General features: G+C 39.6%; 48 protein-coding genes and 1 tRNA gene (2 of these 49 only partly in view). 15 read left to right on the top strand and 34 right to left on the bottom strand.

Going from position 1 to position 57,671, the window contains the following annotated elements; translation table 11 throughout:
• On the top strand, nt 1–1,234 hold the 3' portion of the coding sequence (gene tamL, locus DYI03_RS12900; RefSeq protein WP_021669739.1) for a translocation and assembly module lipoprotein TamL. It extends 1,037 nt beyond the left edge of the window; 1,234 of the gene's 2,271 nt are visible here — the last part of the coding sequence; the start codon falls outside the window, past its left edge; it ends in the stop codon at nt 1,232–1,234.
• Between the two features lie 220 nt (nt 1,235–1,454).
• Here tamL and DYI03_RS12895 read toward each other — a convergent pair whose 3' ends face one another.
• The 3 genes from DYI03_RS12895 to DYI03_RS12885 all read right to left on the bottom strand — a co-directional run bounded on the left by DYI03_RS12895 (nt 1,455) and on the right by DYI03_RS12885 (nt 4,170).
• Complete coding sequence (locus tag DYI03_RS12895) at nt 1,455–2,216, bottom strand: MBL fold metallo-hydrolase (RefSeq protein ID WP_025064697.1); 762 nt, start codon at nt 2,214–2,216, stop codon at nt 1,455–1,457.
• Nucleotides 2,217–2,277: 61 nt separating this feature from the next.
• The gene (gene murB / locus DYI03_RS12890) at nt 2,278–3,282 is read right to left on the bottom strand and encodes a UDP-N-acetylmuramate dehydrogenase (protein ID WP_021669737.1); all 1,005 of its coding nucleotides are present in this window, start codon (nt 3,280–3,282) and stop codon (nt 2,278–2,280) included.
• A gap of 39 nt (nt 3,283–3,321) precedes the next feature.
• Nucleotides 3,322–4,170, bottom strand: coding sequence for a DUF4348 domain-containing protein (locus DYI03_RS12885; RefSeq protein WP_021669736.1), 849 nt, complete (start codon nt 4,168–4,170; stop codon nt 3,322–3,324).
• 140 nt (nt 4,171–4,310) lie between these two features.
• Between DYI03_RS12885 and pheS the strand changes: the two genes are divergently transcribed.
• Complete coding sequence (gene pheS, locus DYI03_RS12880; RefSeq protein ID WP_021669735.1) at nt 4,311–5,351, top strand: phenylalanine--tRNA ligase subunit alpha; 1,041 nt, start codon at nt 4,311–4,313, stop codon at nt 5,349–5,351.
• Nucleotides 5,352–5,751: 400 nt separating this feature from the next.
• Here the strand turns inward: pheS and DYI03_RS12875 are convergent, their stop codons facing one another.
• The 12 genes from DYI03_RS12875 to DYI03_RS12820 form a co-directional block, all read right to left on the bottom strand.
• The gene (locus DYI03_RS12875; RefSeq protein ID WP_021669734.1) at nt 5,752–7,065 is read right to left on the bottom strand and encodes an MFS transporter; all 1,314 of its coding nucleotides are present in this window, start codon (nt 7,063–7,065) and stop codon (nt 5,752–5,754) included.
• A 268-nt stretch (nt 7,066–7,333) separates the two neighbouring features.
• A complete protein-coding gene (locus DYI03_RS12870) occupies nt 7,334–7,798 on the bottom strand; it encodes an ExbD/TolR family protein (protein ID WP_021669732.1) in 465 nt (154 codons plus the stop codon).
• On the bottom strand, nt 7,795–8,334 hold the full coding sequence (locus DYI03_RS12865) for an ExbD/TolR family protein (protein ID WP_021669731.1): 540 nt from the start codon (nt 8,332–8,334) through the stop codon (nt 7,795–7,797). Before DYI03_RS12865 ends, DYI03_RS12870 begins: the two co-directional genes overlap by 4 nt.
• A gap of 4 nt (nt 8,335–8,338) precedes the next feature.
• On the bottom strand, nt 8,339–8,851 hold the full coding sequence (locus tag DYI03_RS12860) for a hypothetical protein (RefSeq protein WP_021669730.1): 513 nt from the start codon (nt 8,849–8,851) through the stop codon (nt 8,339–8,341).
• Nucleotides 8,852–8,853: 2 nt separating this feature from the next.
• Nucleotides 8,854–9,696 (bottom strand): MotA/TolQ/ExbB proton channel family protein, encoded by an 843-nt coding sequence (locus tag DYI03_RS12855; RefSeq protein ID WP_025064696.1) that lies wholly within the window; start codon nt 9,694–9,696, stop codon nt 8,854–8,856.
• A gap of 705 nt (nt 9,697–10,401) precedes the next feature.
• Nucleotides 10,402–11,193, bottom strand: a complete 792-nt coding sequence (gene trmB, locus DYI03_RS12850) for a tRNA (guanosine(46)-N7)-methyltransferase TrmB (RefSeq protein WP_021669311.1) — start codon at nt 11,191–11,193, stop codon at nt 10,402–10,404.
• Between the two features lie 151 nt (nt 11,194–11,344).
• Nucleotides 11,345–12,145, bottom strand: coding sequence for a lysophospholipid acyltransferase family protein (locus DYI03_RS12845; RefSeq protein ID WP_021669310.1), 801 nt, complete (start codon nt 12,143–12,145; stop codon nt 11,345–11,347).
• A 4-nt stretch (nt 12,146–12,149) separates the two neighbouring features.
• Nucleotides 12,150–13,319: a metallophosphoesterase gene (locus DYI03_RS12840; RefSeq protein WP_021669309.1), complete on the bottom strand. Its 1,170-nt coding sequence runs from the start codon at nt 13,317–13,319 to the stop codon at nt 12,150–12,152.
• A gap of 4 nt (nt 13,320–13,323) precedes the next feature.
• Complete coding sequence (locus tag DYI03_RS12835; RefSeq protein WP_036870259.1) at nt 13,324–14,673, bottom strand: dihydroorotase; 1,350 nt, start codon at nt 14,671–14,673, stop codon at nt 13,324–13,326.
• A 43-nt stretch (nt 14,674–14,716) separates the two neighbouring features.
• On the bottom strand, nt 14,717–15,571 hold the full coding sequence (locus tag DYI03_RS12830) for a DUF4369 domain-containing protein (protein ID WP_021669307.1): 855 nt from the start codon (nt 15,569–15,571) through the stop codon (nt 14,717–14,719).
• Between the two features lie 109 nt (nt 15,572–15,680).
• On the bottom strand, nt 15,681–16,103 hold the full coding sequence (locus DYI03_RS12825; protein ID WP_021669306.1) for a hypothetical protein: 423 nt from the start codon (nt 16,101–16,103) through the stop codon (nt 15,681–15,683).
• Complete coding sequence (locus DYI03_RS12820) at nt 16,087–16,431, bottom strand: FtsB family cell division protein (protein ID WP_025064518.1); 345 nt, start codon at nt 16,429–16,431, stop codon at nt 16,087–16,089. The genes DYI03_RS12825 and DYI03_RS12820 overlap by 17 nt, the downstream gene beginning before the upstream one ends.
• 257 nt (nt 16,432–16,688) lie before the next feature.
• On the opposite strand from DYI03_RS12820, the gene DYI03_RS12815 reads away from it, so the two are divergent.
• Nucleotides 16,689–18,479: a DNA polymerase III subunit gamma/tau gene (locus DYI03_RS12815; protein WP_021669305.1), complete on the top strand. Its 1,791-nt coding sequence runs from the start codon at nt 16,689–16,691 to the stop codon at nt 18,477–18,479.
• A gap of 115 nt (nt 18,480–18,594) precedes the next feature.
• On the opposite strand, the gene kdsB is transcribed toward DYI03_RS12815, so the two are convergent.
• From kdsB to DYI03_RS12800, 3 genes are all read right to left on the bottom strand, one after another.
• Nucleotides 18,595–19,341, bottom strand: coding sequence for a 3-deoxy-manno-octulosonate cytidylyltransferase (gene kdsB, locus DYI03_RS12810; RefSeq protein WP_004355105.1), 747 nt, complete (start codon nt 19,339–19,341; stop codon nt 18,595–18,597).
• A gap of 149 nt (nt 19,342–19,490) precedes the next feature.
• Nucleotides 19,491–19,946 (bottom strand): YhcH/YjgK/YiaL family protein, encoded by a 456-nt coding sequence (locus DYI03_RS12805; protein WP_021669304.1) that lies wholly within the window; start codon nt 19,944–19,946, stop codon nt 19,491–19,493.
• Nucleotides 19,947–20,078: 132 nt separating this feature from the next.
• Nucleotides 20,079–20,300 (bottom strand): hypothetical protein, encoded by a 222-nt coding sequence (locus DYI03_RS12800; protein ID WP_004355110.1) that lies wholly within the window; start codon nt 20,298–20,300, stop codon nt 20,079–20,081.
• Between the two features lie 109 nt (nt 20,301–20,409).
• Between DYI03_RS12800 and nth the strand changes: the two genes are divergently transcribed.
• The gene (gene nth, locus DYI03_RS12795; protein ID WP_021669302.1) at nt 20,410–21,066 is read left to right on the top strand and encodes an endonuclease III; all 657 of its coding nucleotides are present in this window, start codon (nt 20,410–20,412) and stop codon (nt 21,064–21,066) included.
• Nucleotides 21,067–21,070: 4 nt separating this feature from the next.
• A complete protein-coding gene (locus DYI03_RS12790; protein ID WP_004355132.1) occupies nt 21,071–21,781 on the top strand; it encodes a DUF2461 domain-containing protein in 711 nt (236 codons plus the stop codon).
• Between the two features lie 175 nt (nt 21,782–21,956).
• Here DYI03_RS12790 and DYI03_RS12785 read toward each other — a convergent pair whose 3' ends face one another.
• Complete coding sequence (locus DYI03_RS12785) at nt 21,957–22,769, bottom strand: hypothetical protein (protein WP_021669301.1); 813 nt, start codon at nt 22,767–22,769, stop codon at nt 21,957–21,959.
• Between the two features lie 31 nt (nt 22,770–22,800).
• Nucleotides 22,801–23,865, bottom strand: coding sequence for a LacI family DNA-binding transcriptional regulator (locus DYI03_RS12780; protein WP_021669300.1), 1,065 nt, complete (start codon nt 23,863–23,865; stop codon nt 22,801–22,803).
• Nucleotides 23,866–24,116: 251 nt separating this feature from the next.
• On the opposite strand from DYI03_RS12780, the gene DYI03_RS12775 reads away from it, so the two are divergent.
• The 5 genes from DYI03_RS12775 (at nt 24,117) to DYI03_RS12755 (ending at nt 30,492) form a co-directional block, all read left to right on the top strand.
• Nucleotides 24,117–27,578 (top strand): sensor histidine kinase, encoded by a 3,462-nt coding sequence (locus DYI03_RS12775; protein ID WP_021669299.1) that lies wholly within the window; start codon nt 24,117–24,119, stop codon nt 27,576–27,578.
• Nucleotides 27,579–27,588: 10 nt separating this feature from the next.
• Nucleotides 27,589–28,314 carry a DUF5932 domain-containing protein gene (locus tag DYI03_RS12770; protein WP_004356470.1) on the top strand — a complete coding sequence of 242 codons (726 nt, stop codon included), beginning with the start codon at nt 27,589–27,591 and terminating at the stop codon, nt 28,312–28,314.
• A complete protein-coding gene (locus DYI03_RS12765; RefSeq protein ID WP_021669298.1) occupies nt 28,304–28,942 on the top strand; it encodes a hypothetical protein in 639 nt (212 codons plus the stop codon). Before DYI03_RS12770 ends, DYI03_RS12765 begins: the two co-directional genes overlap by 11 nt.
• Nucleotides 28,943–29,200: 258 nt before the next feature.
• Entirely contained in the window at nt 29,201–29,710 is a 510-nt protein-coding gene (locus tag DYI03_RS12760) for a low molecular weight protein-tyrosine-phosphatase (RefSeq protein ID WP_021669296.1), read from the top strand.
• A 2-nt stretch (nt 29,711–29,712) separates the two neighbouring features.
• Nucleotides 29,713–30,492: a YaaA family protein gene (locus DYI03_RS12755; protein WP_021669295.1), complete on the top strand. Its 780-nt coding sequence runs from the start codon at nt 29,713–29,715 to the stop codon at nt 30,490–30,492.
• 431 nt (nt 30,493–30,923) lie between these two features.
• On the opposite strand, the gene DYI03_RS12750 is transcribed toward DYI03_RS12755, so the two are convergent.
• The 8 genes from DYI03_RS12750 to DYI03_RS12715 all read right to left on the bottom strand — a co-directional run bounded on the left by DYI03_RS12750 (nt 30,924) and on the right by DYI03_RS12715 (nt 40,282).
• A tRNA-Phe gene (locus tag DYI03_RS12750) sits at nt 30,924–30,996 on the bottom strand.
• A gap of 259 nt (nt 30,997–31,255) precedes the next feature.
• Complete coding sequence (gene thiL, locus DYI03_RS12745) at nt 31,256–32,356, bottom strand: thiamine-phosphate kinase (protein WP_021669293.1); 1,101 nt, start codon at nt 32,354–32,356, stop codon at nt 31,256–31,258.
• Nucleotides 32,357–32,383: 27 nt separating this feature from the next.
• On the bottom strand, nt 32,384–33,193 hold the full coding sequence (locus tag DYI03_RS12740; RefSeq protein WP_081686619.1) for a purine-nucleoside phosphorylase: 810 nt from the start codon (nt 33,191–33,193) through the stop codon (nt 32,384–32,386).
• Complete coding sequence (gene lpxK / locus DYI03_RS12735) at nt 33,075–34,262, bottom strand: tetraacyldisaccharide 4'-kinase (RefSeq protein WP_004356437.1); 1,188 nt, start codon at nt 34,260–34,262, stop codon at nt 33,075–33,077. The genes DYI03_RS12740 and lpxK overlap by 119 nt, the downstream gene beginning before the upstream one ends.
• A gap of 44 nt (nt 34,263–34,306) precedes the next feature.
• Nucleotides 34,307–36,079 (bottom strand): signal peptide peptidase SppA, encoded by a 1,773-nt coding sequence (gene sppA, locus DYI03_RS12730; protein ID WP_021669291.1) that lies wholly within the window; start codon nt 36,077–36,079, stop codon nt 34,307–34,309.
• 274 nt (nt 36,080–36,353) lie between these two features.
• The gene (locus tag DYI03_RS12725) at nt 36,354–37,634 is read right to left on the bottom strand and encodes a DUF3078 domain-containing protein (RefSeq protein ID WP_036870256.1); all 1,281 of its coding nucleotides are present in this window, start codon (nt 37,632–37,634) and stop codon (nt 36,354–36,356) included.
• Nucleotides 37,635–37,719: 85 nt separating this feature from the next.
• A complete protein-coding gene (locus tag DYI03_RS12720) occupies nt 37,720–38,013 on the bottom strand; it encodes a hypothetical protein (protein WP_021669289.1) in 294 nt (97 codons plus the stop codon).
• Between the two features lie 73 nt (nt 38,014–38,086).
• Complete coding sequence (locus tag DYI03_RS12715; RefSeq protein ID WP_021669288.1) at nt 38,087–40,282, bottom strand: S9 family peptidase; 2,196 nt, start codon at nt 40,280–40,282, stop codon at nt 38,087–38,089.
• Nucleotides 40,283–40,341: 59 nt separating this feature from the next.
• Between DYI03_RS12715 and DYI03_RS12710 the strand changes: the two genes are divergently transcribed.
• Complete coding sequence (locus DYI03_RS12710) at nt 40,342–41,226, top strand: TIGR01212 family radical SAM protein (protein ID WP_004356449.1); 885 nt, start codon at nt 40,342–40,344, stop codon at nt 41,224–41,226.
• Nucleotides 41,227–41,718: 492 nt separating this feature from the next.
• Here the strand turns inward: DYI03_RS12710 and uvrA are convergent, their stop codons facing one another.
• The 4 genes from uvrA to DYI03_RS12690 form a co-directional block, all read right to left on the bottom strand.
• Nucleotides 41,719–44,550 (bottom strand): excinuclease ABC subunit UvrA, encoded by a 2,832-nt coding sequence (uvrA, locus tag DYI03_RS12705; protein ID WP_021669839.1) that lies wholly within the window; start codon nt 44,548–44,550, stop codon nt 41,719–41,721.
• Nucleotides 44,551–44,782: 232 nt separating this feature from the next.
• Entirely contained in the window at nt 44,783–45,478 is a 696-nt protein-coding gene (locus tag DYI03_RS12700; RefSeq protein ID WP_021669099.1) for a gliding motility-associated C-terminal domain-containing protein, read from the bottom strand.
• A 13-nt stretch (nt 45,479–45,491) separates the two neighbouring features.
• Nucleotides 45,492–46,157, bottom strand: a complete 666-nt coding sequence (locus tag DYI03_RS12695) for a DUF4276 family protein (RefSeq protein ID WP_004356482.1) — start codon at nt 46,155–46,157, stop codon at nt 45,492–45,494.
• Nucleotides 46,154–47,224 (bottom strand): AAA family ATPase, encoded by a 1,071-nt coding sequence (locus DYI03_RS12690; RefSeq protein ID WP_021669101.1) that lies wholly within the window; start codon nt 47,222–47,224, stop codon nt 46,154–46,156. The genes DYI03_RS12695 and DYI03_RS12690 overlap by 4 nt, the downstream gene beginning before the upstream one ends.
• 147 nt (nt 47,225–47,371) lie before the next feature.
• Here DYI03_RS12690 and DYI03_RS12685 point away from each other — a divergent pair, with 147 nt between their 5' ends.
• The 3 genes from DYI03_RS12685 (at nt 47,372) to DYI03_RS12675 (ending at nt 51,126) form a co-directional block, all read left to right on the top strand.
• Nucleotides 47,372–48,754, top strand: a complete 1,383-nt coding sequence (locus tag DYI03_RS12685; protein ID WP_004356496.1) for a PBP1 and LysM peptidoglycan-binding domain-containing protein — start codon at nt 47,372–47,374, stop codon at nt 48,752–48,754.
• 67 nt (nt 48,755–48,821) lie between these two features.
• On the top strand, nt 48,822–49,571 hold the full coding sequence (locus tag DYI03_RS12680; RefSeq protein WP_004356478.1) for a porin family protein: 750 nt from the start codon (nt 48,822–48,824) through the stop codon (nt 49,569–49,571).
• Between the two features lie 31 nt (nt 49,572–49,602).
• A complete protein-coding gene (locus tag DYI03_RS12675) occupies nt 49,603–51,126 on the top strand; it encodes a peptide MFS transporter (RefSeq protein ID WP_021669102.1) in 1,524 nt (507 codons plus the stop codon).
• Nucleotides 51,127–51,769: 643 nt separating this feature from the next.
• Here DYI03_RS12675 and DYI03_RS12670 read toward each other — a convergent pair.
• On the bottom strand, nt 51,770–53,020 hold the full coding sequence (locus DYI03_RS12670; RefSeq protein ID WP_021668178.1) for a phosphoglycerate kinase: 1,251 nt from the start codon (nt 53,018–53,020) through the stop codon (nt 51,770–51,772).
• 212 nt (nt 53,021–53,232) lie between these two features.
• Between DYI03_RS12670 and queC the strand changes: the two genes are divergently transcribed.
• Nucleotides 53,233–53,886 (top strand): 7-cyano-7-deazaguanine synthase QueC, encoded by a 654-nt coding sequence (gene queC / locus DYI03_RS12665; protein WP_021668176.1) that lies wholly within the window; start codon nt 53,233–53,235, stop codon nt 53,884–53,886.
• A 1,874-nt stretch (nt 53,887–55,760) separates the two neighbouring features.
• Here the strand turns inward: queC and DYI03_RS12660 are convergent.
• Nucleotides 55,761–57,671, bottom strand: the 3' portion of a protein-coding gene (locus DYI03_RS12660) for a T9SS type A sorting domain-containing protein (protein ID WP_025064517.1). It continues 204 nt past the right edge of the window; the window shows 1,911 of its 2,115 coding nt (coding positions 205–2,115); its start codon lies beyond the right edge, outside the window; it ends in the stop codon at nt 55,761–55,763.

Here is a 57,671-nt window from a genome sequence, read left to right as displayed (position 1 = left end):
CAATACGATTTCGTTTCAACCCGAAGGCACTAACACGATGGGAAACCTTGGTGCAGCGGCTGTTTTGACTTATCAAAATCGCAACCTTTTCCGTGGTAGCGAACTGCTAAGTATCGAATTTCGTGCCGCTTTCGAAGCCATAACGGGTTTGGAAGGTTACAAAAATCACAATTATGAGGAATATGGTGTGCAAGCAAAACTGCAATTTCCACGATTTATTGCCCCGTTTGTTACCCGAAAATTCCGCCGCCGTAGCAATGCAACTTCCGAGCTTTCAGTGAGTTGGGACTTGCAAAATCGTCCTGAATTTCACCGCCGAGTCTTCTCGTCAGCGTGGCGTTATGCGTGGAATAATCCCAAAAAACATTTAAATTTTGAGCTCGAATTGCCCGATTTGAGTTATGTTTACATGCCGTGGATAAGTCAAAAATTCAAGGAAGACTATTTGGATAATGTGTCCAATCGTAACGCTATTTTGCGCTACAACTACGAAGATTTGTTCATTATGCGCATGGGATTTGGCTTGAATTACAACAAAAACAATGTCGCCATACGCTCTAAAATCGAGTTAGCAGGCAATATTTTGTCGGCGGTGGACGGTTTGGTCAATTTTAAGAAGAACGCACAAGGACAATCCAAATTCTTAAACATTGCCTACGCCCAATATGCAAAGTTTGATTTCTCTTATACGAAAGTTTTTCGCTTCGATTCACGCAACTCATTGGCACTGCATTCCGATTTCGGCATCGCCATTCCATACGGCAATAGCAAGATTTTGCCATTCGAAAAACGTTACATCAGTGGCGGACCAAACTCCGTGCGTGGGTGGAACGTGAGAGAATTGGGACCAGGAAAGTTTCACGGCACAGACGGACGCATCGATTTCATCAACCAAACGGGCGATTTAAAGTTAGATATGAACGCAGAATACCGCACCCATTTGTTTTGGAAATTTGACGGAGCAGCTTTCATTGACGCTGGAAACATTTGGACATTAAGGAAATACAACGAACAACCAGGTGGAGAGTTTCGGTTTGACAAATTTTTAGGTCAGATTGCCGTAGCCTACGGATTGGGCTTGCGCTTAAACTTCGATTATTTCATTCTCCGTTTAGATATGGGCATGAAAGCCATCAACCCAGCCTACACCTGCAAAGAAGAGCATTTCGCCATTGTCAATCCTAATTTTAAGCGCGATTTCAATTTCCATTTCGCAGTGGGCTTGCCGTTCTAAAAACAAAAACAGGCTCTTTTGCTATGCAATATAGGCTGTTTTGAGGCTAAAAATAGCCGCTTTTGAAAATTTATAGGTAATCGTTGAAAAACGTAGGGGCGTGATTTATCACGTTCCTCATGAGCGAAAGGGATTAATTAATAAAGTTTTTTGTTTATGAGGAGCATGATACGAGTTGTTGAACTTGCAAAAAACAGCCCCCACAAGTGGAAAAATGTTGCTAAACCTCAATTTCTAAACCGTCGTAGGCTAAATGTACATTTTCGGGGAGCAAGTTTGAAGCATCATCGTGTAGCCCAATTTGGTGGGTTAGATGGGTCAAATAAGTTTGTTTTGCATGGATTTGTTGGCTAAAAGCAATCGCATCTTTAATTAACTGGTGTGAATGATGTTCTTTTTCCCAACGTAAAGCACTGACAACCAACGTTTCTATGCCTTCAAGGTAAGGCAATTCTGACGGATTAATGGTCTTCATATCAGTGATATAAACCAACTTTCCGATTCGATAGCCCAATATCGGCAGGCGTCCGTGCATCACTTCTATGGGTTGAATGGTGCAATCGCCAATGGTGAAAACCTCGTGTGGCTGAACCGCATGAAGGTTTAAAACAGGCACACCTGGGTAAGGATTTTCCTTAAAACAATAAGGAAGGTTGTGGCGAAGTCCTTGACAAGTGTCCTCATTGGTGAAAATATCAATGTCGCCCAACCAACAATAAGGGCGCAAATCGTCAATTCCGCCAACGTGGTCGTAATGAATATGAGTTACGAGAATGCCGTCAATTTTGCGGTAAGGAAGTGGTAATATCTGCTGACGGAAGTCGGGTCCGCAGTCAATTAGTATGCGTGTCTGGTCGGTTTCAACGAGTGCCGAAGTGCGCAAGCGTTTATCTTTAGGATTATTGCTTTTACAAACGTTGCACGTACAACCCACTACGGGTACGCCGTTAGATGTTCCTGTTCCTAAAAATCTTAATTTCATCTCAACTTTCCCCACCTCTAACGCTTGTTAGGAGTGTCTTTTACGAATTGAGGGCTTTTGTTTATTTAATGTTTACCTCTGGGAATATTTCAATTCCAAATTTATTTTTTACATCGTTTTGTATGGTTTTGCAAAGTGTTACCACTTCTTCGCCCGTTGCACCGCCACGATTTACCAAAACCAAGGCTTGCTTGTCGTGAACGGCAGCACGTCCCAATGCTTTGCCTTTCCACCCACATTGCTCAATGAGCCACCCTGCTGGGATTTTCTCATGCGTAGCATCAATGGTGTAATGGGGCATTTTTTCGTATTGCGCAGCCAATTCTTCATATTTTGTTTTCGCCACAATGGGGTTCATGAAGAAGCTACCCGCATTGCCTAAAACCTCAGGGTCGGGCAATTTTGCATTGCGAACTTCGATGATAACCTCACGCAATTGGCTTGCTGTAGGGTCGGTTATGCCTTTAGAAACCAATGCCGAACGAATGTTTCCGTAGTCTAATTTTGGCTCGTAAGTAGTTGAAAAACGATAAGTTACCGATGTTATTAAGTATTTATCTCGCCATGCTTGCTTGAATTTACTTTGTCGATAACTATATTGACAATCCTCATTTTTGAAATGAACCACCTTGCCTGTTGCCAATTCTACGGCTTCAACATCTTCTATAAAGTCTTTGGCTTCAACGCCGTATGCACCAATATTTTGCACAGCACTGGCACCTACTTCGCCAGGAATGATAGATAAATTTTCTGCTCCATATAACTGATGTTCAACGCAATAGGCGACAAGGTCATCGAAAACATAACCCGAACCGCAACAAACACGGCAATTGTCCACTTTCTTGATGTAAGAAATGGCAGAATGAACCACCGTTCCTTCGTAATCTTTGGTTAATAAAAGGTTGCTACCACCGCCCAAAATCAAGAGCGGTTGGTCGGCTTCGGTAAGCATTTTTGCCACTTCTACCGCCTCATCAACAGTTGAAAATTCTATAAATCGCTTGCATTTTGCTTCTATTCCGAAGGTGTTATGCTTGAGCAAACTATAGTCTTTTTTATCTATCATATCCTCTTTTCCTCCTCAAAATCAATAGTTTTCGTGTTTTTAGTAGGCATCTACCTTTACCAAACGCCACGAACGACCTTTTCTTTTAAATACAAGTTGCGTTTCAACACCATTAGAAAGTCCACGGAACACAAGAATTTTCTTGTTACTTTCCTTGTACTTTTGTCCATAAAGTATGTTATATATCAAGTTTCCAGGCACTTCTGGCAAGAAATTCTTCCATTCGTCGGCAGAAATTGTGGTATTAACCGTTGTGGTTTCCTCGCCGTTAGGGTCAGGCCCTGAATATTTCAACGGAGTTTTCACCATGCCTTGTCCGCCCGATGCAAGGAATCGTTGCAAGAACTTTAAGAACGAAGCGTTGTAACTCTTTTCGTAGCTAATTTTACGAATTTGGTTCATCTCCCAAATGCCATTTTGGTGGTCGAACCAATACTGCTCTACCAAAGCTTGTTTAAGGTGAATTTTCTCGACAATGACCGAATCCAAGTCAGTAGACTTAGCGTAATTAGCTTGCTTTTCATCATCAAAAATCAGCGTATAATAGCCTTGTGGGCGGAAAAACTTATCCATCGTCCATTGATTGCGAGCAATTTGTGTAGTTTTTCCATTTTGTGTAACAGGCAATGGAAACTTAATGCGCTTGCGTTGCAACTTTCTGTTGGCAATAAAGTTAAAGAAGAAATCGTCGAACAATTGGTCGGCAGCCTTTGGCATAGGTGTTTCCTCAATAATTTGAGCCACTGTATCCACCTTTTGCACTGTGTCTACGCTCGTAGTATCAACATTTGTCGAGTCGGCAGGCTCTACTTTTTTATTGGAGCAGCCGATATTCAGCCCTAACATGATAGCACAGAAAAGAACAACGAGTAAAAATGACTTTCTCATATTTTATATATTATATCTCAAATTTCAATGCAAAAGTACTACATTTATTTTTAATAAAAGCCCAAAAGAACATATTTTCTTAGGGCGGATTTCCCGTTTTTAAATTATAAATTGTACCTTTGCACGAAAATAAAGAAAATATGATTCTCGAAAAGATAGAAGAACTCTTAAAAGAAGTGAGTACCATCTCTGCTAAAAACGCAGAAGAGGTGGAACAACTCCGTTTGAAATATCTTAGTAAGAAAGGTGAAATAAACGCTCTGATGAGCGAGTTCCGTAATGTTGCTGCCGACCAAAAAAAGGAAATCGGCATGAAAATTAACGAACTCAAACAGAGTGCGCAAGATAAAATCAACGCTTTGCGCGAACAGTTGGAAACTGCTGAAGCACAAGGGGGCGATATTGACCTTACACGCACAGCTTATCCAGTGGGACTTGGTACACGCCACCCATTGACAATGGTGAAGAACGAAATTATAGACATCTTCGGCAGAATGGGTTTCACACTCTATCAAGGCCCTGAAATCGACGATGATAAGCATGTGTTTACCATGTTGAATTTTGCTGCTGACCACCCTGCACGCGATATGCAGGACACTTTTTTCATTGAACGCACCAATACATTGGACGTAACGAAGAATGTGATTCTCAGAAGCCACACTTCGAACGACGAAGCCCACTATATGTCTACTCACGAGCCACCTATCCGTGTGTTATGCCCTGGACGTGTGTATCGTAACGAGGCAATTAGCGCACGTGCGCATTGTTTCTTCCACCAAGTTGAAGGCTTGTATGTTGATAAAAACGTGAGTTTCACCGACTTAAAGCAAGTTCTTTTAACTTTTGCACGCGAGATGTTTGGTGCAGATACAAAGATTCGTCTTCGGCCAAGCTACTTCCCATTCACGGAACCAAGTGCCGAAATGGACATTAGCTGTAACATTTGTGGCGGCGAAGGTTGTGGATTCTGTAAGCATACAGGTTGGGTTGAAATTTTGGGCTGCGGTATGGTAGACCCACACGACTTGGAAGCATGTGGAATCGATTCGTCTGTTTATACAGGCTATGCCTTTGGTATGGGCGTTGAGCGCATTGCCAATTTGAAATATAGAGTGAGCGACCTCCGTTTGTTCTCTGAAAACGACAAAAAGTTCTTAGAAGAATTTGAAGGAGCACTCTAATCCTTTCATATACAAGCCAAAGGTGAAGACGAAGCAAAAACATTACAATTTGAAGGAGCACTCTAATCCATTCATATACAAGGGGCGAAACTTTTTTGTTTCGCCTTTTTTTTGTATTATTGATAGCTCTTCTTTTTTTAAAGTAACCTATTTCAAAAGAATAACGAAGATGTGTCAAAGCACTAATTCCCCCTTTTGCACATCATTACAGCCTTTTAGTAGCCTTTGAGGAGAATTAGAAACATATAAAAAAGGGTTGTTTGGTAGCATAAAGCAAAAAAAAGAAGGTTTGGCTTATGGTCAAAAGTTTTAATACCAACAGATAGGAAGATAAAAAAAGAGGGAATATCTATTTTGATACACCCTCTTTTATAAACTCAAATCGATAAAAAAACGACTTTTAATCCACTGAAATATCTTTATTTACGTTCCTGCTGCCCACAATAGCATAGAAAGCCATGTAAACAATACCAAGGAAAGGCACAATGTAAGAAAGCATGTAGCTGCTATTATCTGCCACTAAATTCTGAATTAAAGGAAGAATGCCTCCTCCGACAACCATCATCATGAAAATACCCGATGCTGATGCGGTGTATTTGCCCAAGCCTTCGGTGGCAAGATTGAAGATACTTGCCCACATAACGCTGGTGCATAAGCCACAAAGTACTAACAATAAAGCACTAATAGGCACGGTTACAATGTCGAAACTCTTACCTGTAAAGACTGGCATTGATACGGTTATGCTGCTGCCAAGAACCATTGCAACGATGATTAACCCCATTGCTATCGTGGTAGTTATTATCATTAACGTGCGACTTGAAACCTTATCGGCAATGAATCCAGTACTAAAACGACCTACCAACATCAAGAACCAGTAGGTGCCCGACACTGAACCAGCAATCGCAGTAGCCGTGGCTGCGCTCAAACCTCCCCCCTTTGCAGTTGTGTCAGAGAGGTAATAAATCAATGTTCCAGGTATTCCTACTTCAACTCCCACGTAAACAAAAATGGCAATAGCACCGAGAACAAAGTGGCGGAAGTTCCAAGCCGAATGCTCAAACACGACGTTTGACCCCGTTTTACCCATCTGTGGGTCGGAAATTGGAACAAAATATAGAATGACAAATGCGGCTGCAAATACGCCCATAGCGATGTAAAGCACAGGATTTACATTGACAATTGAAGTGCGTTTTGTTACTTCTCCAATGAGCGCACCCACGAAAAGTGGCGTCAGCATACCGGCTAATGAGTTGAGCGTACCACCTATCATATTCAATTGGTTGCCACGATTTCCACCGCCACCAATAAGGTTTAACATAGGATTAACCACCGTATTGAGCATACAAACACAGAAGCCTGAAATGAATGCGCCTAACAAATAAATGACAAAACCTGTGGTTTTAGCATCAACAAAGAAGCCTGAACAAAACTGAACGAACACGCCTAAGAGACCGATACCGATTCCAATTAAAGCTGTTTTCTTGTAACCGACACGTCCAAGCATCTTTCCTGCGGGAATTCCCATAAAGAAATAAGCCAGAAAGTTCATTGCGTTACCCAACATTCCTACCGTATTTGCACTATCTCCACCAAAAATATTCTTCCAAATAATACCAATTGGTGCTGCCAGATTTGTTACAAAAGAAATCATTCCGTAAAGAAACATCATGGCAATAATAGCGATGATGCTCCCACTTTGTTTCGTTTTATTCATTACTTAGCTTTGTTTTTTGTGGGATTGATGTTTCCCCATTTCTAAAATTAATTGCGTTATCACTTCAAACTGAATGGAGTGCGACTCCAAGAACATCTTTTTCACCAAAGAAGAGCATTTTATTCACGCTTTTATGGTTTCAATGTTAATTGCAAAGGAAAGAAAAATAAACGAAAATGGCAAGATTATGAGGACAAAAAGGTGAACTAAACTTGTTAAAAACAATTAAATAGCTGATTAAAAAAGAGGCTTTGATTGCCCAATTGCTTTACTTTTTCTTCTTTGTAGCCGCATAGTTTACGTTCAAAACATTGGCTTCACGCAAACTTTGTTTAATATCTATGATGCGTCCCATGGGCGTTTCTTTGTCGGCACGAATGCTTACGCTCATTTGTTTCTTATCTTCTGCCGACATGGTAGCGCGTTCTTTCACCAAATAACTTTTAATTTCAGCAACATCAACCAACTTGTCGTTCATCTGAATGCAAAGACTATCGCTCGCCAATTGACCAGTTTCGTTCATGGGCTTACCAATATATAAATAGGTAATAGCCGTTTTCTTCACCAATTTTGTTAGTTCTGTGCCTTGCGGAACCTGATATTTCACCTTTACAGCCACTTTTCGCATGTGCGTAACCAACATAAAGAAAAAGAGAATGGTGAAGATTAAATCGGGTAAAGAAGCCGTATTCAATTCAGGAATATCGTGGCTACGACGGCGATAAATGCTCATTGCGTGCCTCCTTCCTGCTGTTGGGTGGTAGAAACATGGTAAACTTCTGAAATACGTTGTGGTATTTCATCGTTGATTTGTTGTTTCTGCGCCATGTTACATGTTTCATACGTCTGTCCAAACTCAGCCAATGCTTTCTTATTTCTTACTACATTATAAGCTGCAACAATCTCGTTTTGTAGCAAAAAATAAGCATTATAAGTCGCCTTTCTGTCGCTTTCAACTTGTATGATATGTTCTTTTCCACGCGATTCGATAAACTTCAGCACAGAAGACTTAATCATTTGTGGGTCAATAGGTTTACCATTCAAATTGATTTTATCGTTGGCGGTAATCTGAAAGCGCATCACCAAGTTTTCATTCACCATAGAAGGCTGCTCCTTCTTGTTTTTTTCGATAGGTGGCAATTGCTTGTCGAGCCCATTATCCATCTCCATGGAGGTGGTAACCAAGAAAAAAATCAGCAGCATAAACGATATATCGGCTGTCGATGATGTGTTCAATCCTGGAACTTTTCTCTTTGCTCGCTTAAACATTTGGCTACTTCCTTTCCTTTCTATTGTAACGTGTAGCACCAAAGATAGTTACGCCCACTGCGACAAGCAGCATAACAAGCGAGGAAGTAACAAACATTTCGGAAACTTTTAACCAAAATTTGTCTGCAAAAGGGTTGCCATTTATCACCATTGTTTGGGCAGAACCCAAAGCAAAAGTGAGGATAAGACAAAGCAAAGTGCCACAAAACACGATTACGGCTATCTTGTATGCGGGAATGCCATTGACGATATGCGCCTTGTCGGACGACTTTTTGGCAGTGCGAATAATGGAAAAAAGCATTGCAAGAAAGGTCAATCCAACCAATACCCACATAAAAATAATGAGAGCATCGACCAAGATTGGTGCTGTAATAATGGGCGAAGCAGCAAAGGGCGATTGCACTCCTAAGACGAGAAACAAAAGAAAAAATACCGCAGAAATTGCTATTATCGCATACAAAACACGTTGCGAAATGCGTTCTTCGGTCTTTATTTTATGTCGATGCTTTATTTCCATACTTATCGATTCATTTTATATTTCAAAATGCTATCTAATAAAGAAATAGCCGATTCTTCCATTTGGGCTGTTAAATGCTCTATTTTTGAAAGAATATAATTGTAAAATATCTGCAAAACAAGGGCGACAATGATACCAAATATGGTGGTTATCAAAGCTACTTTCATACCAGAAGCCACGATAGTTGGACTAATATCGCCTGCCATTTGAATTTGGTCGAAGGACATAACCATACCGATAACCGTTCCTAAGAAGCCCAAAGAAGGTGCCATAGCGATGAAAAGCGTTATCCAAGAGCAACCTTTTTCTAAGTTTGCACTCTGCACACTGCCGTAAGAAGCCACGCTGCGCTCAATATCTTCAATGGAACTATCGATGCGCAACAGACCTTGATAGCAAATGGCAGCAACGGGACCACGAGTGTTTCGACTCAATTCCTTTGCCCCTTCAATATCGTTTGCAGCAATGCAGTCGTCAATATTTGCCATGAACTTCTTGGCATTTATTTCGGAAAGACTAAGATAAATGATGCGTTCGATGCAAAAAGCCAAACCTATCACCAAAGCAAGGGCTACCAAAGACATGAACCCAGCATTGCCTTCGATAAATTTTCTTTTTAAAGACTGGTGAAAACCGCTATCGGTTGTTGGTTGTGTGGTTTGCATAGGGGCAGCATCTGTTACGCCAGCTGCGTCTAAAGCCTCATCAGACAAGGGGTCGGCAGAGGCAGCAGTCTGAGTATTTGTTGTTTGCGCCTTATCATTGGGTTGTTGTGCCGCTATAAAAATAGGGAACGAAAACGCTAAAATGCCTATAATTGCTATCGAAGCAATAATTTTTTTCATATCTGTAACCATTTGGTTTATATAAATTCAAAGTCAAAGACTATGCAAAGATGCGTGATTTTTAGCAAGCTCAACAACTCGTTATCACGTCCCTAACAAGCCTAAAAGTTTTCCTTTTGCATGAGGAACGGAATAAATTCCGCCCCTACGCCGACTTGCTGATGTTTTTGCGTTACCGATTTGTTGAGAGGAACGGAATAAATTCCGCCCCTACACCGATTTGCTGATGTTTTTGCGTTACCGATTTGTTGAGAGGAACGGAATAAATTCCGCCCCTACACCGACTTGCTGACAGCTATATCTTATGCAAAGATATTGCCAACGAGGACAAAGAAAGTTTACTTTCAATTTGTCGAGTGCAGCTATATCTTATGCAAAGATATTGCCAACGAGGACAAAGAAAGTTTACTTTCAGTTTGTCGAGTGCAGCTATATCTTATGCAAAGATATTGCTTTTTGTCCATTCTGCCAATTGTTTGAGGCAATTCTTTGGGAATAACCTTTCAACTCGCCTTAGCATACGGATAGAACATTGAGCATTGGCAGTTTTCGTTCTATCATTCTTACTATTCCTAAAAATGCAATTCGGCATGCAAATTTAAAAAGCTATTGTTTTTCATTCCAAAACAGGCTATTTCGAAGTGCAAAACAGGCTCTTTTGAGGTGCAAAACAGGCTCTTTTGAAATTTAAACAATCGGCAATATTTATTTTGCAGTGGCTTTACCGCTCCGTTTGGTACGTTTAAAGGAACGATAATCGTCGAGTTCTATTTCAATTTCTGGCTCGCAGAGGTCGCCAAGACGTGGGAGTTCAAACTTCATGTACTTGATGTTTAGCCCACGCTCTATCCATTGGTTTTCATAATAGGTATGTATACCAAGAATTTCCTTCGTGCGCTCGTCAAAATCGGCTGATTTTACACCGTTCGTTTCGTTGCCATAAAGGTCTTCCGTGCGGAAAAGCAAAGGCAATTTGTTCTTTTCTACGAGGTAGGTGGTATAAGTAAAAAGGAAATTAGAGTCGGTTTTGAGGTGTATTATTCCCTTGTCTATCAAGAAGTTGCGGTAGCGATTGAGGAAGAAAGTAGACGAAAGACGCTTGTGGAAATTCTTCATCTGTGGGTCAGAGAACGTGAGCCATATTTCTTGCACCTCGTCTTGCGCAAAAAAGCGGTCAATAATTTCGATGCTGGTGCGCAAAAAAGCTACATTTTCAAGGTTTTCTTCCAAGGCTTGCTTTGCTCCTGTGTAGATTCTGGCACCCTTAATATCAACACCAATGAAGTTGATATTCGGGTAAACACGTGCCAACCCGACCGTATATTCACCCTTTCCGCAGCCCAATTCCAAGACAATTGGGTTATCATTCTTGAAATATTGTTCACACCAATGCCCTTTCATGTCGAAAGGAACTTCGCTAATGACACCGTATGGATATTGGAAAACATTTTTAAATGTCTCCATTTCTGCAAATTTCTGTAATTTTCCTTTACTCATAGTGGTTGCAAAGTTACGGAAAAACAATAGAAAAATCGTTATTCCCCACTGCTTTTATTTTCGTTCTTTACCTACTTTTACTTTGATTTATGCTTGCTTTTATTTTCGTTTCAGTGTAATCGTGTCGCTATCTCGTATTTATTGCCACGATTTATTGGTCAGGATTTTCCACAAACCCTTGATACTCAGGTTCAAGTCCTGCATTTACTTTTTCGTAAGCCTCCTTTAAAGTTTCACGTTCATACTCCGCTCCCTTTCCTTTGGGCATAATTGGTTCGTGAATGGTGAGCGTTAATGGGTGCCAAATAGGGAAATGCCAATCGTGCATACGGGGCATTACATCGAACGAACCATTGATAGTAAGCGGACAAACAGGCAGTTGCAACTCGTCAGCCAACATGAATGCACCACGGCGGAAGATGCCTAAATGACCCGTAAAAGTGCGTGCGCCTTCGGGAAATACCACAAGCGACATGCCATTTTGGAGGGTTTGGCGAGCTTGGTCGTAGGTCTTTTTAATTTTACTTGCCCCACTTTTGTCTACAAATATCTGCTTTGAGTATTCGCAAGCCATGCCCACAAATGGAATTTTGCGGATTCCTTTTTTCATCATCCACTTGAAATTGCGACCCAAAAAGCCGTAAATGAGGAATATATCGAATGCTCCTTGATGATTAGCCACAAAGACGTAGCTCTGTTTCGGATTTAAATGTTCTCTGCCCTCAACCTTTACAGGCAACAAAAGGGCATGAACCACAAAGCGACCCCATAACTTTCCTGGATAATAACCCCAAAAATGGATATTTCCAACGAGGCAACCAATGGTGGTAACGAGGGCTATGAAGACAGAGAAAAAGACAAAAAGGGGAAGAAAAATAAAGAGTACATAGAGCCTATAAAGCAATGTTAGGATTGCTTTTAAGAAAGTGCTTGTCTGCTTTTTGTTGCTCATATTCTTATTTTTTTGCTCGTAAAGTGATGACAACTATTTCGTTTGGCATATTGAAACGGAAGGGAACTAAGCCACCCATGCCTGCCGTAACGTTCAGATAGCGAGTGCCTTCCTTGTAAAAACCATAGTCTTCGGTATTGCGAATCATGGTTGGGCGCAGTCCGAAGAGTTGCATTTGTCCGCCGTGGGTGTGTCCGCTCAATGTTAGCGTAGCCGTTGTTTGGGGCAGAATGTCGTGTCGCCATGCCCATGGGTCGTGCTGGAGCATTATCATAAACTGCGCTTTGTTAATGCCACGAATGGTTTTTGCCATGTCTATTTTGCGTGGAAAAGGTGGACGACCATCGTTTTCGCCACCGCAAATAGCAATGGAATCGTTGTTGAAATATAGTTGTGCATTGCTATTTTTCAATAGTTTCCAACCCAAATTTTGTGTAATAACACGCTCCAAACGCTCCTGTTGAGCCTTTTCTTCGGCAGGTGTAAGTCGCACATATTCAGTGTAATCGTGATTGCCGAGTATGGCTATTGTGCCTTTCATGGCATCTTTGATGAGTGGAGCTAATTCTTCCACCTCTTCGGGGCGCATATTTTGCAAGTCGCCAGTAAAGAAAATTTGGTCGGCTTTCAAGGATTTTATGCTGTCCATCTCGGCTTTCAATATTTTTTCTCGCCACCCTTTAAATGTACCGATGTGCATATCGGAAACGTGAATGATGCGATAGCCGTCAAAAGCACGAGGCAAACGGTCGGAAACCACCTCAATATGGCGCACTCTAATTTGCTGAAAACCAAACGTAAAACCATAAATGTAGGCGCAAAAGAAGAGTGTACCGATGACGAAACCAACGATTTCGCCATAATTTTTGCGAGTTTTGACAATAAATTTCTGTATGCCTTTGCCAAAAATGGAGAACAAAGTAAATAGGAATTTAGGTCCGACGATAGTCCCAAGGAGGAACAAATAAGTGTTGAGCCACGTTAAATTATGAGGCGCAAAACTCTTTATTGAAGCCAAAACGCAGGTAAAAAGTACGAGCAGAATGGTAGGAGTCCACCACGAAAGACGTTGCCACCATGTTAGATTCTTACGCTTTCGAAGATATTGAAAGTCGATATAAACATCGGTAAGGACGATGAGCAGAAATAAAGGGATAACGATGCGTGCTACCATAAGTCTACTTTTTTTTACGGAACGTTATTTGTTCGCCACGAATTTCCGTGTTGAACACACCCTTATTAAGCAGGTGTTGCCCATTACAGAACGTATGCAGCACACGCCAATGGAAGGTTTCGCCCGCCATAGGTGTCCATTTGCATTTACTTTCCACGATTTCGTTGCTCACAACCCATGCTTCGGTAGGCTGAACGATAGCTATATCGGCTTTAAAACCTTCACGAATAAAGCCACGATTGTCTATTTCGAAACGTTTTGCAGGGTTGTGTGCCATTAAATCAACCATGTGTTCCATGCTGATAACGCCCTCACGGACAAGTTCTAACATGGTTATCAACGAGAATTGTATCATTGGCATACCCGAAGTAGCCTTTGCGCAGCCTCCTTGCTTCTGAGAAAGCAGATGCGGAGCGTGGTCAGTACCGATGGTTTCGATACGTCCGTCAGCCAAAGCACGGCGCAATTCGGTGCGGTCGGCAGCGGTTTTAATTGATGGATTGCATTTTATCAGCCCTTTTTTAGTAGCGTAATCATCATTCGTAAAGTACAAATGAGCGATGCAAGCCTCCATGGTTACAAAGTCTTTGACAGCGTTTTGCTCCAATAAAGAAAGTTCTCGAGCAGTGGAAAGGTGGGCAATGTGGAGTTGAGTATGGTGCTTTAAAGCCAATTCAACCGCCAATTTAGAAGATTGATAGCATGCTTCTTCGCTTCGAATTTCATGATGATGCACAATATCGGGGTCATCTCCATACAACGATTTTGCCCGTTTCATATTCTCATTGATGATATTCGAATCCTCGCAATGGGTCATTACGGGAAATCCTTCGTGGGCTGCCGAACTAAAAATAGCATCTAATGCGGCTTTACGGTCTACCAACATATTGCCCGTAGAGGCTCCCATGAAAAGTTTTACGCCTGGAACAAGATGTTTATCAAGCTGTTTGATGAGTTCGGCATTGGCATTTGTTGCGCCAAAAAAGAACGAATAATTGATATGCGAACTACGTTTTGCACGTTCATATTTATCGTTTAAAGCCGCTAAAGAGGTGGTTTGCGGATTGGTATTGGGCATTTCGAAAAACGAAGTAACCCCTCCGAAAGCTGCCGCCCGCGTTTCCGACTCGATATTTGCCTTCTCTTCCATTCCAGGTTCGCGGAAATGAACGTGCGTATCAATCACACCTGGCAAAACAAAACACCCCGTGGCATTGATGATTTCATCAAAATTGCCATGGGGCGTGTTGCTTTCTTTTATAATTGCAGCTATCCGACCATCTTCAATGACGATGTCGCCACTGTATTTTTGTCCTTCATTGACAATCGTTCCGCCTTGAATGAGTTTCTTCATTGTCATAGTAGAAGTCTAAATTAATAACTTTTTTACCTTATTTCTACTTCATTTTAGTTGAATCGCCTGCCATTTGAGCAGGAGTAGGCACACTAACATTGCTTTGAGGTGTCCCTGCCATAGGCGTTTGCATCGATTCTTGCGGCATAGCAGTACCATTCATTTCGCTTTGCGCCTGCTGATAATAGTCGTAAAAACTCTTTACGTCGCCATTAATCTTAAAGTGTTCAGGTGCTTTTGCCATGATATATTCCACCCAAGACGATAGTTGGCTCATTGCATTCATATACAAATAATCGTTCATCCAAATTGGATAAGCGTTTGGAGTCATATCGTAAGTAACACGAGTGAGAAATCCCCATGGTGCTAAAGGGTTGTCAAAGTTTTCTGTAACAAAGTTTGTGAAGAGTTTATCCGTATTGGCATAGACCTTCAAAGCCTTCTTAATGAGTCGCGTATTGGTGGCTTCTTCATCATGTCCGTTCATGATTGCCACTCCTTCTTCGTGGTCAATTTCCACATATTGATTGCGCAACTGTGTAAATTTTCTCCAAAATGCGTTTATTTTATCGTTTAACGGAGTCCCTGAAACGCTCTGTTGCGTATTGTCTAACTTTAATATTATGTCGCCTTCTTCCAATACTAATGGGAATTGTAAGTTCACATCGTCCATGTAAACTTGAACGATTTGCACAGAATCCAAGTTACCTTTGAATGTAAATTCACCATGTACCACATCGCAAGAGTCTATCGTAAAGAGCGTATCTGCGGAACCTCCTTTAAGATAAAGTTTGCGTCCGTCCAAGCTGGATACGTTAGATGTACCTTGAATATAGTAAGATTTGGCACACGATGTAAATGCCATGATAGTGATAAAGGCGTATAAAAATTTATTCATAGAGTCTTTTTCTTGTTCTGACAGACAAATTTACAATGTTATATTGATGCTGCGAAAGTTTTTCATTGTATTTAAAACAATAACGTGCTTTTTAGTTTTTTTTCAACTATTATTGCTGTTCTTTCGCCAATTCGTGGCTAATTCGATGCGTTGTGTACACTTCGATGAAAGCCGAAATCAATAGAATAACTACCCAATTATGGTAAAAAATATTCATATATGAGGTGTATCCACCGATTGTTTTGGTAAATAACGGAGCAATAAAGTGGTAAGAATCTTCCACCATAAATATTCCTGCCAACACAAAACCAATATTTGCAATCATCATAAAGCGGCGCAATCGCTTTATGGTAAAGCTTGTTCCAAGATATTTTTGTCTAATTTGCATGCCTGCAAAGAGGATTGCTCCAACGAGCATTGCCCAACAAGCGTATTGTTGAACGATAAAAAAAGCATAGAGACCAGCACCAATTACCATGAGCAAACCGCCTATAATAAACAAGGTGCTTTCTATTTTATTCAGTTGTTTCATTAATATTATTATTTGTCGTAGGTTGTTCGTCATCGCTTAACACGAAAATATCTTCATCATCGGCTTTCATAAAATAGCGTTCACGAGCTATTTTTGCAATGGCATTAGGGTTCTGTTTCAATTCTCTAAGGCGTTGTGTATCGTGCTGATATTCCTTTTCATACTTTTCAATCTCAGCATTCAAGTCTTGAATTTGGTAATAACACTCAATGCGGCGGCGAAAACTATTTTCGTCTAACACGCCCACAACGAGCAATCCAAGTATAATAACAATATGATACTTAAATCGGCTAAAAAAATAATAGATATGTCCAGAAATCTTTTTCACTGCGCTTTCTTCCACAATGGTTTCTTTCAAAATGTAAATGCCACTATTAGCACTTTAACACCCTACCATCAATGTTATGCAAAAGTAAGCAAAAGTTTTCGAAAAAGGGGATTACGCTATAAGTTTTTAAGCTAATTAACAATTAAAACATCATTCCTACAACGCTCATCTACATTCTTTTTACTACCTTTGCAAGGAATAAAATTTCGAGTTTCAATCCAGTTTTGAAACTCCTTATATATAAAAGGTAAAGAAATATGGACGAATACATCGTTTCGGCACGCAAATATCGCCCCATGTCGTTTGCTTCTGTGGTTGGACAGCAGGCACTTACGACAACGCTGATGAATGCTGTCAAGAACGGAAAGTTGGCGCATGCTTATCTTTTCTGCGGTCCTCGTGGAGTGGGAAAAACTACTTGCGCGCGCATTTTCGCTAAGACTATCAATTGCGAACACCCTACTGCCGAAGGCGAAGCGTGCAACGAATGTGAAAGTTGCAAATCGTTTGACGAAGGGCGAAGCTACAATATATTCGAACTTGACGCTGCAAGCAATAATTCAGTAGAGAATATCAAGTCGTTAATGGAGCAAACTCGTATTCCACCCCAGCTCGGAAAATACAAAGTTTTTATCATTGACGAGGTTCACATGCTCTCTACGGCGGCGTTTAATGCTTTCCTTAAAACATTGGAAGAACCGCCTGCACACGTCATTTTCATACTTGCCACCACCGAAAAGCATAAGATTTTGCCTACCATTCTGTCTCGTTGTCAAATTTATGATTTCGAAAGAATGTCGGTACAAGGCATCATTAACCACCTCAAACAAGTGGCTGAAAAGGAAGGAATAAAGTATGAAGAGCAAGCATTGAACGTGATTGCTGAGAAGGCAGACGGAGGAATGCGTGATGCGCTTTCTATTTTCGACCAAGCAGCGAGTTTCTCTCAAGGCAACATTACTTACCAAAAAGTAATTGAAGACCTCAATGTGCTTGATGAAGAGAACTATTTCAACATTGTAGACCTATCGTTGCAGAACAAAGTTCCAGAGATTATGGTGCTGCTCAACCATTGTATTAACAAGGGTTTCGACGGTGGTAACTTGGTTTTAGGATTGGCTTCGCATGTGCGTAACGTACTCATGGCGAAGGACGCCCAAACGCTTCCTCTGTTGGAAACGAGCGAACAAATGCGCCAACGCTACCATGAGCAAGCACAAAAATGCCCTACCCCATTCTTATACAAGGCGTTAGAGATAATGAACCGATGCGATGTAGAGTATCGTCAAAGCTCTAACAAACGATTATTGGTGGAGATTACGCTCATACAAGTGGCACAAATCACACAAAAAGACGATGATGTGCCTGCCTCGGGGCGTAGCCCTAAAAGATTGAAAACCCTGTTCAAGAACATTATTAGACTGACTCAGCAGAAAGCGACCCCGCAGGTAGTTGCGCCGAGTCATAAAAAAGGTACTCAAGAAGTTGGGCGCCAAGTTGTTGCTGCTCAAGTTATGGTGGAAACAACGAGTACAAATACGACCCAACAGCCCCAAAACGCAGTGCCAAAGATGCCGAAAATGACTTTAGGAGGCATTGGTATGTCGTTTCAAAATCTACGAAATGCCAACAAACCTAAGGAGAAAATTGAGGAAAAGTTTGAAATAACCAACAAAGAAGAAAACCAAAGTTTCACTCCACAAGAGTTAATCATAGAGTGGAAAGGAATGTGTACGCGCATAGCCAAGCTCAATCCTGGTTTGGCGCAGCGCATGAAAAACATCAAACCAATCATTGCGGAAGATGACACCATTGATGTGATTGTTGGAAATCGCATCTTCCTCAAGGAACTCACTGATATTCAGCGGCGTATCCGTGCCACTATGGCACAACGTTTGCACAATGGTCAAATCGAAGTAAATATCCGTTTGGCGAAAGCAAGCGAAATAAAACCTATCTTAACGCCTCGCCAAGAGTTGGAAAAGATGAAGGAACAAAACCAAGCCATTGGCAAATTGATGGCTAAATTAAACTTAGATTTAGCCTAAAAGTTTCATTTTTTTATTGAAAACTGCCCATAAATCGGGACTGGTCTGACTTGTCCGACAAGTCAGACTAGTCCCTTTATTCTGTCAAAGAAAACCATTTACTCAGAGAAAGCCCCTATCCTTTGATTTCTTTGAGAAATTCCTCAGCTCGTTGCAAGTCTTCTGGCGTGTCAATACCAACGGTTTCCACATCGGTCAATCCCACTTTTATTTTGTAACCATTCTGCAACCAGCGCAATTGTTCCAATCCTTCCACCTTTTCCAATGAAGATTGAGGCAACTTTGTTATTTCTTGCAAAACATTTGGCTTATAAGCATATAACCCAATATGTTTAAGGAAAGGATAAACTCGCAACCATTCGTCTTCTACCACATTGCGCACATACGGAACAAGGGCGCGAGTGAAGTACAAAGCATAATTATTATTGTCGAGAATGATTTTAGGAGAGTTCGGATTTCGAGCTGCTTCGATGCTTGCAAACCGCTTTCCTAAGGTCGCAATCTGTGTGTTTTCATCGTTGAAACATTCGACTACCGTTTCTATCTGACTTTTTTGAATGAATGGTTCGTCGCCTTGAATGTTCACAACAACATCGAACGCTCCCCCAACCTTCTCCAATGCCTCTGCAATTCGGTCGGTTCCACTTTGGTGGTCGCTGCGTGTCATCACCGCTTTTGCACCCAAACGAGTTACAGTATCGTAAATTCGTTGGTCGTCGGTAGCCACATAAACATCGTCGAGGACTGCCGAAACCTGCTCAACAACATGCTCTATCACATATTTTCCGCCCAATTTAGCGAGCGGTTTGCCAGGGAAACGCGATGAGGCGTATCGTGCTGGGATAATTCCTATTACTTTCATAATTCGTTGCTTCGTTCTTATGATTTACAAAATTACGCTTTATTTTCAACAATGCCAAAACATTTTTCGTTCATCGATTAAGTCTGAAAATTAAAACCTATTGTTTTGCATCAAAAAGACACTTGTTTTTAACTTTTAAAACACTGCTTTTATTTTTCTTCGATGAGGATTTTTGCAATAAGTTTTCGCTGTTTTCCTTTGCCAATGAGCGGTGCATGAGCATCTTCGGGGAAGAAAATGACGAATTGTTGCGGTTGAAGTGTAACATAAACTTGCGCCAATCGGGTGTAAAATCCTGCATCTTGGGCTGTATTATAGGCAATTTCAGGTTCTGCCATCGTTGCCCTTGCCCCCCAACCGAAGGTTTCCTCTATGGCAAGCGGCACTTGAACATCAATGTATCGTTGGTGAAATTCTAATTTTCTATCCGCTTTGGCTTCTAATTCGTTTTCGTCTAAATTGATGAAAAGCTGGTCGCCGTCCAATTCAATGCGCCCACTTGGATAGTCGTTGAAGTTGGTTTTCTTAATGAACTCAAAGACTTCTTGCATGCGAGGGTGCAAATCGTAGTAGCGTTCGGCTTCGTTTATATTTCCAATAACCATAGTTCGTTGATTTTTAAAGGTTTATGAAACAAAAAAGGTATGCATTCTTGGAAAGCATACCTTTTTTATTGTCTGAAAATTGAGGGCAGAAAATCGCTTTTTCAGCCACTTCTCTCACCTCATTCAGCCAATTTAAATAGATTTGTAACCCCTTGTATAGTTCTTTTGGAGCAAATCTTTCAAAGTCAATTCCTTGCTTCCGTTATGTTCGTATGCCTCTTTCATTTCTTCCCAACCTTCGTTTTCGTCTTCAGAATGAGAGAATTCAATGGCTTTACTCTTGCCTTCGGCAATTGCCCAACCTACGATTGCAAGGACGAACAAAGCTACCAATCCGATTAATGGTGTTGTCATAATACTTCTTTTTATGTTTTTATTCTTCTGCAAAAGTACGTTAAGTTTGCCAAAACACCAAATTTTCGCAAAGATTTTGTACCTTTGTGCATGAACAAGTAAGTTTATCATGACAAGAAAGGAACGATATACATTTATATTAGATTATTTCAGGACAAACGTTGGCGAGGTTTCAACAGAATTAATGTTCGGCTCTGCTTTCCAATTACTCTGTGCAACGCTGCTCTCAGCGCAATGTACCGACAAGCGAATCAACGCTATTACACCTGCATTATTTGCTAAATTTCCTGATGCAAAGACGATGGCTAAAGCCGACGTGGACGATGTTTTCGAGTTGGTAAAGAGCGTTTCTTATCCCAATTCTAAAGCCAATCATTTGGTAGAAATGGCACGAATGTTGGTGAATAATTATGGTGGCGAGATACCTTCCGACCCCAATGAATTGGTGAAACTGCCAGGTGTTGGACGCAAAACAGCCAATGTGTTGCAAGCAGTGTGGTTCGGTAAACCTACATTAGCCGTTGATACTCACGTTTATAGAGTGAGCCACAGATTGGGATTAGTGCCGAACGAAGCCAACACACCGAGGAAAGTGGAAGACTATTTGATGAAAAATATTCCTTTAAACGAAGTGTCTTCGGCTCACCACTGGATACTTTTGCATGGGCGATATATCTGTAAAAGCATGCGTCCGCTGTGCGAAAAATGTCCATTTGACACGTTCTGCCCAAAGAATTTAGAAAATAGTAAACTATCAAACAAGTAAAAAGATGAATACAAAAATAATACTTGACTTTTTGAACAAGATTGCTGCTAACAACAATCGTGAGTGGTTTCAAGACCATAAAAAGGAGTATGATGCAGCGAAAAAGGAATTTGAAGGGGGTGTTGAAGCAGCGATTGCGACACTTGCAGCAGTGGATAGTGAGGTAGCCCACTTGAAAGTGAAAGATTGTACCTACCGCTTTTATCGTGATATTAGGTTTTCACCCGACAAAAGTCCTTACAAACGCCACTTCGGAGCCTTCATTTGTGCAAAGGGAAGAAAGGCATTACGAGGCGGATATTACATACATTTGCAACCTCATAACTGCTTGATTGCCATAGGTTCTTACTATCTTCCAACGAATATTCTTACCTCTTGCCGCAACGAAATCATGGCAAACATTGACCAATGGCGCAAGATTGTTGAGGACGGAAAGTTTATAAAGACCTTTGGATATGCGGGCGATGGGCATTGGGAGGACGACAACGTTACCGACAAAGGCTTTGGTTTGACCGCTTTGAAGACTACACCAAAGGGATTTCCTAAGGACTATGAGTTTCCACAATACTTGAGAATGAAAGATTATTGCTGCTGGGTGAAAGTTGAAGACGACTTCTTTGCCCAAAAAGATTGGCAGGAAAAACTTATTGAAATAGTGAAATTAGGGAAACCAATGATGGATATGATGAACAGCGTAATAGACGATTACGAATAGCGAATGGCTTTAATTTTCAAAACAATAGGTTTTGACACGCAAAAGAGCCTGTTTTGAGGCGCAAAATAGGCTCTTTTGAAAATTTACTTGTTTTATCTTGCTCTACATTCCTTAAAAAGTTGGGAATGACATGAGGTGTTTTATCAATAAAGTTCTCGTTGTGTGGCGACAAAACCTATTCTTCTATTTCGGAAAGACTTCTTGCAAAATTGTTAAAGAAGTTGCTCGCCGTTTCTATTGGAGCATAATTCATATATTTATAACTTCTTCTGAGGTTGCGACGAAATACTTTGCCGTTGTTTTGAACAAATCCCATTGAGTTTTGTTTAAAGTGCCATTCTGAAGCATTGTCCTTTACCAAGTTCGAAATCGTCTTCATGGTCAAGGCAAAAGCAGCAGGTTCAACTTTAGAAACAAACTGAATTTCGTCTTGTTCGAAGCCAAAAACATTGATAAGTATGCTCCCTTGCAATTGAGCAATACGGCGTAAATGCAAGGCTATCAACCATTTTTCCAACTTAATAAAATCTACTTTGTCGCCTTTACTGCGCAAATATTGCCCCAATTTAATGATGCCTTCAAGACTAATGCCATGATTAAGCATCGCATTGGTATTGAAAACGATAAGTTTAAGCATCTCAAGCGTTTCAATAGATGTGTCCATTGCGTGTCGCTCATTGATGATAATCTTCTCAAATTTCTTCTTCAAAATCCTGTTGCTCAACTCAATTTTGATGGGCGAAGCCTTTCTTTTTTGCTCTTCATCTAACTTTGTTTGAATTTCATCAATCAGTATTTTAGGTAAATTGAGCTGCTTGTCATTGGCATAATTATTCACACCACGCACAAAATAATCGAGAACGTTCTGCACTAAGACTATCTGATAGAGTCGGCGCCACTTAAACGCTGACATAACTTCAAGGACTGACTTGTCATTGAAGGCTCCTGACCGCAATAGTTTAAAGAAATTTTCTTGTATAACGTCCATTTTTTTGCTTTGATGTTGTGCGTTTGAAAAATTAAATGCGAGTTCTGTGGTAGAAATCCATATTCTCCTTCGTCAGAAGTTCTATCGTCATATAGTTGGTAGCGGGTACTTCTTTCTTCAAAACAATGTTTTGGAAAAGCGTATCCACACTTAAAAAACCTTGTTGGTAAGCATGTTGCGCTATGAGAAACGAGATACTGCCTTTGCGAAGACACGCTGCATTTTCGGCAATCATATCATAACCCATAATTTGAAGGTTCGTTTTATTGTTCTCTAAGATAAAGTCGCCAACAATATGCGCCTTGGAATTTATTGTGAAACAATGATGAACATCAGGATTTGCACTAAAAAACGCTTCAAGTTTCTTATCGTAATCGGCTTTGCTTTCGCCCATTGGAAGGTCCAATTCCTTGATTTCTACTTCAGGAAAATACTTGGTCATGTAGTTTCTGAAGCCTACTTCACGGTTTTCTTGTTGCCTGCTTGAAATCTTTCCGTTAAAGGTTTGTTTCATCAACATGATTGATTTTTCTTCACGAGCAATCAACATAAGCATTTTGGCAGCAAAGAAACCACTTTGAAAAGGATCTTGTCCATAAAACGAAAGTGGTTTTAAATCAGGCATATAGGAGTCTAAAAGAACAAAAGGAATGTTTCTTTCATGCAACTTTTCTGTGAAAATTTTGGTTGCTTCTAAGGTTGTTGGAACGAGAATAACGCCGTCTGGATTGTCGTCAAGACACGCATTGCACGTTTCAAGATACGACTCTGGGTGCAATCTACTAAAATGTCTTAACTTAATATCAAGATGAAAATCACGTCGAAAGTCAATAGCTTTGATGGCGCCAGTTTCTATTTCTTCCCAATAAGCCTCGCTCGAGTGTTTCGGAAGAATGCAATGAAACGTGTAACTTTTATTGTATGCTAAGGCACTCGCGTAAACATTGGGTTGGTAATTGATTTCATTTAATACCTTTTCTACTTTTTCTAATGATGCTTTTGACACATTGGGACGCTTGTGAAGAACCCTATCTACAGTGCCAACACTTACTCCTGCTTTTTTTGCGATATCCTTTATCCTAACTTTTTCAACCATAAAGCTTTTGCTATATTATTCTGCAAAAATAATAATAATAGTTGAATTTTAATAATGCTATTTATTCTTTTTTGTAAAACAATGCAAAAAAAAGAATAATAGCAGCTTTATTCGATTTTCTTTTGTAATTTTGTCTCAAATAACATTTAATTTTGTGTAAGACAAAATATATATTTGGAACTTTCTATTCTATACTTTTTGTATTTTTAGTAAGTTTGTTTCTTTCAGCTTGCTCACATGTAGATAAGAAAATGGTGGATAAGTTGAATGAAATTTCCTATTCTTACCAATATAAAAACCTTGATTCTTCATTGGTTTATGCCAAGAAAGCCTATTCTGTTTCACAGGGTTACGATGCAGGAAAAGCGGAAGCACTGAACAATTTAGCCAGCATTGACTTGATGAAGATGAACTATAACAGCGCTTATACCAAGCTGGATAGCGTGTTGAAAATTACGAATAATCAGATTGAATTGTTAGTTGCCGACGTGCATTTGATGCGCCTTTGTCAGCGAGAATCAAAGAATAAAGAGTTTTATGACTATCGTGAAGAAGCGATAAGACGGCAAAAACGCATTGAGGAAGAAGAATATTTGCTTACCGAACACCAGCGGAAACGTTTGGTTTATGCCAAGTCTGAATTCTGTATTGTGTCCTCAACTTACTATTTTTATGTAGGTTTGCGCAATCAATCGGCTAAGGCTATGGCTGATGTTGATGAAGATTTAATATCAAGAGACGATACTGCGCAATATTTAAAATACCTCTATAATGTTGGTGCAGGTGGAGTTTTGAACAAAGGAACACAGGCGGAAGTAAATCAGCAGGAGTTCGATTATTTGATGAGATGCCTTTTATTGGCTCGCCAACATGGCTATGTTTATTGGCAAGCCAATTCTTTACAAGGTTTAAGCGAACACTTAATCATTCCAAAAGTAAGAGAAAAACTCATTGCCGACAACTATCCTTCTATTCGTTTTATCAATTTTGAGAACATGCCAGATAGTCTTTTGGCAGGAAATTTGGCGCAAAGAGCAATGGATATGTTTTCCGATTTTGGCGCAGTCTACCAGATTGCGAGTTCTTCTCGTACGCTTGCATCTTGTTATTGGCAGATAAACGATTATCATTCGGCTATCTTTTGTTTAAAGAAGGCCTTAAAAAATAAAGCAGTAGGGCAAGCTCCTGACCTTGTTGCATCGCTTCGTGAGCAACTTAGTGTAGTTTATGCAGCGATAAATGATAAGCAAGGAAGCGATTTTAACCGCAATATTTATTTGGATTTACAGGAGCAAACGCGTCAAGACAGATACTTAGAGTCGCGTGCAGGCATACTTGAAACAACGTCGCACCAGCTTAATTTTATGATTACAGCCGTGTTGATAATGATATTTCTCTTGGTTGGATTGCTTTTTTTGCTCCATTATTTGCGTAAAAAAGGCAATAGCAAAGAGTCGTTAAACCAATTATTACAGCCTTTACACGAATGGCAACAACGCAATGAAACGGAGTTGGAACGCTTAGAAGAAGACTTTCAAGAGGTTCAAGAGAAATCATTTATCACTCGTTCCAACGTTGTTAAGAACAAAAGACGCAACTTGGAGAAGCGTGCAAAGATGTTTTTAGTGAACGCTTTGAACCCATTAATTGACAGAATGATTCGTGAAATTGCTCGCTTAAAGCAAACGAATGAAACTGAAGAATTGCGCAATGAACGCTACACTTACATTGCTGAACTTACCGATAATATCAATAATTACAACAATGTCCTTACGCAATGGATTCAATTAAAGCAGGGAGAATTGTCCTTACACATAGAAAGTTTCCCTTTGCAGCAAGTGTTTGATGTTGTGGCAAGGTCGAGAATGGGTTTTCAATTAAAAGGTATTGAACTAAATATCGAGAAAACTCATGATGTTGTAAAGGCTGATAGAGTGCTTACTTTGTTCATGATTAACACTTTGGCAGAGAATGCTCGGAAGTTTACAGACCATGGTGGCAAGGTTGAAATTGCTTCTCATGCAACAGAAAGTTACGTCGAAATTAGCGTGAAAGATACAGGAAAAGGCATTGAACCTGACGCTTTAAGCCATATTTTTGACCACAAAATCATTGTTGATTCTAAGGAATCGCATTCTCACGGCTATGGTTTGATGAATTGTAATGGTATCATTAACAAATATAAGAAGGTTAGTAAACTTTTCTCCGTATGTAGTATTGGTGCCAAAAGTAAGGTAGGCGAAGGAAGTACGTTCTACTTCAGATTGCCAAAAGGCATTGTTCGAACCATTGTTTTCCTCTGTTTAATGTTCTCATCGGCAAGTAGTTTTGCTATCGATTCGGGCGTTCCTCGCCACAAAAATAATACCTCTCATTCTGCATTCTTGCGTGAATTAGATTTAGCAAACATCTATGCTGACTCGGCTTATTATAGCAATATTAATGGAAATTACAAGCAAACGTTGGCTTTTGCAGACACTTGTCGCTATTATTTGAATAAGTATTATTTGCGTTTACGTCCTAATGGGCATTATCTTATGCGCCGCATCGCAGACGGAAACATGATTCCTGCCGAAGTGCAATGGTTGCATGAAAACCTCCCAACCAATTATAGCATTATCTTAGACATACGCAATGAAAGTGCCGTAGCGGCTTTAGCACTCCACGATTGGGCACTTTATCGTTACAATAATAACGTATATACGCTCTTGTTTAAGGAGAATTCTGCCGACAAAAATTTAGGTGCTTATTGCAGTATGATGCAGCAATCTGAATCGAATAAGAACGTTGCCATTGTCCTTTTAATCGTTTTGCTGCTCTCTATCGTGCCGATTTATTATTTCATGTATTATCGTCATCGGTTCCGTTACCAATCCTATCTTGATAATATTCAGACCATTAACAACATCTTGTTGAGTGAAAAAACACCTGAAGAGAAGCAAAAAGACATCAATGCAATATCGACTACCAACTTCCCTAATAACTTAAAGTCGATTACACAAAAGATTATTAAAGCGTTAAACAAATCGGTTGAAAATCACAAAGCAAGTGCAACGAACATTGAACTTGCCAAAGACGAACTCCGAAAAATGGAGTTTGAAGCTAACAAACTGCACGTCAGTAACAATATTTTGGACAATTGTTTCTCAACATTGAAGCACGAAACCATGTATTTCCCTTCACGAATCAGCCAACTTGTGGGGGCGAAAGATGAGGAATTGAATGCTATTGACGAATTATCAGTGTATTATAAAGAACTTTATTCACTGCTAAGTATGCAAGCCATGCGCCAAGTTTCAATGTTGAAACCCGTGTGCAAGCGAGTGGAAATAAAAGATATTTTAGATAAAAAAACGCAATTATCCAACCCCGAAGCTGCTCATTTGAGCGTTTTGGGCGACCCTGATTTGCTCAAATTTATGTTTGAATTGTTGCAAAAACAAAATAAAAACGAGGTAATAAACATTGAAATAGAAAATATATCCAACAAATACTTAAAGTTGGAAGCACACATGCCTACTCTAAATCTATCGGACGAAGACTGTATAAACCTATTTATGCCGAGCGCAGAACATATACCTTATATGGTTTGCCGACAGATTGTGCGCGAAGCAGGCGAGGCATCTAACCGACATCGGTGTGGAATTGTGGCGCATAACACGCCCAACGGAACCGCATTAAGTATTATATTGGCACAAGCAAAAAACGAATAAAAGGTGAATTATGGAAGATTTTAAAGTTATAATTGTAGAAGATGTACCCTTAGAACTTAAAGGAACAGAAGGTATTTTCCGTAACGAAATACCAGAAGCGCATATCATTGGAACAGCTGAAAATGAGATAGCTTATTGGAAATTGCTCAAAGCTGAATTGCCTGATTTGGTGTTGTTAGACTTAGGATTGGGCGGTTCAACAACTGTTGGCGTGGAAATTTGTCGTCAAACCAAGGAGTTACACCCTAATTTGAAGGTGCTTATATTCACAGGCGAAATACTTAACGAGAAACTTTGGGTAGACGCTTTAGACGCAGGAGCCGATGGAATTTGTCTTAAAAGCGACGAATTGCTCACTCGTAGCGATGTTGCAAGCGTGATGAGTGGGAAACGATTGGTGTTCAATCAACCCATTTTGCAGAAAATTATCGAGAAGTTTAAGCACAATATCAATAGCCAATTGATGCACCAAGAAGCCATTATTGACTATGAAATTGATGAATATGACGAACGTTTCTTGCGCCATTTGGCATTAGGTTACACAAAGGAACAAATCACAAACCTACGCGGCATGCCTTTTGGAGTGAAGAGTTTGGAGAAGCGACAGAACGAATTGGTGCAAAAACTCTTTGGCAACAATCGTGGTGGCATTAGTGTAAACGCCACACGTTTGGTAGTTCGTGCTTTAGAATTGAGAATCATTGACTTAGACAATCTATACGCAGATGAAGAATAAGTATGGAATAATCGCATTGATTTTAATAGGTTTGCAGTTGCTAATCGTGTTTGGTTCATGGTTAGTAGCTGCCATTTTCCCTGAAATCAATGTACATTCTTTACTTAGTAGTAGCGGCATTCGTTGGTTCATAGGGCAGTTTACCAACAACCTTAAAACCGATTTATTGGTGTGGTTGCTGCTGGGCATCGTCGCATTTGGCACCTTTAAAGCCTCAGGGTTGTATGAAATCTTAAACGCATTGCTGAAAGGAAAAGCTACATTCGCAAAGTTTTCTTATCGAAAAAAAGTTGCTTTGCGCTTAATTTTATTAGAAGTTTTTGTATTCTTCATGCTGCTTTTCCTCCTTGTAGCCCTACCCGAAGCCCCATTGTTAAGCGTTACAGGCAGCTTGTTTCCAAGTAGTTTTTCCATCGGTTTCATACCTTCCATAACCTTCATCGTTACCTTTGTTTCGTTGTCCTATGGTGTTTCGAGTGGCAGATTAAACACGCTTGCGAAAACCTATAATGCCCTTTCCTTTGGAATTATTCTTGGCGCAAAGCTATTTCCGCTCTACATCTTAGCAATAGAACTCTTCTATTCTGTCATCTATGTGTTCAATCTAAATTTTATTTTGCCGTTGTAGCAAGACAAAAACGTTGCCCACAAAAACCATCAAACCTGTTTTAATTTCAAAAGAGCCTATTTTGAAGCATAAAATAGGCACTTTTGCATTTCAAAACAGGCTATTTCGTTTTTTCACCATTATTCTCTCTGGTGATTTTATAAAAACTTACAAATAGCGATAAGCAGTGCATGAAAATTAGTTTTAGCAAAGTATAACTACTAAAAATCATGGGATTACGCTTTTTAATGTAAATTTGTAGCAAGAAATAATAAAGTTATGGACAAATATAAAGAAGAAAAAGAAGAAATAAAAATATTGTTTATTTGCTTAGGTAACATTTGTCGCTCGCCAGCAGCAAATGCTATTATGCAGCATTTAGTTGAAAATGAACACGTTGCGCATCGTTTTTACATCGATTCGGCAGGCATGGGCAACTGGCATGTAGGCGATTTGCCTGACCGAAGAATGCGAGAACATGGGGCAAAACGAAACTATAAAATCGACCATATAGCACGACAATTCAATAGAAATATTGATTTTGAAAACTTCGACTACATTGTTGTCATGGACGAAGAAAACTATGCTGACGTTTGTAGCCAAGCCAAAAGCGTTGAAGAGCGTGGTAAAGTGCTGAAAATGTGCAACTTCTTTCAACAATATAAAGGGCAAACTGCGGTTCCTGACCCCTACTATGGCGATGCAAAAGCCTTCGATTTCGCATTGGATTTGATAGAAGACGGGTGCAAAGGATTATACAATTCACTTAAAAAGAAACACAATCTATAATTATGCAAATCATATTGGCCTCGGCAAAGATAATGAACACTGCTACCGATGTGCAGCTGCCCAACACAACACAACCAAGATTTGGAACGGAAGCGAATAAATTTGCATTGGAACTAAACGAACGCTCGGTGGAAGAGTTGCAAGAACAATTGAAATGCAGCAAGAGTTTGGCACAAGAAACCAAACAACGATACGCCGATTTCTTTAATGAACAAGCCAAAATACCAGCTATTTTGGCTTATTACGGACAAGCCTATAAATGTCTGAAAGCAGAAAATTTCAAACCAGAAGACTATCTTTTTGCAGCAGAAAAGCTATGGATTCTTAGTTTCCTTTATGGTGTCTTGCGACCAACCGATAGGATTCACCCTTACCGATTGGAAGGAAAAATGAAGCTAAACTGCAACGATGAACAAAATATGTTTGAATATTGGAAACCAATACTCACAGATGTGCTTATCAATTCGGTAAAAGCCGACGACGGAATATTGGTTCATCTTGCCACCGAAGAGTATCAACACCTTTTCGATTGGAAGCGAATACTAAAAGAAGTACATGTTGTTCAGCCGCTTTTCAAAGTGAAAGCAGGCGACAAACTCAAGAATGTAACCGTCTATGCCAAAAGTTGCCGAGGCGCAATGACACGTTTCATCATAGAAAATAAGTTGAAAAAAACAAAGGAATTACTGAATTTTGAATACGAAGGATTTCAATTCGCCAACCACGACCTATCTTCTCTCAATCAATCGACAGGTCTTACCGAATTGTTATGGACATTATAAGAAGTAAAAACGGCTAAAAAAGAAAAATATGATGCATTTGTTTCATTCTTATCCCTATCAGTATGCTTGCAATAGCCTTATAGAAGCCAGTTAGCAATAAGGTGTAAGGGCAGAATTTATTCCGTTCCTCATAACAAAAAAGGATATTTTCAAAGATAGGGCAATTGCTTGTTAAAACAGAAATCGAGTTGTTGAGCTTACAAAAAAATTCCGCCCTTACACCTTATTGCTGACCGCTTCCTTAGAAAACAAACATTTTATCGTCTTTCTCCTTAAATACATAAGGATAATTAAAACCATTGTAACTTTATAAACGTGCAAGAAAATTTCCACACCGATTATTCTGAGCCGCATTTTATAATTTTCGACAGAAAAAAATGGGCATAAAAAAAGAGCGGACTCTATGAGAACCGCCCTAATGAAAGGAGGAGTGGTACCACCAGGAATCGAACCGGGGACACAAGGATTTTCAGTCCTTTGCTCTACCAACTGAGCTATGGCACCATTCTGCTTTTCGTTAATTAAATATCATTTCCGAATTGCGAGTGCAAAGGTAGGTGTTTTTTTTGAAACTGACAAATAAAATGTGAAGTTTTTTTCATATTAACTTTTATTTACAAGGTGTATTTTTGGCTATTTTTAGCAAACTAACTGACAGTCAAGAAGTAAGTATTATCAACCCATCGAAGCGGGAAAACAAAGGAAAGGCAACAAAAAAGCCAGACGCAATGACGAGTCTGGCTTTTTAATGATAAAGTATTAGTTATTCTCCCCACCCTTGCGCTTTCAATTGGAATTCGTTTCCGTCGCGAGCAATGAGGTATTCGCCTAATTTTTCTTCCGTAATATAACCAATTTGGCGAATATTTTTCATTCCTTCCACCTTTGCATGGTCGCCAATAGGTATGGTAAAAAGCAATTCATAATCTTCTCCCCCACTCAAAGCTGCCGTGGTAAGGTTCATATTGAACTCTTCGCAAGTAGCAGCCGTCTGGTAATCGATAGGGATTTTATCCTCATAAATGCGACAACCCACACGACTTTCCTTGCAAATGTGCTTCAAATCGCTTGCAAGACCATCGGAAATATCAATCATTGCCGTAGGTTTGATGCCAGCTTCCAAGAGTTGTTGCAACACTTCTCCAGGGGCTTCAGGCTTCAGTTGGCGGTCAATGAGGTATTCTTTTCCTGAAAATTCAGGCTGAAAATTCTCGATACTCTCACGCTCAGTCTTCAAAATATCCAACTGAACTTTATTATTTTCAGCTTGTGCAGCCTTTAATTTCTTGTTAAATTCTTCCACTTGCTGATAATAAACCACCTTCTCTCGCTCTAAAACTTGCAGACCCATGTAAGCAGCACCGAGGTTTCCTGACACACAAATAATGTCGGTTGGCTTTGCTCCACTACGGTAAACAACTTCATTGCTCATCGCTTCACCGATGCAAGTGATGTTGATTGCAAGTCCAGTGTACGAAGAAGTTGTATCGCCACCTACTATATCAACCTTCCATTTGGCACAAGCCGTGCGCAAACCTTCATAGAATTGGTCGAGGTCGTCCACCTTTATGCGCTTTCCCAATGCAATTGATACAACCATTTGGCGCGGTTTACCATTCATTGCAAAGATATTGCTCATAGCAACCATGGCACATTTATAAGCCAAATGGCGCATATCAATGTAAGTAAGGTCGAACTGTATGCCCTCCATAAATAGATGTGAGCTCACAAGCGTTTCCTTATCGCCGTAATATAATACCGCAGCATCATCGCCTACCCCCATTTTAGTAGATGAGTTCTCGGGTTTAATATCTTTTGTTAAGCGCTCTATCAGTTTAAACTCGCCCAATTCTTTTATTTCCATATATTTGTATGAATTCTTATAATAAGGTTATGCACGCTTAATCATTTCACGCATGATTTCTGTCATGAGTGGTTGCGCCATATTAGCAGCCTCTTGCACCTCTTCATGGCTTACTTCAACAGGTACATCGAAGCCTCCTAAGTCGGTAATAACACTGACACCAAACACTTTAATACCAGAGTGGCGAGCAACAATAACCTCAGGAACAGTACTCATACCAACCGCATCGCCACCAAGAATACGATACATTTTGTATTCAGCAGGTGTTTCAAAAGTAGGTCCTTGAACCCCTGTATAAACGCCATGCATAACTCTAATGTTCTTTTCCTTTGCTATTTCGTCAGCTTTTTCAATGAGTTTATGGTCGTAAGCCTCGTGCATATCAGGGAAACGAGGACCTGTTGGGAAGTTTGGACCATGCAATGGGTGCTCAGGGAAGAAGTTAATATGGTCGGTGATAATCATCAAATCACCAATTTTAAATTCAGAATTCATACCGCCAGAAGCATTAGAAACAAAGAGCGTTTCTATGCCCAACTCGTGCATAACACGTATTGGGAAAGTTACTTCCTGCATGTTATAGCCTTCATAATAATGGAAACGACCCTTCATTGCCATAATGTCTTTGCCACCTAACTTACCAAAAATAAGGCAGCCGGCATGTCCTTCTACTGTTGAAACAGGGAAGTTGGGTATGTCTTTATATGAAAATTCGTAACTATCTGTTATCTCTGAAGCTAATTGTCCGAGCCCTGTTCCCAGAATGATTGCTGTCTTTGGATTTGTTGTCATCCTTTCCTTTAACCAAGATGCTGTTTCTTGAATTTTTTCGTACATAAGATATTATTTTTTCGTTAAACTTTTCTTCCTTATTAAGCATGAACTTTACCTTTATCGGAAGTGCGTAAATATTTTGTTTTACTTCATCATTTAAATTTTCTAAGTTTAGAAGTCGTGCTTTATCTTTTTCTGTTGTAATGATTATTTTAGGTGTTTCCATTGCTTCAAACATGGAGTTGATGAGTTCCACATCTTTCTTTTTAAACGAATGATGGTCGGGAAATTCCAATGTTTCTACCTTTGTTCCTTCGGTATAAGGCTTTAAATCTACCTCCAATTGCTTGGGCAAAGCGATGCCACTGAGCAACAAAACATTTGTTTTATGTATGTCGCTCAAAGCAATTTCTTTTTCTTTTGCCTCTTCAAATACTGGGATTAAGTTGCAATATTCGAAGGTTGTAAAATACAAATCTTGGAACGGATAAAGGTTCATTGCTTTGCTTAGCACTCGATAATCAATCGGGTTGAGTTCCTTTGGGCATTTTGTTACAATCACAATATCTGCCCTATTCTTCCCTGATAGCGGTTCGCGCAATCGTCCAACAGGCAATAATTTATCGTAAATGATAAGTCTATGATAATCAACCAATAGGATATTAATTCCAGGCTTTACATAACGGTGTTGGAAGGCATCGTCAAGCAGAACGACATCGGTATTTTTTGTTTCCTCATCGTCTACTAAATGGTCTATTCCTTCGCATCTTTTTTTATCTACTGCCACATGAATATTCGGGAATTTATGTTTCATTTGGAAAGGTTCATCACCTATCATTTCCATCGGTGTGTCTTCTTCTGCTAAAACATAGCCTTTGCTTTTCCGTTTATATCCACGCGAAAGTACTGCCACTTGGGCTATATCTTTCAATAATCGGATAAGATATTCTACATGTGGGGTCTTTCCTGAACCTCCTACGGTAATGTTTCCAACTGAAATAACAGGAACATCGAAGCTACGACTCTTCAGTACACCGAGTTCAAATAGTTCATTACGCAGTCCAACCCCTAAGCCGTAAAGCCAGCTAAGGGGTAAAAGACATTTGTGTAATTTAATAAAGTCGCCTTCCATTTATCCTTGTTGTCAGCAGGTTATAAGTTCAACCTGCTACATTTTCAGTTTATATTAATGTAATAAGGTAATCGTGCTTGAATGGCAGATTGCTGGTTTAATGTTCTCAAGAAAGAGAATGGTTCGTAAAGATTGCCCAATCCAGCACGCAATTGTTCGTCAAGATAATTGCCAGTTGGTTCCATTTCCATGATTTGTTCAAACCATGAGGTTGGTTTGGGGTAACTTTGTGTGCAATAATCGTCGATTTGTGCCAATTGAGCAGCCTTTGCAACAGCTACATCTAAGCCTCCAAGTTGGTCGACTAATTTAATTTTCAGAGCGTCTTCGCCTGTATAAACATGCCCTTGTGCAAGGTTTTCAACTTGCTGAATGGTCATTTTTCTGCCTTGCGCTACACGATTTTTAAATGTGGCATAGCCTCTGTCGATGTAGGCTTGTATCATTCTCATTTCTTCAGGATTAAATGGTCGAACATTAGAACCGAATGCTGCGTTCTTGTTGGTTACCACTTGGTCAAATTTTAATCCTAATTTTTCTGTTGCCAAACCGCTATAATCAGGGAACATACCGAAGATTCCGATAGAACCCGTTATGGTTGTTGGCTCAGCAACAATCCAATTGGCTGGTGCAGACATGTAATATCCGCCCGATGCGGCATATCCGCCCATGCTCACAACAACAGGTTTTACTTTTTTAAGTTCCATAATTTGATGCCACATTTGCTCTGATGCGTAGGCTGAACCGCCACCAGAATTAATGCGAATAACGACTGCTTTGATGTCGTCATCGTTCATCATTTCCTCCAAATCGCTACATACTTGCTTTCCAGCTATCACATGATTGTTACCGAAAAGTCCTGCTATTTGGTTATCAACAATATCTCCGTAGGCATAATATATGGCAATTTTTTCATCATCAAGGTTTGTATCATCAATCTTCATGTCGGCAAGCGAAACTTGATTGATGTCGGCATCGGCTTCTTCGCCCAATAGTTGCTTCACTTCTTTCTTCACTTGGTCGGTGTAAAGGAGTTTATCTGCCATTTTATATTTGATGTAATCGGTTGGTGCGACGAAGGTTATCATGCTATCAGCATATTCGTTCAACTTTGCTACCGAAACTTTTCTGCTATTGCTCACCTCTTTTGTGATGTTATTCCATATACTTGTCAGGTAGGCAGTAGTCTGCGCTCTATCGCTATCGCTCATCTTTTCTTCTGTGAACGTCTCGGTTGCACTCTTGTAAGCTCCCACTTTTGAAACTTGCATCTTTATGCCAAACTTCCCAAGCATGTCTTTCAAATAAACACGTTGGGTGGCTAATCCGTGCCAATCTATCATGCCTTGCGGATTCAACCAAACCTTATCGGCCGCAGAAGCTAAATAATAAGCCCCTTGCGTGTAGCTATCTCCGTAGGCAACCACCCATTTACCGCTCTTTTTAAAGTCTAAAATAGCGTTACGGGCTTCTTGCAATGACGCATAAGAATTAGAAGAAAACAATCCTGCTTCTATGTAAATGCCTTTAATTTTATCATCATCTTTGGCTTCTTTGAGTCCTTTTATAAAATCATCAAGCCCAATTCCTTGCTGTACTTCGCCTCGTAATTGGCTGAATATATCTTCTTCCACTCGTTCGGTTAGCTGTCCTGAAAGATTAACCACCAACACCGAGTTGTCCTTTACTTCTGTTTTATCATCTGTTGTTGATAGCACCATTCCCACGATAGAAATGAACGCAAAGGCGATTGTTATTAATCCAAAAAGGAAAATACCAATGATTGTAGCTAAAACATGTTTTAAAAAGTCCTTCATATAATTAATGATTTTCTTACAATTTAAAGATAAAATGCTCGTCTAACAGCTTTTATTCTTACTCGACTTCACACCTTAATTATATGCAAAGATAAGAATAAAGGATTAATTAACCAAATTTCGGAATATTTCTTTCATCTTTGTAAGGTAATTTTACAAGTTTGTAAGAATCAGCATAATACGACACAAAACCTAAACCTATTGTTTTGAATGTCAAAATAGGCTCTTTTGCACGTCAAAATAGGCTGTTTTGAGCTTCAAAAGCTATTGTTTTTTAAAAGCTATACTGAAATCCTATTGATGCAAATTCTTTCAACTGCCAATAGCCATGGCTGTTGTCGCGTGTTACACCATCGTCGAAACGTGGATAAATGAAGATTTGCGCACCAATATATTTATTGAATTGGAATTTAAACGTATTCTCCCACTCCACTTCCATGCGCTTGTAGGTTGTATAAGCATACAAACGGCTTTTCCATGTCAATGCTTCCATGAGTTGCCACTTAAAGTCTATGGTCATTTCCGAACCATAATCGTGCTTTATATGCTTCCCTTTATCAATGCCAAGGCGTTCTGAAAGGTCGAGCAAACGAGTGTATTTTATATTGTAAGCCAAAGGCGCAAAATGAGCATTTCCCTTTAATTTATGGTTCAACCAATCAATGGTATAGTCCATACCGAGTGAGAGATTGAGGTTCAAAGGGGCTAAAATATCGGAGTATAACTTAGGGTCGTTGGAACGATGGGAATGGGTAAATTGTGTGTAACCTACGAATTGAACTGAATAATACCATTTTTTTGAGGCTTGCAACCCAAACTTTGAAGTCAAGCGAATGAGGTCATCGGTCGTCTTAAAACTATGCAATGAGTCGGATTTAGTACTTTGCAAACCGAATTTTAATTCCAAACGGTTGTCCCATTTCACCTTTTGCTTGTTGTTATAATTGGCTTCAAAAACAGTTGCTGCCAAGGCTGAATAGCTACTTTCACCGCCTTTATACCAATTATCAGAAAAGTAATTTTGCAAGAATTGCAAAGAATAGTCGCCTTTGTAAGTCCAAAACTTAGGCTTTCTAACCATCACTTGAATGGGTGAAAAGTCTGATTCAACAGGTGTTGGTGCTACTTTATCAACAATTTCGAATTCTTGTTGAATAGGCGTTTCCACATCTACGCTCGCCGCTTGCTTACCTCTCAGCTCTCTGTCTGTCGTCTTTACCAAAGAAGGACGATGTAAATAAATGTCTAACAAATGGTTAGCATAGGCATCATTGTCTTTAAGATTGAATGCGTTGTGTATTATATCTTGATGATAAGTAAGCGGTAAAAAGAGGCGTGCGCGCTGAAATTCGGTGGCAGCATCCGTCTTTTTATCTGCATTAATATTCAACATTATTCTTTCTTTTGCCAATGAAAGAGAGTCCGAATAGGCTCGTACAACGTCATAATCGGCTGATTTATAGCTACGTTCAAGTGTTTGTAATTCATTAACTTGGGCAAACGTAGCCATACTAAAACTCAATATCAATAAAACGAAGTAAATCTTGCGTGTCATACTAAAAAGTTTTCTGACTACAAACTTACATAAAAAATTGCAAACAAGCACAGATTATGGTAACAATTTGCAATTTTAACGGCTTTTACGTCCAAAATTCACGCGCTCCTGTGTCCTCCATTTCGCCGCTACATTGGGGGCATGTATGACCATTCCATTGCTTTATTTTGTCGGAACCGCAATTCAAGCAAATTCTACCGACCAATGTGCGGAACGAAGGAGCTGCATCGCCGATAACTCCGCCTACCACCAAGGGTTGCAACGAGTGGCATTCGGCACACGATACCATTTCAATGGTTTGCCCCATAAAGCCTTTGCCTTCATAAACATCGGCTTCATAAGCACAAGTTTTGCACTTAAATTTTCGGATATTGCCCATTTGCTTCCATCAAAAGTTACAAAAAAGGATTGCACATGTAGCTGTACAATCCTTTTTCCTATTTCGTAAACGATTATTTCAAGTTCAAAATGAACCAATCAGTGATTTGTCTAAAAAGGTGGTTGCGTGTGTTGCCACCATAAATACCATGATTGCGGTTGGTATAGAAGTTTTCTTTGAAATCTTTATCAGCCTGAATCAATGCTTCAGAATATTCGTATGCGTGTTGAATATGCACATTATCGTCGGCAATGCCGTGGCAAATCAAGAGTTTTCCATTCATATTCTTGACACGTTCAATTGGGTTTACCGCATAGCCTGAAGGGTTTTCTTGCGGGGTACGCATATAACGTTCGGTATAAACTGTGTCGTACCAACGCCAATTGGTAGGTGGTGCAACAGAAACACCCGCTTTAAATGCGTTACGTCCCTCGCTCAAACTCATCAAAGTGTTGAAACCACCAAAGCTCCAGCCCCAAATACCAATGTTTTCAGCATCAACGTATGGTTGTTTCTTTGCCCAAAGTGCAGCCTCAACTTGGTCTTTCGATTCTAAATCACCGAGTTTCAAGTAAGTACATTTCTCAAATTCAGAGCCACGCGCGCCTGTTCCACGTCCGTCTACAACTGCTACGATGAAGCCTTGTTGGGTCAAATAAGATTCGTAAATGCCACCTGCGCCCATTGCACCAACTGACCAACGGTCTACAACCTGTTGGCTACCAGGTCCACTGTATTGGAAAAATACGACTGGATATTTCTTATTAGGGTCAAAATTCTTAGGTTTCACCATGTAACCATTCAGTTCTACACCTTCAGAAGTGGTGAATTTAAAGAAATCACGAGTAGGCAAATCGTATTTTGCCATAGCTTTGATGAGTTTATTATTGTTCAAAACCTCGCGCACAACCTTACCTTTGTTGTTATAAATCGCAAAGGAATAAGGTGTATTTCGGTTGCTCCAATTGTTCAAAAAGTATTTGTAATCGCCTGAGAATACGGCACTATTCCAACCTGCTTGTGGTGTTAAACAAGTAACTTTGCCATTCTTGTCGGCTACATAAACCTCACGTTGCATTGGGGTTTTAGCTGCTGCTTGGAAATAAGTCTTACCTGTTTTTTCGTCAAAGCCGTAAACGTCAATCACGTCATACTTACCTTTTTCGATTTGGCGAATAAGTTTTCCGTCAATGGTATATAAATAAAGGTGCATAAAGCCGTCTCTATCAGAAGGGAAAAGGATATAATCGTCCATGATGCGAATGCCTTCCATGGCTTCTTCCTTCACATATTTGTTTGCATTTTCTTTGATAAGCAAACTGCATTCACCTGTCATTGGGTTGGCTTTGTAAAGGTTTAACACGTCTTGATGACGATTCATGGTGTAAATCACGATGCGGTCGGCAAACTTAGTAGACTTGATGCGTGGGATATATCCGTCAGCATCGAGTGGAAAACTGTAAGTTAAGGTCTTACCAGTCTCTAAAGCATAAGAAAGAACCGATACTTTTGAGTTGTCTTCGCCTGCTTTTGGATACTTATAAGAATAATCGCCAGGGTAAACTTCGTACTTCTTGAATGTTGGTTTTGCACCTTCAAACATCTGCAAAGAATAGGTTTTTACCTTTGATTCATCGTAGCGTATCCAACTTAAAGTCTTGCTATCAGCACCCCAAGCCAAGGCATTGTTAAAGCCAAATTCTTCTTCGTTCACCCAGTCAGGCAATCCGTTGATAATTTCGTTAAACTTTCCGTCGGTCGTAACTTGCTTTTCAGTCGTTCCGTCGGTAATAAACACGTTGTTTTGGCGTACAAAAGCAATGTATTTACCATTGGGTGAGAACGTTGGAATTTGTTGTGCGCCACCTGTTGAAAGCTTCTTCAACGACTTATCTTTCACATTATAAAGATAAAATTCTGCTGTAAAAGAGCGGCGATAAATGCGTTTTGTTTGAGTTTGGATAAGGATAAATTGCCCATTGTCCGAGATTTCGTAGCTTTCTATTTGCTTAATTTTCTCTCCATTGGTTTTGTTTACATCGAAAAGTACACCTGTTTCTTTGCCTGTAACGAAAGAAAAAGTTACAATTCGCTTCCAATCGTCAGAAATTTGAGCATAATCTGACGTTCCTTTCAATGGGTTAATGCCTGAAATTGTCTTTGCCGCAAAAACATTTGAAGTCATGTCTTTTAGCGTAATAGGCTCTCCTGCAAAAGCATACATCGCAGCTGTGAAGAACGCTGCACACATAAGTAGTATTTTTTTCATTGTTATTAAATTGATTTTCTGCAACAAAAGTACGAAAAAATAAGTATATTTGCAAAACAATGAAACAATACTATAATGATTTTGGTACTTGGATAAGAAAACAATTGCCTTTCAAAGTACAAAAAATATCGGTTGATGCAGGCTTTACTTGTCCCAATCGGGACGGGCGAATTGGTATGGGTGGCTGTATTTTTTGCGATAATAAGAGTTTCAATCCTGCCTATTGCAGTCGTCAAAAGAGTGTTACAGAGCAGTTGGAAGACGGAAAACAATTCTTTGCAAGAAAATATCCTGAGATGAAATACTTGGCTTATTTTCAAGCCTATACAAACACTTACGAGGCTGTAGACAAGTTAAAAGCACTCTACGAAGAGGCGTTGGCTGTGGAAGATGTGGTGGGTATTGTCATTGGCACACGTCCCGACTGTGTCAGTCCCGAACTGTTTGACTATTTGGAGGAATTGAACCAGCGCACTTTTCTTATTGTTGAATACGGTATTGAAAGTTGTAACGACGAAACTTTGCGCTACATCAATCGTGGACACGACTTCGCTTGCACACGCCGAGCCGTAGAAGAAACCGCTCGAAGGGGCATCTTTGTGGGTGGACATATCATCATGGGGTTGCCAGGAGAAGACGCTTCGGAAAGTTTAAGGCAAGCCCCTATCGTTTCATCGCTGCCACTAACGATGCTGAAAATACACCAAATGCAGATTATAAAGGGGACAAAACTTGCCAAACTCTATGCTGAACGCCCTTTCCACCTTTACACGGTTGAGGAATACATCGACCTCATTACGCAATACATTCAACTTTTAAGAAAAGATTTAGTACTCGAACGCTTCGTTACACAAAGTCCTTCCGATATGCTCATCGCTCCAAAATGGGGATTGAAGAATTACGAATTTACCAATTTGTTGAACAATAAATTGAAAGCGTTGTAAGGAAACAATGGTAAATCGGAGTATAAAACATTCGCAAATCGGTCGTAGGGGCGGAATTTATTCCGTTCCTCACAACAAATAAATCCTGCAAATTTTTTATCAATCTGGTCGTAGGGGCGGAATTTATTCCGTTCCTCACAACAAATAAATCCTGCTATTTTTTATCAATTTGGGCGTAGGGGCGGAATTTATTCCGTTCCTCACAACAAATAAATCCTGCTATTTTTTTATCAATTGGGTTATAGGGAGCGGATGTTCTGTCCGTTCCATTTAATCAAAAACGGTGTTTCCCATGTAATAATTACAAAATCTGGTGAGAGGAACGGAATAAATTCCGCCCCTACAACTTGTTATCGATTTCCAAAGAGCCTATATTGGCGTGCAAAATAGGCTGTTTTGAAGTGAAAAATAGGCACATTAAGCATTAGAACAAAATACTTAATAAGTCTAAAAGGTGCAAAAGGTAACAACAAACATACTACTCCATTTTAGTTACGACTGAAAAAATCGCCTAATAAATGGTGCGGTATAGCTTGTTTCGTTCTTGGCTACCTCGTCAGGTGTACCCGTTGCAACAACCATACCACCGCCACGACCGCCTTCTGGTCCCATATCAATGATATGGTCGGCAAGTTTTATGACATCAAGATTGTGTTCGATGATAATCACTGTATTGCCACGGTCTACTAACTTTTGCAATACGCCCATTAGCACACGAATATCCTCGAAGTGAAGACCTGTTGTGGGTTCGTCAAGAATGTAGAGAGTCTTACCCGTATCACGCTTCGAGAGTTCGGTAGCAAGTTTTACACGTTGGCTTTCGCCTCCCGATAAGGTAGTAGAACTTTGTCCTAACTTGATGTAACCTAAACCAACATCTTGTAAAGCCTTTATTTTCGGAAGAATTAAAGGTACGTTCTCGAAAAATTCAACTGCCATATTAACCGTCATATCCAACACATCGGCAATAGATTTCCCCTTGAAACGCACTTCAAGGGTTTCTCGGTTGTAACGTTTACCATGGCAAACCTCGCATGGAACCATTACATCGGGCAAGAAATTCATTTCTATGGTGCGATAGCCATTGCCACCGCAACCCTCACAACGCCCACCTTTTACGTTAAAAGAGAAACGACCTGGCTTGTAGCCACGTATTTTGGCTTCGGGAAGATTGACGAAAAGGTTGCGAATATCGGAAAACACACCTGTATAAGTGGCTGGATTGCTGCGTGGTGTGCGCCCTATCGGACTTTGGTCTACATTGACTACCTTGTCAATATGCTCTATTCCTTCTATTTTTTCGTAGGGCATAGGCGGTTTTTGCGAACGATAAAAATGTTGCGAGAGGATAGGTTGCAAGGTTTCGTTTACCAATGTACTCTTGCCAGAACCCGACACTCCCGTTACAACAAGGAGCTTTCCAAGAGGAAATTCTACATCTACATTTTTCAGATTATTGCCTTTGCAACCTTTCAACCATATAGATTTGCCATTTCCTTTGCGGCGTTCAGTAGGCATCTCAATGCTTTGCTCGCCATTGAGGTATTGCGCTGTGAGCGTGTGGGTCTTCATCATCTCGTCGTAAGTTCCTTGGAAGACAACTTCCCCACCCTTTCTGCCCGCCTTTGGACCAATATCGACAATCCAATCGGCAGCACGCATCATGTCTTCATCGTGTTCTACGACAATCACCGTGTTGCCAAGGTCGCGCAATTCGCGTAACGATTTTATCAATCGGTCGTTATCTCGTTGATGCAAACCGATAGAAGGTTCGTCAAGAATGTAAAGCACATTGACCAATTGCGAGCCAATTTGGGTTGCTAAACGTATGCGCTGACTTTCGCCACCCGATAGTGTTCCACTCTGTCGGTTCAATGAAAGATAGTCTAAACCTACGTCCAAAAGGAAGTTAATGCGCTTGCGAATTTCCTTTAATATTTCGGTTGCAATGTGTTTTTGCTTGTCCGAAAGATGTTCCTCTACGCTATCTATCCATGCTTTCAAGTCGGTAATATCCAAAGCCGACAATTCGGCAATGTTCTTATCCCATATTTTATACGACAAAGATTCACGATTGAGACGCTGCCCCTTACATTCAGGACATTCACGGTCGGCAATAAACTGGTCAGCCCATTTGCGTCCCGCTGCTGTTTCATCGTTTTCCATAACCGAACGAAGGTATTTTATCACACCATCGAACGATGCAAAATAATCAGAAGTAGTGTGTACAAGGTCTTTTGAAATGCGAACTTTCTCTAACGAGCCGTAAAGAATTTCGTCTAAAACCTCTTTGGGAATATCTTTTATAGGCGTCTTTAAGGTGCATTCACTCTTTTCAAGCAACGCAGCTATCTGCCAGAATATCATTTGGTTCTTGTATTTTCCCAAAGGAACTATCGCCCCTTCGTGAATGCTTAATGCCGTGTCGGGAATGACTTTGTTCAAATCTATTTCGCTCACTTTTCCCAATCCTTTGCAATGCGGACACGCACCTTCGGGAGAGTTGAACGAGAAAATATTGGGTGCTGGGTCTTTGTAAGCAATTCCTGTGATAGGGTCCATCAAACGTTTCGAGAAATATTTGGCTTCACCGCTCTCTTTTTCCACAATCATAATGAGCGAATCGCCTTGTTTCATAGCAACAGAAACAGTTTTGGCTAAGCGTTCTTTCAAAGTTTCATCATCGGCAGCCCCCAATTTTAACTTATCAATAACCACCTCAATATTATGATTCTTGTACCTATCGACCTTCATTCCTCGTGTTATTTCAAGAATTTCGCCGTCAATACGAATATAAAGGTAGCCTTTACGGCGCATTTGCTCGAACAATTCACGATAATGTCCCTTGCGATTTCTCACCAATGGGGCTAAAATATAAATTCCTTGATTGGCATAATCGGCAAGAATCATCTCTACGACTCGCTCTTCGGTATATTTTATCATGGCTTCGCCACTCATATAAGAGTAGGCAATACCCGCCCGAGCATAAAGTAAACGCAGATAATCGTAAATTTCTGTGGTCGTGCCAACCGTAGAACGTGGATTCTTGTTGGTTGTCTTTTGTTCGATAGAAATAACAGGCGAAAGTCCTGTAATCTTATCCACATCAGGGCGTTCCATACCGCCAAGGAAATTGCGAGCATAGGCTGAGAAAGTTTCAATATAACGTCTTTGACCTTCGGCGAAGATAGTATCAAACGCCAAAGAACTCTTTCCCGATCCCGATAATCCTGTAAAAACAATCAAGGAATTACGAGGCATCGTTACATCAACATTCTTTAAATTGTGTACTCTTGCCCCTAAAACTTCTATTTTATCGTTCATTCAATCTTTTTGTTAATCGTCTTGCAAATCAAATTAAGGTGGGTTCTAAAAATTAGCTTTGTTTTAATTTGCTTTTCTTTTTGTGAGCAAATTGTCAATGAGTAAGGGTGCATAGCGAGTTATGCAACCGCACGAATTGGCGATTTGAACCAAAAAGAAACCAAAGAAAAACAAAACGAAACCCATATATCCTAAGTATATTTCTTGCGGTGGTAATTTTTAGAACCCACCTTTAAGGTTGTGCGTTGGTCGTTTCTGTAAAATTGCGCAACAAATTAATATCCCGTTTGATATGAAAAATACGCCCATCGGCACCTTTTGCCTTTACATTCACAAAATAAACACCTTGCGCCACGTCTTTTCCATTAAACTTTCCGTCCCAACCACCAGCAGGGTCAGTCCATTCATAGAGCTTTTGTCCCCAACGATTAAAGACGATTGCACGAAATTCTACAATACTTTTAAATCCTTTTTTTGCCTTATAAACATCGTTAATACCATCTCCATTAGGCGAGAAAGCATTCGGCATAATCAATTCGCTTTCACTAATAGAAACAACAATGGGGTCGTAAATATTTACCGTATCAGCACCCAATATTTCATACAACTTTATTTGGAACGAACCAGCTTCCGTAAAAGTATATTGTGTATTGGCTTCGTAACGCACCAAAAAGGCTGTTTTTCGATTATTTTGATGAAAGAAATGCCATTCAAACTGCGTTCCAGCAGGATAATCAGCAGTAGGATTGGCAACAAAATCGACCGTTAAAGGAGCAGAACCAGAAAAACCTTGTGCAGAATTAATCGTTTCCGTATTGCCTTCTTCATTCGTGTATGTCCCGTATGGCTCGCACGATTGCGCAAAACCATTAGCAGCAAATAGAAATGCCACCAAAAACAAGGATATTTTATAAATTATTGACCTCATATTCTCTTATCTTTTACTTCTGTAAAGCCGCACATAAAATATCTAACCACCGATTAAATCGAGGCGACTTTTCTCTTATTCGAGCCAAACCTATTGCTTCAGCTAAACAAACACCATAAACAATTTTATTATAACCTTTGATAATGCGTTCTAACCGATGACTTGGCGAAGTTTCTACACTATTATTTATCATTTCAGGGTTATCAAAATCATTAAAAACAGACTCTAATTCATCTTTTCCAACTAACTCTTCAGCAGCTATTTGATTGTAAAATACTTCTTTATTATTAAAGAGTAATCCCTCAAATTCATGCAACTGAATATAAGGCATAAACCTGACACAAAGGTTTTCGTCTATATCATTTTTCATTGCCTCTTCAATGAAATCTAAACGCTTACATTTATCAACAATCTCTTGTGCTTTGTTCCATTGAGGAAACCTATGAGAAGCTTCTATTCCATAATAATCTATCAGCGTTGTAAGCAAAACATCTTTCTCACAACAAAGATATTTCTCTATTTCACTCTTTAAACTATCCCAATTAACAATGCCGCCATGCGATTTTTTGATAAGCGGTGCTTGCAAAGAAATGCCTATCTGAGAGAAAAAAGGTGCAAGCAAAACATTACAAAACTCCTGTTCAGTTTGCCCTTCACATATTATAATCAGTCGTTTCATAAGCATTGATTAGGCTGACCTCCTTCTATCATGTTACGTTTCCATAAATCGTCTATCGTATAATAATCGTCAAGCCAAACTTTTAAGTTTTGGGAACTCTGTCTACAAAATTTCGATTCTCCATTTACTTGGTCTACTGTTATAATATCTTCTGCCTCAAAATGACTAATTAAATCAGAAGACTGGGTAGCAACAATGACTTGACAATTTCGTTTTGATGCAGATTTTATCATTCCAGCCAATTTCGTAATAGCAAAAGGGTGCAACCCTAACTCTGGTTCATCAATAATAATAGTGTCAGGTAAGTTAGGTTGTAGAAAAAGAACGGACAAAGCAATAAAGCGTAATGTACCGTCAGAAAAGTCATTAGCACCATAAATAACATCACTAAACTTATCCCGCCATTGCAAACGCAATAATGACTCTTCATTTGGATAAAACTCAAAATCAGAAAAATATGGAGCTACAGATTGTATATTCTTAACAATTCTATTGTAAACGATTTTATTTTTTTCACGAATATAATATAAAAAAGCTGCAATATTTCGACCGTCAGCATAAAAATAAGCCGCATCGTTTTTTATACTACTATATTGCGTAAAAGGAGATTGCGAACTTGTATCATGAAAATGATATTTCCTAAATCCATTTAAATATTTGATAACATACTTTGCTCGGAAATTATCAGTCTGTTTTATTCTCGCTTCTTTGTCGCCTCCATTAATTTTTTTTGGATTACCTTGATAAATTAGATTTTCATTCAAAAAAATAAAGCCTTCATCACCTGCTTTTAAAGTCGCAGAATATCCATTTACACCTTCATTAAATTCTATATGAAAAGAAAGCTCATCGGTAATTTTCTTTCCACGAAATAAAATTTTATCCTCCCCACCTTTTAAGCCAACATAAATTGATAAGTTTTGATGATACAAATTATTAAGAAACTCGAAAAAAGAGACAAAATTACTTTTCCCACTTCCATTGGCTCCTATTAAAATATTTATCGGCTTAATGTCAAGTCGAACCGATTTCAATGACTTATAACCATTAATCTCAATATAATCCATAAAAAATATAATCTAAACTTTATCTTTAAAGAATGCTCGATGCGTTTACAAAAGTACTTATTTTTTTTAGATAAAAGCATCTTTTCATGCAAGAATTAAACAAATAGTTTGTATCTTTGCAATGTGATAAACTTAAAACGTTGAAATATGAAACTTTATTATAAATATTTTCTTTTTATATTCGTTTTAGCCTTCACTATCGAAGCTGCAGCGCAAACGACGATATGGAGAGATATTCATAAGGTTAAGAAAAAAGAAACCATCTTTGGCATTGCCAAAGACTATGGTGTCAGCATACAAGAGCTACTTGACGCAAATCCAGAAATGAAACAAGAGGGCTATGAACTCAAGAAAGGCTCATGGATTTTTGTTCCATTCGCAAAAGGAAACGACAAGAAAGCGGAAATAAAACCTACAACCATTACAACCAACACGCCAAAGCCGCAAAAATCTGTGGCTGCGCCTGTTTCAAATGTCATTAGAATAGGTGTTATGTTGCCTTTACACAACAACGATGGCGACGGCAAACGCATGGTGGAATATTACAGAGGTCTATTGTTGGCATTGGAACAAATGAAGGCAGAAGGTATCAATACGGACGTTCACGCATGGAATGTACCGATAGATGCTGATATTCGCACAACGCTTTCAGAGCAAAATGCAGCCAATTTAGATATTATTTTTGGTCCGCTTTATAGCAATCAAGTGAAGCATTTAGGGGATTTCTGTACGAAAAATGGCATTAAAATGGTCATTCCTTTCTCAATAGAATCAAAGGAAGCTAGCGTTAATCCAAATATTTTCCAAGTCTATCAAGACAACTTTCGCTTGAATCAAAAGGCGATAGCATGTTTCTTTGAACGTTTCCAAAAGACGCATCAACCCATCTTTATCAACTGTAACGACAATGATAGTCAGGTTGGAAACTTCACAAGCGAACTGAGAAAGAATCTGGAAAGAGCTAAAATCCCATACAAACTGACAAGTATCAATACGCCTCAGGTTGATTTTGCGAAGAATTTTAGCACATCAAAGCCCAACGTAATTGTCATAAATTCGGAGAAAAGTCCATATTTAAATAAGGTTTTCGCCAAATTAGATTCTTTGAAACGCACTAATCCAGGCATTGCCATTTCGATGTATGGTTACAACGAATGGTTTATGTACCAAGAATATAATTTAGCAAATTACTTTAAATACGGAGTTTACATTCCTTCGACCTACTATTATAATAAGGCAGCTCGGAAAACGGAAGCGTTGGAAAAGCTCTATCAAAGTAAGTTTGGCGAACCCATGCGCAACACTTACATTCCACGTTTTGCCATTATAGGCTACGACCAAGCACAATTCTTCGTTCGTGGATTAAAGAATAAAGGTAAGAATTTTAAAGGCAATAGCACCGATGTGAAATACGCTCCGCTGCAAACGCACTACAATTTTGAGCGGTATGGAAGTGGCGGATACATCAATAATCACTTCCAATTGGTGCACTTCAAAGCCGACCAAACGATGGAAAACTTAGTTTATTAGTTGAAAACAGCGGCAGAGAAAACACGAAAGACCTTCAAAGAAGGGTTGAAAAAGAATACTATAAAACATGCAGAAACAGATAATTACAGCATTATTATTGTTACTCTCGCTTGTAGCAAAGGCACAAGTGGGAGAGCATCGTAACGACCTTTCCATTGGTGGTAACGCTGGTTTTGTCATGTCGAATGTTGGTTTTGCGCCAAGAGTATCGCAAACTATGAAAAAAGGAATGACCTTTGGTGGTTCTGTACGCTATATTTGCGAAAAATATTTCAATACAATTTGTTCGATTTATGGCGAAATAAACTACACCGCCATGGGGTGGAACCAAGATATTCGCACAAAGACGGGCGAAAAAGTAATGAACCAAAACGGAGCAATAGAAGCCTATTCCCGCACATTGAATTACGTTCAAATCCCTGTTTTTGCTCATTTGGCTTGGGGAAAGGAAAGGAATGGCTTTAATTTCTTCGTACAAGCAGGGCCTCAAATCGGCTTTTTCGTGAGCGAAACAACGTCAAAGAACTATGAAACCCCAAATATAGCTACCGACGGGACAGGTCGTAGCAACACAATAGCCAATCAGGAAAACATGCCCGTAGAAAAGAAATTTGATTACGGCATCGCTGCTGGCTTGGGAACAGAGTATAGTAACGACCATATTGGTCATTTCCTTTTAGAAGCACGCTACTATTATGGATTGGGCAACATCTATGGGAACACGAAAAAAGACTATTTCGGAAAGTCAAATAATGGAAGTTTTCTTATCAAAGCGACCTACTTGTTTGACATTACCAAAAGTAAAAATAACAAATAAATCAATTAATAACAACTAAAATTTTAAAATTATGTTCGAAGGACAACCTAAAAGTCTTTATGCATTGGCATTAGCCAACACAGGAGAGCGATTTGGTTATTACACCATGATTGCAGTTTTTGCCCTTTTCCTTAGAGGAAATTTCGGTCTTGAAGCTGGAACAGCAGGAGCAATTTACAGTACTTTCCTCGGATTAGTCTACTTCTTACCACTCGTAGGTGGTATTTTGGCTGACAAGTTCGGTTATGGAAAGATGGTAACAACAGGTATCATGATTATGTTCATTGGTTATCTTTGCTTGGCACTTCCATTGGGAACCGGTGCTGTAGCGTTCACAAGTATGCTTGCTGCCCTACTTCTTATTTCTTTGGGAACAGGTCTTTTCAAAGGCAACTTGCAAGTAATGGTAGGTAACCTTTACGATGAAGCAGGCATGGCCGACAAGCGCGACTCTGGTTTCTCTATCTTCTACATGGCTATCAACATTGGTGCTTTGTTTGCTCCTACTGCTGCTGTAAAAATTCACGACTGGGCAGTAACTTCATTGCACATGAATCCTAATGCAGCTTATCACTTGGCATTTGCCGTAGCATGTGCTTCGTTGATTCTTTCTATCGCTATTTACTATGCTTTCCGCCCAGGATTTAAGCATTTGGAAGGTGGCGCAAAGAAGAAGGACGACAAGGCTGCCGCAGAAGTTGAAGAACTTTCTCCAGCAGAAACAAAAGAACGCATCGTTGCGCTTTGCCTTGTATTTGCCGTAGTTATTTTCTTCTGGATGGCTTTCCACCAAAATGGTCTTACTCTTACTTACTTTGCCGACGAGTTTGTACAACCTACTGCAGAAGGTGCTCAGAGTATGGTATTCGATGTAATCAACCTCTTCATGGTAATTATCATTGTTTACGCTGGTTTCGCTTTCTTTGGTGCTAAAACAGGAAAAGCTAAGGGCATTTCAGCTCTCGTTATCCTCGCAGCATTGGCTGTAATTGGCTACAAGTATGGTACAATTAACGGTGAAGTTCATGTTAGTGCGCCTATTTTCCAACAATTTAACCCATTCTATGTAGTTGCGCTTACTCCAATAAGTATGGCAATCTTCGGTGCTTTGGCTAAGAAGGGTAAAGAACCATCAGCTCCTCGTAAGATTGCTTACGGTATGTTGATTGCAGGTTGCGGTTTCGTGGTCATGTTATTGGCTTCTATGGGTCTTAACTCACCTGATGCTCAAAAGGTAGCAGCCGATGGTGCAAAGACTTTTGCATCTCCTAATTGGTTGATTGGTACTTACCTCGTGCTTACTTTCGGTGAGTTGTTGCTCAGCCCAATGGGTATTTCATTCGTTTCTAAGGTAGCTCCTCCTAAGTATAAGGGTGCTATGATGGGCGGTTGGTTCGTTGCAACTGCTTTGGGTAACTTCCTCGTAAGTGTTGGTGGCTTCCTTTGGGGTTCACTTCCATTGTGGGTTGTATGGAGCGTATTCATCGTTCTCTGTATCCTCTCTGCTATCTTCATGTTCTCAGTAATGGGCAAATTGGAGAAAGTAGCAAAATAAGAAATTTATAATAAGTAGTATATTTCGCTCCTCAGCCTTGCAAAAGGTTGGGGAGTTTTTATTTGCTATCATAAAAGGGATATTGTGGTGAAAAAGTAGATTCGTAGGGGCGTGATTTATCACGTTCCTCACAGAAAAATGCCCAATTCATTAATTCTTCAAAGGTTGTGAGGGACGTGATACGAGTTGTTGAGCTTGCGAAAAAATCACGCCCCTACGAAGCTACTTGTGCGGAACGGAATGAAATTCCGCCCCTACAACCGACTTGCTATATGCGGAACGGAGGAAACCTCCGCCCCTACGCCAATCTGCTAACGTTCCTCGCTGACCTGAAAACAATTTCTAATGAGCCCAAAAAAGGGGAAAACTATAAAGGTGGGTTCTAAAAATTACCACCGAAAGAAATATACTTAGGATATGGGTTTCGTTTTGTTTTTCTTTGGTTTCTTTTTGGTTCAAATCGCCAATTCGTGCGGTTGCATAGCTCGCTATGCGCCCTTACTCATTGACAATTTGCTCACAAAAAGAAAAGCAAATTAAAACAAAGCTAATTTTTAGAACCCACCTAAGGGGAAATACAAAAGAAAAAAGGAAGAAAGTTTATGGCAAACTTTCTTCCTTCTATAATATAATGTGTAATCTATTAGCCTTCGATAGCTGCTATGCCTGGGAGTACTTTGCCTTCGATAGCTTCGAGCATTGCGCCACCACCTGTAGAAACGTATGAAACCTTGTCAGCCAAACCAAATTTGTTTACTGCGGCTACTGAATCGCCACCACCAACGAGCGAGAATGCTCCGTTCTTTTGTGTAGCTTCGGCAACATATTTTGCGATTTCTCCTGTACCATGTGCAAAGTTATCGAGTTCGAACACGCCAACAGGACCGTTCCAAAGAATTGTTTTTGAGTCGAGAATAATCTTCTTCCATATTTCAAGACTTTCTGGAGCAGCGTCCATACCTTCCCAATCATCAGGAATTTGGTTGATTGGGAATTGCTTACGCTCTGCATCATTAGAAAATTCTTGCGCACAAATAGTAGCTACCGAAAGTGAAAGATTAACACCTTTTTCCTTTGCAGTCTTCATTACGCTCAATGCTTCAGGCATCAATTCGTCTTCGTGGAGCGACATTCCAATTTTGCCACCTTGTGCTTTGATGAAAGTATAGCCCATACCGCCACCAATAATGAGGTTGTCCACCTTATCCAACAAGTTCTTAATTACGCCCAATTTAGAGCTAACCTTTGAACCACCAATAATGGCTGTGAATGGGTGTTGCGCATTTTTCAAGACGCTATCGATAGCTGTAACTTCTTTTTCCATAAGGAAACCCAACATTTTGTGGTCGGCATCGAAGTTGTCAGCAATAACGGCTGTTGAAGCATGCTTGCGGTGAGCAGTTCCAAAAGCGTCGTTTACATAAACGTCAGCGTATGAAGCCAACTTTTTAGCAAACTCTGCCTGACGAGTTTTCATTTCTTTTTTAGCAGCATCATACTCTGGAGTACCCTTTTCTACGCCTACTGGCTTGCCTTCTTCTTCAGCATAAAAACGAAGATTTTCTAACAAAAGAGCCTCACCATTCTTCAATTCTGCTACTTCTGCCTCTGCTTTTCCTGCATCTTTAGCAAACTTTACAGGCACGCCCAACGCATCGCTCACGTTCTTAACAATCTGTTCCAATGAAAGTTCAGCCTTCACCTTGCCTTTTGGCTTACCCATGTGGCTCATCATAATGAGTGCGCCACCATCAGCAATCACTTTCTTCAAAGTTGGTAAGGCACCACGAATACGTGTGTCGTCTGTAACTTTACCATTTTCATCTAATGGCACATTGAAATCCACGCGGACAATTGCTTTCTGTCCAGCGAAGTTGAAATCGTTAATTTTCATCTCGTTTGATTTTTATTTTAATTATATTGAATACATTCTTAATACGGCAAATTTACTAAAAAATATCCTATCGGGAGAACAAAACGAAATCTTTTTTCGTAATTTTGCACTTGCTTATCAATATTGTTGAGGTGCGTCAAGTCGGTAGACAATAATGATAGCAAAGTGTAGACAATAATATTTTTAGCACAAAACATCATAAACAGAAAAAAATGAAAGATTCGATTATCATCGTAAGCGGTGGACTTGACTCCATTACCCTACTCCACCAAAAGGCCAACACCATAGCATTAGCCATTTCGTTCGACTACGGACAAAACCACGCCAGCAAAGAATTGCCTTTCGCTGCCTTACATTGCAAGCGTTTGGGCATTCGCCACATCGTCATACCTTTGCAATTCATGCACGAATATTTTAAAAGTTCGCTTTTAGAAGGGTCTGACAAAATTCCCGAAGGGCATTACGAAGAAGACAATATGAAATCGACCGTTGTGCCTTTTCGTAATGGAATCATGCTCGCCATTGCTGCGGGCATTGCCGAAAGTCATCATCTTAACCGCATTTACATTGCCAACCATGGTGGCGACCACACCATTTATCCCGATTGTCGCCCCGAATTTATTGACGCCATGACTGCTGCAACCCAAGCAGGAACGTTCAACAACACGCGCATAGAAGCCGCTTTCACCAACATCACCAAAGCCGATATTGTCAGCATTGGCACAAAATTAGGCATCGACTACGCTGAAACATGGAGTTGCTATAAAGACGGCAACCACCATTGTGGCAAATGTGGCACATGCGTTGAACGAAAAGAAGCCTTCCAACAAGCTGGGATTGACGACCCAACGGAGTATGAAGCCTAAGGAAATCTATCAAATTAGGAAAAAATAAGCAAGGAAACGGACAGCAAGTTGGCGTAGGGACGAACGATTTCGTTAAGCCACACGAAGCATACAAATGAGCAAAGCGAAATTTGTACATGCTCGTGGCGAGAAATAGAACCTTTCGAGCAATGATACTTTGTAGGGGCGTGATTTATCACGTTCCTCTCCGCAAATTTTAGTGTATTAGGAACGTGATACGAGTTGTTGAGCAAAGCGAAAAAATCACGCCCCTACAAAGTATCATAACTTGCCAGAAAGCAGCTATTTTGCACTCTAAAAGAGAACGATTTCGTTAAGCCAGACGAAGCATGCAAATGAGTGAAACGAAATTTGTACATGCTCGTGGCGAGAAATCGCACTTTGAAAAAGAACGTTTTTCGCCAGCTTGCTAATGCCCCCCATCTTAATTTATAAAAAGTGTCTATTTTTGTGCTTAAAATAGGCTCTTTTGCCTTTCAAAACCTATTGTTTTAAAAATCAAACAATCGTGCTACATATACGAGCATGACTTTTTCACAAGTTCAACCATTCGTTTCATGTTTCTAATAATAATAAAAAAAACGGCGAACTTCACAGTTCTCCGTTTCTAATACATTTTTTAGGCATTAGCCCATTAGGTTTATTAAGATTGTTTCAGGATAACGAGTGTAAAGGTAATGTATCTTTTTTGTACGAACAAACTTTTTAAAAGTAATTTCCAGCACTTAACATTTTTTAAAACCGCATGCAATAACACCGCAAAAAGTTGTTTTTTATTTCCCTATTACTATTTATTTCGTTTTTTAGTTTACATTATGTCAAGAAAAAGGCAAAAATAAAAAAAACGCACTCCCAACGTTAGCTATTGAAAGTGCGCATTTCCTAATAAATTTAAATACTATGAAACTACTCTTTATTCTATCCTTTTAAACAATCCCTTCTGCAATCTTGCTACCTAAAATTACCTTACTTATTGAAGTCCTCTAATTTAAGAAATCAATTTCACACTATCTGCCTCTCTTATGCTAACTTTATAGCCGAATAGTGTTCTTCTCAATCCTTATATACTTCCTGAATGCTTTCTTCTACCAAATATAACTATTCCCCATTTTGAGAATTTTGTAAATGATGACTTTTACATTTTATTATATAGCAAAGATATGAATTTATAATTAAACTTGCAAAAATAAAACGAATTTTATTGATAAAACTCCATAAAATTGATTTATATCAAGTCTAAATGAATAGTTATAAATTTATTATAAACAGCTTATAAAAAATATGCTTACCATGAATTTTCACCTTAATATATTATAGAAGCAAGGCAAGCAAGCTCCATGCAGAACGAACAGTTTCCCCTTGAAGTGTGGTTTTCAGTCGGTTTATATTTCATTTCTATAAAAAAACGATGTAAACCGCATGAACCGACTCAACTTATTTGTTTTAATGAAAATAAAGGGCTATCTTTGTTACGGATAATAAATTTAGATAATTATGGAAGGAATGATGAAAGAATTTAGTGAATTTACAGAAAAGTATTTGGCAGTCCATGTAACGGTCGTAGTAATTTTATCAGCATTCATTATTTACTGCCTTGTATAATGAAACCTAAAACATCGTTTTAATCCAAAAGATTTTCGTTCCATAACTCGGGACAAAAACTTTGCTTTTCATGACATCTGTAAAAACGAAAAGAATTGCCTGTCATTGTTGCCATCAACCATGACAGGCAACGATATGTATAAACTCGGCGTAGAGAAGTACAAGCAGTAAATTGAAGTTTTTTTGCGATTTTTCGGACAAGTCGGACAAGTCGGACGAGTCAGACTCGTCCGACTTTGTTCAAACGATTTGTGCTAAATTCAATTATTTTCTTACTTTACCACAAACTTTATGGTATTCATGCCGTTGGCTTTCATGATGTAAACACCTGCTGGTAAGGTGATGTTAGCGGTTTCGCCTGCTGTCATATTTACATTTTTAGCCACACGACCTTGTACATCGTAGATGCTAACCATAGCGGTTTTGCTTGAAATCAAAGTGATTTCGCTACCATGTTGAACCATTTCAATGCCTTGTTCGTTGCCGTTGATGTCGGCAATTCCATTTGCAACCTTCATCATTGTGATAGGTTTTGTTCTGTAATCTACTCCGTTTGACGACAAATCAGGGAAAGCATTGGTTTGCATGCTGCAATAAATATCGGCTTGTTCAGGAAGTTTGAAGGTGAATTTACCATCGGCTTCGTCATAGCAAAGTCCCTTAACAATAGGAATTCCCGTTTCGTCTTTGTTGAGCCAAATGTAAGTTGTTGGCTGTGGTGTATCGCAAACACCCTTCAAATTGTTGAAGACTGACAAGTCTACCACGTTCTTTTTAATGTATTCAGGAAGAATAGTATACGAGTTTTGTGGCGCATAAACATACGTTTCTATCGTTTTCTTTTCAGGCAAAGAATACATTGGTATGCTATTGTTGCCGCAATTCATTTCTTTCAACAGGGCATAGGTGTCGGGCATCGTAAATGTATAAATATTATTAAACGACAGATTTACTTTTACAAGTTTGTTCATCTTGCTTAAATTGACTGCTTGCAACTGGTTGCGACTCAAATTCAGTTCTTCCATATTGACAAATCCGTCCAAAGCAATGGTTTTCAATTGGTTTCCTTCCAAAGACAATTGCTTTAAAGTGGCTGTTTGTGGCAACTTCACTTCTGTGGCAAAACAACTATTTGCAGTAAGTGCCTCAAGCTGCTTGAACATAGAAACATCGATGGCATTTTGGCGGTTGCTGCTTAGCACGATGCGCTTTACAGGACTTTCAACATTGCCTGCTTGGAAAGCGAGGAAACCGCTCAATTCAGGGAATTGAAGCAAGTCTAAATCGGCACATTGTATTTGTACCAAATGTTTCTTATCTACCTGAGCATCAATGAAGTTGTGTTTTACAACAGACTCTGTTTTATTCAACTTCAACTCTTGGATTACACCGTCGCCCCAGTTAATCATACAAGGCGAATTGTCGGTAAGACTTGACAAGGTAAGATTGAAAGTTAAGTTCTCGGTGGTAAATTTGTCGGTCAAGAAAGCAGCATGAACTTGTTCCAACTGCTTTGCTTTTCCTTCCAATTTGATAGGCATAATGCCATAACGGTCGTTGATATTATCAAGTCTTGGCAAGGCTGAGTTGCTTACAACGCAATAAATTTCAGTATCAAACGGCTCGTTAAAGGTAAACACACCATTTTCTTCCTTATACGTTGAAGGGTCGATGAGCATATTAAAGTCGCCGTCATTACCATGATTATTGAAACGATACCACTTGAAAGTAGACGTTGTACCATTGTATTGGAGGAAGTCTGTAAGGTCTACTGTCAGCCCATTTATTTTTTCTTTCTCCAAATAAACAGGGCGCATAGGACCATAAACGTATTTATACGACTTCTTTGCGGGGAATTCAGCCAATGTCAATCGGTTTAAATTGAACGTTAAATAGATTGCACTCTCGGGCAATTTCAGGTCTTCAATGTTATTGGCATTGCAAGTTACATCGGTAAGTTTAGGACAAGCTGAAAGGTCTAAGGTCTTCAAATCGCTGTTGGCACATGAAAATTTAACCAATTCATTGCAATCTTTGAGCGTTAATTCTGAAACCTTTTTATTGCTTATGACCATAAATTCAACAATAGGACCGCCCCAAATCTTTACATGATGCACTGGATTTGTAGCCATATCGGCAAAATTATAGTAAATATAGTCACCATAACCAGAGCCTTTTTTTGT

Source organism: Prevotella disiens, from assembly GCF_900454955.1.
Taxonomy (GTDB): domain Bacteria; phylum Bacteroidota; class Bacteroidia; order Bacteroidales; family Bacteroidaceae; genus Prevotella; species Prevotella disiens.
Note: the sequence above shows the minus strand (reverse complement) of the source record. Positions and strands in the feature narration are given on the sequence as shown.

What these genes read in the sequence shown, in the direction of transcription:
- DYI03_RS12865 (WP_021669731.1), bottom strand. Translation starts at nt 8,334, where the DNA reads ATGTTTAAGCGAGCAAAGAGAAAAGTTCCAGGATTGAACACATCATCG.
- DYI03_RS12715 (WP_021669288.1), bottom strand. Translation starts at nt 40,282, where the DNA reads ATGAAAAAAATACTACTTATGTGTGCAGCGTTCTTCACAGCTGCGATG.
- DYI03_RS12805 (WP_021669304.1), bottom strand. Translation starts at nt 19,946, where the DNA reads ATGGTTATTGGAAATATAAACGAAGCCGAACGCTACTACGATTTGCAC.
- DYI03_RS12780 (WP_021669300.1), bottom strand. Translation starts at nt 23,865, where the DNA reads ATGGTTGAAAAAGTTAGGATAAAGGATATCGCAAAAAAAGCAGGAGTA.
- DYI03_RS12885 (WP_021669736.1), bottom strand. Translation starts at nt 4,170, where the DNA reads ATGAGAAAGTCATTTTTACTCGTTGTTCTTTTCTGTGCTATCATGTTA.
- DYI03_RS12755 (WP_021669295.1), top strand. Translation starts at nt 29,713, where the DNA reads ATGCAAATCATATTGGCCTCGGCAAAGATAATGAACACTGCTACCGAT.
- DYI03_RS12895 (WP_025064697.1), bottom strand. Translation starts at nt 2,216, where the DNA reads ATGAAATTAAGATTTTTAGGAACAGGAACATCTAACGGCGTACCCGTA.
- DYI03_RS12760 (WP_021669296.1), top strand. Translation starts at nt 29,201, where the DNA reads ATGGACAAATATAAAGAAGAAAAAGAAGAAATAAAAATATTGTTTATT.
- DYI03_RS12875 (WP_021669734.1), bottom strand. Translation starts at nt 7,065, where the DNA reads ATGAATAAAACGAAACAAAGTGGGAGCATCATCGCTATTATTGCCATG.
- uvrA (WP_021669839.1), bottom strand. Translation starts at nt 44,550, where the DNA reads ATGAACGATAAAATAGAAGTTTTAGGGGCAAGAGTACACAATTTAAAG.
- DYI03_RS12790 (WP_004355132.1), top strand. Translation starts at nt 21,071, where the DNA reads ATGAATACAAAAATAATACTTGACTTTTTGAACAAGATTGCTGCTAAC.
- DYI03_RS12695 (WP_004356482.1), bottom strand. Translation starts at nt 46,157, where the DNA reads ATGAAACGACTGATTATAATATGTGAAGGGCAAACTGAACAGGAGTTT.
- DYI03_RS12690 (WP_021669101.1), bottom strand. Translation starts at nt 47,224, where the DNA reads ATGGATTATATTGAGATTAATGGTTATAAGTCATTGAAATCGGTTCGA.
- DYI03_RS12825 (WP_021669306.1), bottom strand. Translation starts at nt 16,103, where the DNA reads ATGAAACAACTGAATAAAATAGAAAGCACCTTGTTTATTATAGGCGGT.
- murB (WP_021669737.1), bottom strand. Translation starts at nt 3,282, where the DNA reads ATGATAGATAAAAAAGACTATAGTTTGCTCAAGCATAACACCTTCGGA.
- DYI03_RS12815 (WP_021669305.1), top strand. Translation starts at nt 16,689, where the DNA reads ATGGACGAATACATCGTTTCGGCACGCAAATATCGCCCCATGTCGTTT.
- pheS (WP_021669735.1), top strand. Translation starts at nt 4,311, where the DNA reads ATGATTCTCGAAAAGATAGAAGAACTCTTAAAAGAAGTGAGTACCATC.
- DYI03_RS12700 (WP_021669099.1), bottom strand. Translation starts at nt 45,478, where the DNA reads ATGAGGTCAATAATTTATAAAATATCCTTGTTTTTGGTGGCATTTCTA.
- trmB (WP_021669311.1), bottom strand. Translation starts at nt 11,193, where the DNA reads ATGAGTAAAGGAAAATTACAGAAATTTGCAGAAATGGAGACATTTAAA.
- DYI03_RS12800 (WP_004355110.1), bottom strand. Translation starts at nt 20,300, where the DNA reads ATGACAACACCATTAATCGGATTGGTAGCTTTGTTCGTCCTTGCAATC.
- DYI03_RS12845 (WP_021669310.1), bottom strand. Translation starts at nt 12,145, where the DNA reads ATGAGCAACAAAAAGCAGACAAGCACTTTCTTAAAAGCAATCCTAACA.
- DYI03_RS12870 (WP_021669732.1), bottom strand. Translation starts at nt 7,798, where the DNA reads ATGAGCATTTATCGCCGTCGTAGCCACGATATTCCTGAATTGAATACG.
- DYI03_RS12860 (WP_021669730.1), bottom strand. Translation starts at nt 8,851, where the DNA reads ATGGAAATAAAGCATCGACATAAAATAAAGACCGAAGAACGCATTTCG.
- DYI03_RS12830 (WP_021669307.1), bottom strand. Translation starts at nt 15,571, where the DNA reads ATGAATAAATTTTTATACGCCTTTATCACTATCATGGCATTTACATCG.
- queC (WP_021668176.1), top strand. Translation starts at nt 53,233, where the DNA reads ATGAAAGATTCGATTATCATCGTAAGCGGTGGACTTGACTCCATTACC.
- kdsB (WP_004355105.1), bottom strand. Translation starts at nt 19,341, where the DNA reads ATGAAAGTAATAGGAATTATCCCAGCACGATACGCCTCATCGCGTTTC.
- DYI03_RS12680 (WP_004356478.1), top strand. Translation starts at nt 48,822, where the DNA reads ATGCAGAAACAGATAATTACAGCATTATTATTGTTACTCTCGCTTGTA.
- DYI03_RS12670 (WP_021668178.1), bottom strand. Translation starts at nt 53,020, where the DNA reads ATGAAAATTAACGATTTCAACTTCGCTGGACAGAAAGCAATTGTCCGC.
- DYI03_RS12675 (WP_021669102.1), top strand. Translation starts at nt 49,603, where the DNA reads ATGTTCGAAGGACAACCTAAAAGTCTTTATGCATTGGCATTAGCCAAC.
- DYI03_RS12720 (WP_021669289.1), bottom strand. Translation starts at nt 38,013, where the DNA reads ATGGGCAATATCCGAAAATTTAAGTGCAAAACTTGTGCTTATGAAGCC.
- DYI03_RS12855 (WP_025064696.1), bottom strand. Translation starts at nt 9,696, where the DNA reads ATGAAAAAAATTATTGCTTCGATAGCAATTATAGGCATTTTAGCGTTT.
- thiL (WP_021669293.1), bottom strand. Translation starts at nt 32,356, where the DNA reads ATGGAAATAAAAGAATTGGGCGAGTTTAAACTGATAGAGCGCTTAACA.
- DYI03_RS12765 (WP_021669298.1), top strand. Translation starts at nt 28,304, where the DNA reads ATGAAGAATAAGTATGGAATAATCGCATTGATTTTAATAGGTTTGCAG.
- DYI03_RS12770 (WP_004356470.1), top strand. Translation starts at nt 27,589, where the DNA reads ATGGAAGATTTTAAAGTTATAATTGTAGAAGATGTACCCTTAGAACTT.
- lpxK (WP_004356437.1), bottom strand. Translation starts at nt 34,262, where the DNA reads ATGGAAGGCGACTTTATTAAATTACACAAATGTCTTTTACCCCTTAGC.
- DYI03_RS12685 (WP_004356496.1), top strand. Translation starts at nt 47,372, where the DNA reads ATGAAACTTTATTATAAATATTTTCTTTTTATATTCGTTTTAGCCTTC.
- DYI03_RS12710 (WP_004356449.1), top strand. Translation starts at nt 40,342, where the DNA reads ATGAAACAATACTATAATGATTTTGGTACTTGGATAAGAAAACAATTG.
- nth (WP_021669302.1), top strand. Translation starts at nt 20,410, where the DNA reads ATGACAAGAAAGGAACGATATACATTTATATTAGATTATTTCAGGACA.
- DYI03_RS12725 (WP_036870256.1), bottom strand. Translation starts at nt 37,634, where the DNA reads ATGACACGCAAGATTTACTTCGTTTTATTGATATTGAGTTTTAGTATG.
- DYI03_RS12785 (WP_021669301.1), bottom strand. Translation starts at nt 22,769, where the DNA reads ATGGACGTTATACAAGAAAATTTCTTTAAACTATTGCGGTCAGGAGCC.
- sppA (WP_021669291.1), bottom strand. Translation starts at nt 36,079, where the DNA reads ATGAAGGACTTTTTAAAACATGTTTTAGCTACAATCATTGGTATTTTC.
- DYI03_RS12740 (WP_081686619.1), bottom strand. Translation starts at nt 33,193, where the DNA reads ATGTACGAAAAAATTCAAGAAACAGCATCTTGGTTAAAGGAAAGGATG.
- DYI03_RS12840 (WP_021669309.1), bottom strand. Translation starts at nt 13,319, where the DNA reads ATGGTAGCACGCATCGTTATCCCTTTATTTCTGCTCATCGTCCTTACC.
- DYI03_RS12775 (WP_021669299.1), top strand. Translation starts at nt 24,117, where the DNA reads ATGGTGGATAAGTTGAATGAAATTTCCTATTCTTACCAATATAAAAAC.
- DYI03_RS12835 (WP_036870259.1), bottom strand. Translation starts at nt 14,673, where the DNA reads ATGAAGAAACTCATTCAAGGCGGAACGATTGTCAATGAAGGACAAAAA.